The following is a 55,568-nucleotide window of genomic DNA, read 5'->3' on the forward strand; positions in this document are numbered from 1 at the left end:
GGTGTCGTTGAAGGTGATGTCACCCTGAATGGCGGGAGCCGCCGTGGAGCCGCTGGCCGTCGGGTTGGACCCGGCGGAGGAACTTCCGGCGCCGCTCTTGCTGCAGCCGGTCATCACCGCGGCGACGGCGAGGCTCAACGCCACAACGGCCAGGCGCTTGGATCGGGAACCGGCGGAGATCGCGTCAAGCATGGGAGTCCTGTTCTCGGGTCGTGGGGTGTGTCGAGGCTGTCAGGATGGTGCCTGATGACGTGTTAGCGCTCACAAGCGCCGTGGTGCGCCCTGCTGTGCAACCGGCATGGCCAGGGCGCCCATCAGCGAGCCTCCGGCCTCGGCTTGGAAGGAATTGTTAGCGCTCACTGAGACCGCGTCAAGACAACGAACGGCATCGATTCGGCTGCTTCACAGCCCTCCGGCGAGCCGGAAGTAGGCCTGGTTCCAGCGCATTTCCTGGGCGAACCGGCGCGGCTCGGTGCCGGCGTCGATGGTCAGCAGCTCGGTGCCGGTCATCTCCGCGAAGTCGGTCAGCTCCTCGGTGCCCACCGCGCCGGACAGCACGGTGTGGTGCGGACCGCCGGCCGTCAGCCACGCCTCGGTGGAGGTGCGCAGGTTGGGCTGCGGCTTCCACACCGCCCGCGCCACGGGCAGCCTGGGCAGCGGCTCCGGCGGCGGGACGACCTCGATCTCGTTGGCGACCAGCCGGAACCTGTCCCCCACGTCCGCCAGGCCCACCACCACGGCCGGCCCGGGCCGCGCGTCGAACACCAGCCGCACCGGGTCCTCGCGGCCGCCGATGCCCAGCGGGTGGATCTCGCACGACGCCCGGTCCGCGGCGATGCTCGGGCACACCTCCAGCATGTGCGCACCCAGGATGAGCTCGCTGCCCGGCACCAGGTGGTAGGTGTAGTCCTCCATGAAGGAGGCTCCGCCCGGCAGCCCCACCGACATGGCCTTGACGGTGTGCAGCAGCGCCGAGGTCTTCCAGTCGCCCTCGCCGCCGAAGCCGTAGCCGTCGGCCATCAGCCGCTGCACCGCGAGGCCCGGCAGCTGGCGAAGGCCGCCGAGGTCCTCGAAGTTGGTGGTGAACGCCTGGAACCCGCCCTCGGTGAGGAAGGTGCGCAGCCCCAGTTCGATCCGGGCCGCGTAGCGCAGCGACTCGTGCCGGTCCCCGTCCGCGGCCAGCTCCGGCGCCAGCCGGTAGGTGTTCGCGTACTCCTTGACCAGGTCGGTGACGGCCCCCTGCTCCACCGCGTCGACCGCCGCGACCAGGTCGTTGACGCCGTAGGTGTTGACGGACACGCCGAACCGCAGCTGCGCCTCGACCTTGTCACCCTCGGTGACCGCGACGTCCCGCATGTTGTCGCCGAACCTCGCCAGTTTCAGGCCGCGCAGGGCGGCGCGGCCGAGCGCGGCACGCATCCACGCCTGCACCCTGGCGGCCACCAGCGGGTCGGAGACGTGGCCGGCAACGGTCTTGCGGGCCACCCCGAGCCGGGCCTGCACGTAACCGAACTCCCGGTCGCCGTGGGCGGCCTGGTTCAGGTTCATGAAGTCCATGTCGATGGTGGACCAGGGCAGTTCGACATTGGCCTGGGTGTGCAGGTGCAGCAGCGGCTTGCCCAGGGCGTCCAGTCCGGCTATCCACATCTTGGCCGGGGAGAAGGTGTGCATCCAGGCGATCAGCCCGAGGCACGCCGGGTCGGAGTTGGCCTCCAGCACGGTCCGCACGATGGCTGCGGCGTCGGTGAGCACCGGCTTCCACACCACCTGGACGCCCGGCACGCCGGGGAGCTGTTCGGCGATCAGCCGGGACTGCTCGGCGACCTGCTGCAGCGTCTCCTCGCCGTAGAGGCCCTGGCTGCCGGTGAGAAACCAGACTTCACGGTGGTCGTGCGGGGTCATGCGTCAACTCCTCGTGGGGCGGCGGCCGGGCCGTGCTGCCCGTAGACGTTCTGGTAGCGGTCGTAGAGCCGGTCGATGTCCTCGGGCGGCAGCGGGAGCGGCTCGCCGAGCTGCCGGGACAGGTGGACGGTGCGGGCCACGTCCTCGCACATCACCGCGGCCTTCACCGCGGCGCGGGCGTCCTTGCCGATGGTGAAGACGCCGTGGCTGCGCATCAGGACGGCCGGTGAGCGGTGTCCGGTGAGGGTCTCGACGATGCCCTTGCCGATGGAGTCGTCACCGATCAGGGCGAACGGGCCGACGGGTATCTCGGCGCCGAACTCGTCGGCCATGGCGGTCAGTACGCAGGGGACCGCCTCCCCTCGGGCGGCCCAGGCCGTGGCGTAGCCGGAGTGGGTGTGCACCACTCCGCCGACGTCCGGCATGTGCCGGTAGACGTAGGCGTGCGCGGCGGTGTCGGACGACGGGGACAGGTCGCCCTCCACCACGTCGCCCGCGAGGTCGCAGACGATCATCGACTCGGGGGTGAGCCGCTCGTAGGCGACTCCGCTCGGCTTGATGACGAACAGGTCGTGGCCCGGGACGCGGGCCGAGACGTTGCCGGCCGTCCAGACCACGAGCCGGTACCGGACGAGTTCCTGGTGCAGGTCGCTGACCTGCTGCCGCAACCGTTGCACTGCGTCGGCGGCGGACGCTGGGAGGGATGTCATCGCAAGAGGCCTCTTGAGGGGATGAGCGGGCGGGCGGGTGAGCGTTAACAAATCCGGTGAGCGCTAACAACCGGCTGCGGGAACCGGCGGTCTCAACGGTCGGCCGGCCGGGCGAGCGCCCTGCCGCGCAGTTCACGCAGGCGGTGCATGACGGACGAGCCGCCGCGGCCGAAGTGGTCGTGCAGGGCACGGTACTCGGCGTACAGCAGGTCGTAGTCGGCGGCCCGGTCCGCGTCCGGGGTGTAGGCGGCCCGGATCAGCCCGCCCATGGCCGCGGAGGCGGCGCGGACGTCCGGGTGGGCGCCCGCGGCGACGGCGGCGTGGATCGCCGAGCCGAGCGCCGGGCCCTGCGCGGAGTCGATGACGTTGATCGGCCGGTTCAGCACGTCGCTGTAGATCTGCATCAGGAAACGGTTCTTCAGCAGCCCCCCGGCCACGGTGAACTCCCGCACCGGCACGCCCGCCGTCTCGAACGCGTCCACAATGGTCCGGGTGCCGAAGGCGGTGGCCTCGACCAGCGCCCGGTAGACGTCCTCGGGCCGGGTGTCCAGGGTGAGCCCGACGATCAGCCCGGACAGGTGGTGGTCGACCAGCACGGAGCGGTTGCCGCTGTGCCAGTCCAGCGCGATCAGCCCGTGTCCGCCCACCGGCTGTCCTGCGGCCTTCTCCGTGAGCAGGTCGTGCGGCGAGATCCCGCGGGACCGCGCCTCCTCCCCGTACGCGGGCGGCAGCACGGTACGGGCCGCCCAGGCGAAGATGTCGCCGACGCCGCTCTGCCCGGCCTCGTAGCCCCACAGGCCCGGCACGACGCCGTCGCGCACCACCCCGCACATGCCGGGGACCTCGGCCAGGACGTCGGAGTTCATGATGTGGCAGGTGGAGGTGCCCATGATGGCCAGCATGTGGCCGGGCTCCAGGGCCTGGGCGGCGGCGTTGGTGACGTGGGCGTCAACGTTTCCGACGGCGACCGCGATCCCCTCCGGCAGGCCGGTCAGCTCCGCGGCCCGCGCGCTCAGCGTCCCGGCCCTCGTGCCGAGCTGGGACAGCGGGTGGTCGATCTTGGCGGTGAATCCGGCGAAGTCGGGGTGCAGGGAGGCCAGGTAGTCGGCGCCCGGGTACGTGCCGTCCTGGTACATGCCCTTGTAGCCGGCCGTGCACATGTTGCGGGTCTCGGCGCCCGTCAGCTCCCAGATGATCCAGTCGGCGGCCTCGATCCACCGCTCGGCGGCCTCGTAGACCTTCGGGTCCTCCTTGAGCACCTGCAGCGCCTTGGCGTACTGCCACTCGCTGGATATGCGGCCGCCGTAACGCGCCAGCCACGGCTCGCCCGCCTCCTCGGCCCGGCGCACGATCAGGTCGGCCTCCGGCTGGGCGGCGTGGTGGCGCCACAGCTTGGGGTACGCGTGCGGACGCGCCGCCATGCCCGGCAGCTCGCACAGGGGCACGCCCGCGGCCGTCGTGGGCAGCACCGTGCACGCGGTGAAGTCGGTGCCGACACCGACCACCTGCTCGGGCCGCACGCCCGCGGCCCGCAGCGCCTCCGGCACGGCGCGCCGCAGCACTTCCCGCCAGTCCTCGGGGACCTGCAGCGCCCAGTCCGGGGGCAGCCGGTCTCCGTTGGGAAGCTGCTCGTCGACGACGCCGTGCGCGTACTCGTGGACGGCACTGCCGAGCTCCCGTCCGTCCTCGACGGCGACCACGAGGGCGCGCCCGGACAGGGTGCCGAAGTCGATCCCCACGGTGACGGCGGGGAGTTCAGGTGTCATGGTGTCGCGCTCCATCAAGAATGCCGGGCGCCGGCGTGCCGTCCGGCACGGGCCGGGCGGCACACTCGAGGCGGAATGCGTGTGCGGTGCTGTTGCGGGGGGACGGCGGTGCGATTGCGGGGGTGACGAGCGGGAATTGCGGGACTGCTGGTGGGTCGGGCGCCGGACGGTTCCCCTGCGCCGGGTCACGGCGTCGCGGGGCTGCGGTCGGGCGCCGCGTCAGTTCGGCGTGGTACTGCTGCGGACGATCAGGCGGGGCTCGATCAGTACGCGTTCGGCGGTCGGCTGACCCGACTCCAAGGTGTTGATGAGGAGTTGGACTCCGGCCCGGCCCACGGCGGCGAAGTCCTGCCGCACGGTGGTCAGCGGCGGCGCGAAGTACTCGGCCTCGGGGATGTCGTCGAAGCCGGCGATGGCGACCTGCCCGGGCACGGACAGACCCGCCTCGCGGAAGGCCCGCAGCAGGCCGAGCGCCATCTGGTCGTTGGCCACGAAGACCGCGGTGACCTCGGGCGCGCGGCGGCGCGCCGAGCCGGCCGCGACCCGGCCGGCGAGTTCCTGGCCGGCCCGGTAGCCCGACAGCGGGGTCCAGTCGCCGATCAGGGGCGGTGGCACCTCGGCCCCGGCCTCCTCCAGCGCTGCCCGCCAGCCGGCCATGCGCGCCTCGGCCTCCAGCCAGTCCTGCGGGCCCGACACGTGCCAGATGGTGCGGTGCCCGGCGCCCAGCAGATGGCCGGTGGCCAGCCGCGCGCCCAGCTCCTGGTCCACCGCGACCCCGGGGATGTCCAGGTCGTGGCCGCCCTCGACGGTGACGACGGGGAAAGGCGGGCGCAGGTCGGCGAGCGCGGCGACAGCCTCGCGCTGCGGCACGATGACCACGATGCCCTCGACACCCCAGTCGCTGAGGTGGTCGATGGCCTCGGCGAGCGCGGTTCTGGTCTGGCGGCGCAGGGTGACCGCCGAGACCATGTAGCCCTCCTCGCGGGCCGCCTCCTCCAGGCCGAACAGGGTGCTCGCCGGACCGAAGAGGGTCGGGTTGCACGCGACCACGCCGAGGGTGCGGGTCCGCCGGGTCACCAGGGCGCGGGCCGAGGAGTTGCGGCGGTAGCCGAGTTCCTCGATGGCCCGCAGCACGTCGGCCCGCGTGGCGTCCCGCACGTTGGGATGACCGCTCAGCACCCGCGACACGGTCTGGTGCGACACACCCACCACCCGGGCCACGTCCGCCATGGTCGGCGGACGGCGGGCAGCCGGTGTGTCCTTCGCGCCGCGCGTCACAACAGCTCTCCCCTCGTTCAAGGTGAGGCCCATTGTTAGCGCTCACAGTGACCGCCGTCAACACATAGGGGACCACAGCCGCAGCTCCGGGCGCGGAGCCTGTGTCCACCCCGCACACTACTACCGCGCGGGCGGCTCCGGGCCGTGATGTCCAAGCCCGTCGCCGGCGCGGCGGGGGACGACCGGCAGCGGGCCCCCTGGGCCGCCCGCTGCCGGTGGGGTGCCGGTCCGGGGCCGGCGCGGGAACGGAAACGGGAACGGATTCGCGGCCGCGCCGGAGCAGGCGCGGGCGAGCCGGGCGCGGGCGAGCCGGGCGGGGGCGAGCTGGGCGCGACCCGCGCCGGCGTGGGCGGGTTCGTCGCGCGCCGGGCACAAGGCGCCGAGCAGCAGTCCCAACGGCCACGGTCCTCGCAACTCCCGCGGATCGCGGGTGTTGCGAGGACCGCTGGAACCCAAGATCCCGGACGGGGCCCGCCGTCGCCATGACCGGCGTGACCGCCGTGACCGCCGTGACCGAGTCGCCGGCGCGCGGCCCGGCGGCCGTGCGCCGGCGGCCGTCAGTGGTTGCCGGCGCCGTTCCCCGACAGGACCGGGATGTCGTCCAGGAGGTGGGAGAGCGGCTCGTCCCGCTTGGACTGGGTGGAGTTGTCGGCACACTGCTGGTTCTGCGGCGAGGACAGCACGTTGACGTCCTGGACCGTGATCGGCACCAGGATGCCGACCAGGGAACCGAGATTTGCCTTGGCCGGCAGGCCGACGCACAGCTTGTTGAGCGAGCCCTGGACCAGGCCCACCTGCGGGCTCAGGTGCCCGCTGGTGACCGTGTTGCCGTAGGCCTGCCTCGCGCCGTTGCCGTTGACCGTGGTGTTTCCCTGGTCGTCGCCGATCGCGGAGGCGCTTCCGGCGCCGGCGGCGACCATAGAGGCGGCCAGTCCGCAAGCGGCCAGAACCTTACGGGTACGCATATGTCTCCCATCACTGATGAAACTGCGAAAGAGCGGGAGCAAGGTACCGCGCGCGGGGCCCGGCGGGCGCGCGCGTTCACCCGATCGACGGCGGGCCGCGTCACACGGAGGTGACGCACCGTACGGTGTGCTCCACCGGGCCCATGCCCGGCGCATAGTCTGGGACCGTCGGTCCGGGGGAAGGCCGCGGGCAGGCCGCGGAACGGCCGTGCCGGGGCCGGGGGAAGGAGGGGTCGCCGTGCCGCGAAGGGCTGGGGGCGGCCGCCGTCCCCGTACGCTCGCCGGACAGGCGCCCGTCGCGGGCGGGCCGGGCACCCGGCCGGTGCCGCTGCCGCTGACCGTGCTGCCGTACGCGGTGATGGCGCTCGTCGCGCTGGTGGACGGGGTCGCGGGGGCGAGCGTGGGGCTGCTGCCGCTGGTGTCGCTGGGTCCGGCCTTCGCGGGTCTGGCCGGGACCTGGGTGCGTACGGCGGTCATCGGGGCGCTGGCGGTCGCGATCGCCTGCGGGCTGGGCGCGGTGGACGGGCTGTTCGCCGAGCGCCGGGGGTTCGCCGCGATCGGGGCGGTGGTCGGGGTGACGGTGGCCGGGGTGATCGCCGCGCTCACCCGGCAGCGCCGCGAGGCGGAGTTGGCGAACGTCCGCTCGATCGCGGAGGCGGCCCAGCGGGTGCTGCTGCGTCCGGTGCCGCGCAGCGCGGGCCACCTGCGCGCGGCCGTCTCGTACACCTCGGCGGTGGCGGAGGCGCGCATCGGCGGGGACCTGTACGAGGTGGTGCCGTCGCCGGCCGGGGTGCGCGTCATCATCGGCGACGTGCAGGGCAAGGGCCTGGACGCGGTGGAGACGGCCGCCGTGGTGCTGGGCGCGTTCCGCGAGGCCGCGCACGACGAGAAGAGCCTGGAGGGGGTCGGCGAGCGGGTGCGCAGGGCGGCGGACCGGGCGCTGGGCGGCGAGAAGTTCGTCACCGCGCTGATGGCCCAGATCAGCCCGCTGCACGGCACCACGCTGCTCAGTTTCGGGCACCCGCCGCCGATGATCCTGCGCCCGGACGGGGAGGTCCGCTTCCCCGAACCGCCGGAGTCCTCGCTGCCGTTGGGGCTGGGCCTGCGGCCCGCCGACGTGCCGGTCGCGTTCCCGGTCCCGTTCGGCCCCGGTGACCAGATGCTGCTCTACACCGACGGCGTGACCGAGGCCCGCGACCCGGCCGGTGACTTCTACCCGCTGGGCCCGCGGGCGGAACTGCTGCGGGACCCGGACCCGCAGCGGGCCCTGGAGACACTGCGCACCGACCTGATCCGGCACACCCAGGGGCCGTTGCACGACGACGCGGCGATGCTGCTGCTGCGCTACCGGGAGCCGGGTCCCCCGGACACGGGATCCGACACGGGACCGGACGCGGGGCCGGGACCGGACACGGGACCGGGACCGGGCGCCGCGGGTGGGCCGGCGGCCGGTACGGGAGCCGCGCCCGGTCCGGCGGTGGAGCCGGATCCGGGAATTCCCGGGCCGGCCTCCTGACCGGGCAGCGGGATCCAGCGGTGCGCCCAGGTGCGGACCGCCTCCAGCACCGGCTCCAACTCCCGTCCCATGGGCGTCAGGTGGTACTCGGCGTGGGCCGGGCCGCCGGGCCCGGGCCGCCGTTCGAGCAGGCCCTCGGCCTCAAGGACGCGCAACCGCTGGGCCAGCATGGTGTCGCTGAGCCCGGGCACGGCCGCCCTGATCCGGGCGAACCGGTGCTGTCCGGTGAACACCGCCCGCAGGATCGCCCCGGTCCAGCGGCCACCGATGAGTTCGATGGCGGCGTGGAACCGCTCGCACACCTGACGGGCCCCGGCCGCGGCCGCCTCCGGCGCCCCGGGCCCCGCCTCCGTCACGCTCCCCCGCCGCTTCGGGCGGGGGCCGCGCCCACGCCCGGTTCCGCCGGCGCCGGCCGCATCGGCCGCAACGCCGCCTCCGTCCGTACCAGTTCGTCCAGCATGGTCTTCGCCGAGGAGGACAGCGTCTCGTCGGGCACGAAGACGGAGTCGTCGTCGAGGTGACGGCTGACGAAGGGGATGGTGACCGACTCGACGAGCGGGGTCATCTTCAGCGCGGTGAGCACCTGCTTGATCATCTGCGCGGCGCGGGTGCCCCCGGCGATCCCGCCGTAGTTCACCAGGCCGACCGGCTTGTACAGCCACTCGCGGTGCAGGTAGTCGAGCGCGTTCTTCAGCGGGGCGGTGAAGCCGTGGTTGTACTCGGGCATCACGAACACGAAGGCGTCCACCGCCGCGATCCTGGCGCTCCAGTCGCGGGTGTGCCGGTGGGTGTAGCGGCCGAGCCGCGGGTGCTCGGGCTCGTCCATGAAGGGCAGGCCGACCTCGGCCAGGTCGATCAGGTCGATCTCGTCGAAGCCGGAGTGGGTACGGGCTTCGGCCTCGACCCACCGGGCAACGGGCAGGCCGACCCGGCCGGGCCTGGTGCTGGCCACGATGATCCCCAGTTTCGGCATCGCGTGCTCTCCGATTCGTGAGCGGGCCGGCGGCGTCCGAGACGGCCGGCCGGAGGGAGGGAAGGAAGGAACGGCGGGTACGGCGCCGACCGCGGGCGCCGCGGCCACCGCACCGGTCACTAAGGATAACTTAGTGACCGGGGTGGTCGACCCGGCCCCCGCCACCGGCCGGCCGGCCGCCGGAAGGTGCGGCCTCGTGCCACCCACGAACCGCCGGACCGCCGCACCGCCGCACTACCCGAAAACCCGACAGAAGCTGATGTTCCATCGCATAATGCCCTGAAGAGGGTTCGGCATCCGCCGCCCGCCGCCGCACCGGCGTACCGACGTGCTGGAGGTGCTGGGAGGTGCTCGTGCCGACGCCCCGCGTGACCCGTCGCGGGCGCGCGGGCGGGGCGGGCCGGCGGTGAGCCCGGACGCGGGCGGGCGCCGGGCGTGGCGCGCGAGGTGGGCGGCGCGCGCACGGGCGTGGCACGCGCGGGTGGCCCGACTGCGGGCGGCGGCCGAACGCCGCTTCCCGGTGATCACGGAACTGACCGCCCGCCTGCTCTCGGCGAACCTGCTGGAGGCGGGCACCAGGCTGGCCGCGCAGGTCTTCCTGACGGCCGTGCCGCTGCTGTTCGTCGTCGCGGCCTTCGCGCCCCACGACGTGCGTTCCGCACTGCTCGCCTCCGCTCGGGGCGTGTTCGGCCTGAACGGTGCGGCCGAGCGGCAGTTGCGCGAGGTCCACGGGACCGGCAGCGAGGAACTGCGGCAGACCACGGGTGCGATCGGCGTGGTGATCGCCCTGCTATCGGCGACCTCGACCAGCAGGGCGATGGCCCGGATCTGCGAGCGGGCCTGGCGGCTGCCGAGGCCGGCGGCTCGCACGGCGGTCTGGCGGTGGTTCGCCTGGCTGGTCACGTGGCTGGGAGCGCTGGTGCTGCAGGGGCCGCTGCGCGACGGCTTCGGCGCGGGCCCGGCGGTCGGCGTCCCGCTGACCCTCGTCAGCGACATCCTGCTGTGGTGGTGGACGCAATGGCTGCTGCTCGCCTCGCGCGTGGCCTGGCGGCCGCTGCTGCCCGGCGCCGTGCTCACCGCCGCCGCGATGACCGCCCTGTCGGCGACGGCCCGGCTCTACATGCCGACCGCGCTCAATCGCAGCCTGGCCACGTACGGCTCGCTGGGCTCGGTGTTCACCATGCAGTCCTGGCTGATCGCCACCTGCGTGGTGGTGGCTTTCACGCTCACCACGGGCGCCGTGCTGGCCCCGGTTCTGCCCCTGCGTCACCGCCCTCCCTCGTTCGAGTGAACCCCGGCCTCGATATCGCACACCTGTTCGAGCATGTGCCAGAATCGCGGCATGACCCACGTGTTCCCCGACGACCTCGTTCAGGCTCAGCGCGACTGGTACGCCACCTACCGCCGGCTCGCCGCCGCCGGTTCCGCCCCCACCGACCGGACCACCGACCAGGCAACCGACCAGGCGACCGCCCAGACCACCGTGCTGCGCCGCCGCCTCGTCCGCCTGTCGGTCCGCATCGCGGCGCACCCCTTCTGGACCACGCTCCCGGGCACCGCTCCCGCGGCCCGCATGGAGCTGAAGGCGATGACCTGGACGGACCCCGCCTGAGGCCGCTCCCCGGCCGCCGCCTCCGGCCTCCCGGAATGCCGTCGCCGACCGGCGTAGCCGTTTCCCCGCGAGGTTCGCAGGACCGGCAACCTGCACCCCTGACACGTTGGTTAGGCTGTCCCGCATGGCGGCCGATCCGGACAAGACGCTGATCACGGCGTTCGGTGTGCCCGGGAACCGGCCGACGGCACCGGTGGGGGCCCCGCCGCCCGCGGCCACGGCCGCGGCGCACCTGATCGGGCTCCTCGCCGCGTGAAGCCCGGCTCCCTGAGGTCCCTCGCGCGGCGGGCCGGACGGCTGCGGGCCGCCCGGCCCCGGTTCACCCGCTTCCCGTTCGAGCGGCCGGCCCCCTCCCGGACGACGCCCGACGGGACGACGCCTCCCCGGCTCGCGTTCGGCCGGCTCCCGTTCGGCCGGTTCCCGTTCGCCCGCCCGCGCCGCTCGCCGCGCAATCCGTGGGTGGTCACCGCCGTGGCCCTCGCGGGCGTACTGGCGTTGACGGCCGTCGCCGACGTGGTCGTCGAGCGCACCGTCCGGCACCGGATCGCTCAGGCCGCCGCCTGCAAGCTGCGGCCGACCGGTGCGGTCTCGGCGCGTTTCGGCGGTGCCTTCGCCGGGCTTCGGCTGCTGACCGGTGACGTGGGCACCGTCCGGATCAGAGCGCGCGACGTCCGCCGCGACGGCATCGCCCTCACGGTCGTGGCCGAGCTGCACGACGTGACCACGAAGGGCGCCACCACCGGGGGCTGGGCCAGCGCGACGGTCGGGTACGGCCAGCTCGGCAAGCGGCTGGGCAGCGCGGCGGCCGGTCTGGTCCCGGGTCCCGACGGCGCCGGCGGGCTGGTGCTGACCGGCAGGCTCGCGGGTATTCCGCTGCCGATCACGGTGCACACCCGACTCACCACCACGGCGAGCACTCTGACCGTGTCCCCGTGGTACCTCTCCCTGTTCGGCGAGGACTTCGCCCTGGACGCGGCGTCGCCGAACCGGATGACCTCGTCACTGGCGCGGCGGCTGGCACCGCGTACCGTGCGGCTGCCCGGCCTTCCGGCCGGGGTCCGGCTGACCGGTGCCAGGGCCACCGGCGAGGGCATCGTACTGACGCTCGTCCTGCCGCCCGGCGACGGTTCCGCGCACTCGCTGACCGCCCATGCCTGCGACCGCCGGAACGACCGCCGGAAACCGTGAAGACCTCGGACTTCGGCTCGACCGGGCCATCAACCCTCCCTAGGATGAGCGCACTTCCGCAGTCGCGGAGTCACTCAGAGTCGATGAGTCACGAGGGGCCCGGATGCCGAACGGGAACACACCGCTGACCGAGAAGATCGATGTGACGGTGCCCAGCGTGGCCCGCATGTACGACTACCTCCTGGACGGAAAGGACAACTACCCGGCGGACCGGGAGGCCACGGAGCAGCTGCTGCTGGCCGTGCCCAGCATGAAGGTGCTGGCGCTGAACAACCGCCAGTTCCTGCGCAGGGTGGTGCGGGTGCTGGCCGAGGAGTACGGCATCAGGCAGTTCGTGGACCACGGGTCGGGCCTGCCCACGCAGGACAACGTGCACGAGGTGGCGCAGCGGGTGCACCCGGACGCCCGCGTGGTCTACGTCGACAACGACCCCATAGTCCTGGCCCACGGCCGGGCGCTGCTGGAGGAGAACGAGAACACCGCTGTCCTGCAGGCCGACTTCCGGGACACCGAGAGCATATGGAACAGCCCCGAGGTCGAGCGGCTGATAGACCTCGACCAGCCGGTGGCGGCGCTGTTCGTCTCGGTGCTGCACTGCATCCGCGACAAGGACGACCCCGCCGGGGTGGTCCGCAGGGTCGCCGAGCGGCTGCCGTCCGGCAGTTGCCTGGTGGTGTGCCAGCTGGTCAGCGAGGACCCCGAGACGCGGCGGTACGTCACCGACTTCATGGACCGCTCCACCGGCGGGAATTGGGGCGAGGTGCGGCGGGAGGCGGACGTGCACGGGTTCCTGGAGGGCACCGAGATCCTGCCCCCGGGCCTGGTGGAGGTCTCCACCTGGCGCCCCGACAGCGACATGGCCCCGAAGCAGCCGAGCTTCGAGTGGATCGAGTTCGGCGGGGTGGGGCGACTGCCCTGAGAACGCGGCGGCCCGCGGGCCCGGGCGCCGGTGGCCCCCCGGGCCCGCGGCCCGCACCGCCGCCGACCGCTACTCGTAGCGGCGCAGAGCCTCTTCGATCACGACGCGGCTCGCCGCCGGCGTGGCGGCCAGTGTGCTCAGCTCGTCCAGCGCGGCGCGGTACTTGTCCAGGTCCTCCAGCCGGTCCAGGTAGACCGCGCTGGTCATGTGCTCCAGGTAGACCACGTCCGGCAGGAAGCCCTGGGCGAACCGCAGATACGTGACGGCCGCGCCCGGGCCGGCCTTCGCGCTGGCTTCGTACGAGGCGATCTGCAGCCGCACCCCGGGCCGGCGCAGCACCTCCAGCAGGTACAGCAGTTGCTCGCGCATCACCTCGGTCCCGCCGACCGGGCGATGCAGCACGCCTTCCTCGACGACGGCCCACAGCACGGGCGCACCGGGCTGGAACATCCTGTGCTGCCGTTCCAGCCGCAGCTGGACCCGGCGCTCGATCTCGTCGGCGGGGGCGAGCCGGTAGCCGCTGCGGACCACGGCCCGGGCGTAGTCGGGGGTCTGGAGCAGCCCGGGGACGTACTGCGTCTCGTAGGTGCGGATGAGGTGGGCGTCGCGCTCCAGGCCGATGAGCTGCTGGAACCAGTCGGGGACCACCTCGCCGTAGGGCTGCCACCAGTCGGGTTGGGAGGAGCGCTTGACGAGTGCGGCGATCTCGGCGCGCTCCTTCTCGTCGACGCCGTACAGGGCCAGCAGGTCGTCCACGTCATGGGGCTTGAGCGAGACGTGGGCGGTCTCCATGCGGCTGATCTTGGAGATGTGCGCACGTATGTGACGGCCCGCGGTGGCCGGGGTGATGCCGCGGCTCTCGCGCAGGGCCCGCAGGTAGTTGCCCAGGACGCGGGCAAGGGCTTTGGCGCCCATGTCCGGGCGGCGGTCGGCCAGGTGTAGAGGCGAGACGAGCTGCGGGCTGGCGGGCATGCGGGCTCCCAGGAATACCGGACGCGTCAGTATTGCACTGTGGAGCCCGCGGCAACCGCCCAACGGGAGTGTTATCGGCCGAATTCTCGGCGTGACGCCGGCCTGACGCCGTTCCGTCCCGCCGTGTTCAACGCGCCCGGCGCGAAAGGGTCACGCCGGTCGGGCCGGTTCAGCCGGTGAACGCGTCGAAGTCGCCGTCCTTGGCGCCGGCCACGAAGGCGGTCATCTCGGCCCGGGTGTAGACCAGCGCCGGCCCCTCGGGGTCACGGGAATTGCGCACGGCGACGCCGCCGTCGGGGAGTTGGGCCACTTCCACGCAATTGCCGCTCGCGTTGCTGCGGCCGCTCTTGACCCATCGCACGCCGCTGATCGTCCCGGCCGGCATCCCGTTCTCGAACCGCTGCACTCGGCATCACTCCTTCGTGGACTTGCGTGAGTTGATCGTCCCGCGTGTGTGATTCCGCATCACCGACCACCATAGAGGCACACACCCCCGCCTGTGCACTTGCGGATGCAATTTCCGATGCAATTGCAGCGGCCCGCGCCGAACGGCGATAGGCTCGGTCCCGCACCGAGTTCGCCCGGTGCGCAGTGGATTCCTGTCCCTGGAGCTGCCGGAGCCGGTCGAGCCCGAGCCGTACGCCGGGTCCGGCCGCGCCCTGCGGATCGTGGCCGAACTCAGCGACTCCTGGGGGCACTCGGGCCCCGCGCCCGCGGGCAGGACCGTCCGGGCGCGGTCGGCGTACAGCGGCGGCCTTTCGCGGTGAGGGCGCGCGGACCGCGCCCGCCGCGGTCGGCCCGCCTCAGACCCGCCGCACCTGGAGCAGCAGCGCCTGCTCGGGGTTGAGATTGGGCAGCGGCACCCCGGCGACCGCGAGCACCGCTCCCGGCAGCGGCACCCAGTCCTCGAGGGCTGCGGTGACCCAGGCGGGCCCGGAGACCTGCTGGAAGGAGGGCAGGCCGAGTTCGGTGCGCACCCGGACCTCGTAGTCGGCGTCCGGTGCCAGCCCGGGCAGCGGCACACGTCCGGACTGGGCCTCGGGCGTGGTGGCCACCCGTGCCCAGCAGTAGACGGCGGCCGACCCGTCGTGGGCGACGACGCCGTGCAGCGACGTCGCGTCCCCGCCGAGGTCGGCGCGTACGGTGCGGCCGCCGTGCAGCAGCGGGCGCAGTTCGCGGTAGAGGGCGGTCCAGGCGGTGAGCCGGGCCAGTTCCCCGGCGTCGCAGCGGGTGATGTCCTGCTCGATGCCGACGTGGCCGAAAAGCGCCGTCACCAGCCGGAAGGTGTCGGAGGTGACGCGGGCGGTGGTGTGGCTGGCGGCGGCGCCGACATGCGCGCCGACCAGCTCGGGCGGCAGGAGCTGGGCGGTCCAGCGCTGGATGGCCTGGCGCTCCACCGGGTCGTTGCAGTCCGAGGCCCACACCCGGTCGGTCCTGGCGAGGATGCCCAAGTCGACACGGCCGCCGCCGCTGGCGCAGCTCTCGATCTCCAGCCCGGGATGCCGTTCCTTGAGGGTGTCGAGCAGCCGGTAGAGGGCGGGGATCTGGGCGTGGGAGGCGGGGCGGTCCGCCGGGCCGTGCACGGCCTCGTGCAGTTCCCGGTTGTGGTCCCACTTGAGGTAGGCGATCCGGTACGTGTCCACCAGCGCGTCGAGGGCCGCCAGCAGGTAGTCCTGGACCTCGGGGTTGGCCAGGTCGAGCACGTACTGGTGGCGGGAGGACGGGCCGAGCCCGCGGGCCGGGCCGAGCACCCAGTCGGGGTGCTCGCGGGCCAGGTCGGAGTCGAGGTTGACCATCTCCGGTTCCACCCACAGCCCGAAGTCCATGCCCAGCGCGCGCACGTGGTCCACCAGCGGCGTCAGCCCCTCTGGCCATACCACCGGGTCGACGGTCCAGTCGCCGAGCCCGGCGTTGTCCGAGCGGCGGCCGTGGAACCACCCGTCGTCCAGCACGAACCGCTCCACGCCGACCTCGGCCGCCGTGGTGGCCAGCCGCAGCAACCGGTCCAGGTCGTGGTCGAAGTAGACCGCCTCCCAGCTGTTGAGGACGACCGGGCGGGGCGCGCGCGGATGCCCGGGCCGGGCCCGCAGCATGGTGTGGAACCGGTCGGCCAGCCCGTCGAGCCCCTGGTCGGACCAGGCGAAGTGGCACACCGGGGTGGTGTACGTGCGCCCGGGCTCCAGCCTGATCTCGCCGGGCCGCAGCAGTTCGCCTCCGCCGAGCACCGCGGCGTGCGCGCCGGCGCCCTCGGGCAGCTGCTCGACGAGGTACCGCTGGTCGCCGCTCCAGGCGATGTGCGTCGCCCACACCTCGCCGGAGCGGAACCCGAACCCGGGCACGCCCACGGTCACCAGGTACGGCGAGTCCGCGCCGGGCTTGCCGCGCCGGACCTCGCGGGCGTACGTGCCGAAGCCCAGCGGGCGGCGTTGCGCGGAGCGCTCCCGGCTCCACTTGCCGGTGAAGTCGAGGATCTCGGCGGCCCTGCGGGGCAGCGGCAGCAGCGTGGTGACGTGCGCGAGGTCGTACGGTCCCGGCTCGGCGTCCGGCCGCCGGGACAGGGCGGTGCGCACGCCGAGCACTCCTGAGGGTTCCATGGTGTACGTGACGGTGGCGTCGAGGCCGGTGACGGGGTCGCCGAGGGAGACGGCCAGTTCGCCGCCCTCGGCGTCCTGCCGGACCGAGGCGCCGGTCAGGGTGAGCCGGGGAGCGGCGCCCGTACCGGCGAGGTGACCCTGGTGCGCGGGCGTGCCGGACCAGCCGTCGGCCTCCGTGGGCCAGATGGTGAACCGGCGCGGGACGTCGAGGGCGTTGTTGAGCACCGCCGGCTCACCGGTCATGCCGAGCGCCGCGAGCCCCGCCTCGGTCAGCTCCCCGAGGTCGGCTCCCCAGTGGAGGATCCGGGGCACGGGTCCGCCGAGGTCCACGACCAGTGAGGTGCCGGCCGCACGCAGCGCCACGAACCGCGCGGTGCTGTCTGACATGGAGATGTTCCCTTCTTCGTACGGCGCCGGGCGGGCCCGCCCCGGGCCCGCCCGGCGCCGTGTCACCGGTTTCCGTCGGTCTTTTGCCTCTTCACGAGCGGCGGCCTGCCGTTGCCCCGCGGGGCGCCCGCCGAGGGGTCCCGGGGAGCGGGTGCGGAGGGGAAGGCGGCGGGTGCCGACGGGAAGAACGTACCCGTCCGCGATACGGACGGCGGGCCGCACCCCGCGGGGCGCTCACAAGGTGACGCGGTCGATGTCGGAGACGTAGTCCGAGGGGTTGCCGAAGGTGATGGTGTTGGCGCCGGCCTTGAGCTGTACCGGCACGGTGACCGACTGGGGCTGGCCCCAGTCGTTGTCGTTGCTGCCGGGCAGCGGGAGCTGGAAGGAGCCCGACGCCGTGGTCACCACGACCGTCCGGCCGGAGGAGCCGTCGGTGTAGTCGAGCTTCATCAGGTAGGTGCCGTCCCGCGGCACGGTCACGCCGTTGATCGCGACGGAGCCGCCGCCGCCGAGGTTGCCGACCTTCTTCCCGCCGGAGCACTGCGAGCAGTCCGCGACGCTCGCGTTGCCGCCGAGGGTGTTGCCGGGCGCCTCCGCCTCGTACGGGACCGGGCCGCCCGCGGCCGGGGTGGTGACCGCGACGGCCTTGCTCGGCGCGGAGACGCGGCCCCTGGCGTCGTGGGCGGCGACGGTGAACGAGTAGCCGGTGCCGGGGGCGAGCCCGGTGACGGTGGCCGAGGTGCCGGTGACCGAGGCCGCCTTGGCGCCGTTCGCGTACACGTCGTAACCGCTTGTCGTGGAGCCGGAGTTCACCGGTTGCCAGGCCAGCGACACGCTGTCCGCGGTGGCGGCGGTGCCGTGCACGCCGAGCGGGACGCCCGGGCCGGAGGAGTGGGCGGCAGGGGTGAGGTGCAGCAGGCGGGAGCCGTGCGGCGGCAGTTCGGCGGTGAAGGAGCCGGCGGCGGAGCCGAGGTTCTTGTGGCTCCACAGGTCGCGCACCGCGGCCTTGCCGCTGATGCCCAGGTCGCCGAAGTCGGCGGTCACGTCGGAGTAGCCGGCGCCCAGGTTGAACAGGGCCACGGTGTAGCCGCCGTCGGCGCCGCGGGCGTACCAGACCTGCTGCGGGCTGTCCTGGTCGACCGGCCGGGCCGGGTTGCCTGCCTGGTCGACCGCGATGACCTCGTCGTTGGTGAGCAGCGACAGTCCGTACTTGTCGAGCCTGGTCAGATCGTCACCGCTGAACAGCGGCGCCGACTCGATGGCCCACAAGGTGGCGTAGCTCTGCCGTTCGGCGTCGCTGAGGCCGTCCATCGGGCCGACGCCCACGTCGAGGGAGTCGAGGTTGTTCCAGTGCCCGGGGCCGGCGTCGCCGATCCACTGCACCACGTCGTTCCAGCGCTGCTTGACCGAGTTGTTCCAGGTCACCAGGGTGTCGCAGTAGCACTCGACGTCGGTGTCCACCCGCCAGCCGTTGGAGTTCGCCTTCCACACGTCGGCCTTGGTGTGGCTGAGCGCCCAGGACAGGACGAGCTGGATCGGGCGGCCGGTGTCGCGCAGCGCCGTGTGCCACGCCTGGATGTCCTGGGTGTTGTCGTGGGCCGCGTCGCCCTGGAAGGAGCCGGGGCCGACTCCGTCGATCTTGAGGAAGTCCACTCCCCAGGAGGCGAGTTCGTCGGCGACGGACTGGATGTACTTGGTGGTGCACGGACTGGCGAAGTCCAACTGGTACGAGACGTTGTCCCAGCCGCTGGTCTTGCGCAGGTCGGGGTAGACGATGTCCTTGGTGGTGCAGCCGGGGGCGCCGTGGATGGGCGCCTCGCCGTTGTCGTAGTAGTCCTGGTACAGGCCGACGGCCAGGTACAGCCCGAACTTCAGCCCCTTGGCGTGCAGTTGGTCGCCGAGGTACTTCATGCCCTGCGGGAACTTCTTCGGGTCGGCGGCCGGCCGGGCGTAGCCGTCGGAGACGTTCCTGCCGTTGTCCACGTTCCAGCCGGCGTCCACGTTCACGTAGTCGTAGCCGTGGGACTTCAGTTTCGAGGCGACGACGTCGGCCTGCCGCAGGATGTTCGCCTGGGTGAGCCAGTTCTCCCCGCCGTAGCCGGGGAAGTTGGTGGACTCCAGGCTCCAGCTGCTCCAGCCCAGGTACGGCTTGGCGGCGAGGGCGGAGGAGGAGGCCGCGGCAGTGGACGCGGACGCGGTGGTGGGAGCGTCGGCGGATCCCGCCGCCGAGGCGGCCGCGGCGGGTACAGCGAAGGCCACGGCGAGCGCGGTGGCGCAGGTGAGGGTTCTCAGACGTGCGGATCGGGCTGAACGGGCCATGGACGTACTCCATCTCGGCGCGACAGCAGGCGCGCGGGTGCGCCTGGGTTCGAGGGTTGCGTGGATGTGGGGGCGCGACCCCGGCGGCGGCCGTCCTGTAGCGCCGCCGAGGCGTGACGGGCGGCGGCCGTCGGGAACGGGTACGGCGGCCGCGCTCCCCGCCCGCGGCCGGTCCCGTCCGGCCCGGCGAGGAGTGCGGCGAATGTAGCCAGGGTTTCCTTCCATCGTCAACATATTCGGCGGGAGACGTGGCACGACCGGACCGCGACCGGAAGGGCGCCGAGCTGGCCTCAGGGCGAGCCGGCGGGTGCCACCGGCCTGGCCGTCGGCTTACGGATCCCGGGAACGGAGCCCTGTTCATGTTTCCTGTGGAAAGGTAGTGTCGCAGTATGAGCCTCGCCGACCAGTCGCCCGCCGCCGTTCTGGTCTTCCAGACCCTGCTGGGGCACGGGCCGCTGACCCGGGCCGAGGTGGGCCGGCGGACCGGGCTGTCGGCGGGCGCGGTCACGAAGGTGGCCACTCCCCTGCTCGCCGACGGCTGGATCCACGAGCTCGGCCGGCCGGCCGTGGAGCGGGCCGGCGGGCGTCCGGCGACCCTGGTCGCGGTGCGCCCCGAGCGCGCGCGGTTCGCCGGGGTGAAGGTGACCGGGGACGAACTCATCGGGGTCCTGGCCGACTTGACCGCCAGGCCGCTCGCCTCCCGGCGGGCCCGCCTCGACTCGCGGGACGTCGACACGGTGGTGCGGGCGATCGCGCGGCTGGTCGGCCGGCTGGTGGCGGACGCGGGTCCGGTGGGCGAGGGCACGCAGGCGCTGCACAGCGTCGGCGTGACCATCTCCGGCGACGTGGACGGGCGGACCGGCACCGTGCAGTACTCGCCGTTCCTCGACTGGCGCCGGGTGCCGCTGGCCCGCCTGGTCGAGTCCGCGACCGGCACGCCGGCGGTGATCGAGAACGACGTGCGCGCGCTGACCGTCGCCGAGCAGTGGTTCGGGGCGGGTGCGGGGCTCTCGTCGTTCGTCCTGGTCACGGTGGGGGCCGGTATCGGCGCCGGGATCTGCGTCGGCGGCCGGGTGGTGTCCGGCGCGCACGGGGTGTCCGGCGAGATCGGGCACCTGCCGGTGGGCGGCACGGACCGCACCTGCACCTGCGGCAACATTGGCTGCGTGGAGGCCGTCGCCTCCACGCACGCGATCACCGAGCAGGCCCGGCAGGCCACCGGCGACCCCGGGCTGACGACGGCCGCCGCGGTACGTCTCGCCCACGCGGGCGACCCGGCGGTCCGGGCGGTGTTCTCCCGCGCCGGCCATGCCCTGGGTCTCGCCCTCGCCTCGGTGGCCAACCTCGTCGGCCCCGAGCGCATCATCATCTCCGGGGAGGGCGTGGCCACGTACGACCTGTACGAGGAGCGGATGCGGCGGACCTTCGCCGATCACGCCTTCGGCGCCGCCGCCGAGTGCGACCTGGTGGTCAGGCCGCTGCCGTTCGAGGAGTGGGCGCGAGGCGGCGCGGCCGTCGCCGCGCAACGGGTGTTCGCCCCGCCGAGGCAGTCGCCGGCTCCCGTCCACCCGCTCCCGTAGCGCCCCCGGGCCCGCGCCCGCCGACGGCGCGCGGGAGCGCGGAACACGCGCGGGGCGCGCGGCGCGGGCGGGCGCGGCGCGGGCGCCCTCAGACCGGCAGTGGGGCGGCCGCCGCCGGGTCGAGCAGGCCGGCCAGGAGGTCACCGTGTTCGGCCACCCTGCCGGGCACGTCGTCGATGGTGAAGGTGAGGCCCGCCGGGTCGCGGGCGGCCGCCACCTCCCGCCAGGACACGGGCGTGGACACGGTCGGCGTCTGCCGGGCGCGCACGGTGTACGGGGTCGCGGTGGTCTTCTTCGCGGAGTTCTGCGACCAGTCGAGGAAGACCCGGCCCGCGCGGTCGGCCTTGGCCATACGGGAGACCACCTCGTCCGGGTGCCGCCGCTCCAGCTCCAGCGCCACCCGTTTGGCGTAGTCGGAGGCCGAGCGCGGGCTCGCGCCGCGCAGCGCCGCGTACAGGTGCAGGCCCTTGGAGCCGCTGGTCTTGGCCCAGGTCCGCAGGCCGTCCTCGGCGAGCCGCTCGCGCAGCATCAGCGCCACCCGGCAGCAGTCGATCACGCTGCGGTCCGGGCCGGGGTCGAGGTCGATCACCAGCCGGTCGGCGGTCTGCGGCGCCGCGGCCCGCCACTGCGGGGTGTGGATCTCCACGCAGGCCAGGTTGCCCGCCCACATCAAGGTCGCCAGGTCCTCGACCAGGACCTGCTCCATGGACTCCCCGCCGCTGCGCGCGATTTCGGCGGTCCTCACCCAGTCGGGCGTGCCGACGGGCGGCCGCTTCTGGAAGAACCGCTGCCCGTCGACGCCGTCGGGTGTCCGGACGAAACTGACCGGGCGGCCGCTGGTGTGCGGCAGCAGGACCTCGGCGACGGTGGCGTAGTAGTGCAGCATCTCGGCCTTGGTCGTACCTGTGCGCGGCCAGAGCACGCGGTCGAGGTGGCTGAGCTTCAGCCGGCGGCCCTCGACCTCGGTGATCGGCATATCATTAAGGTCCCATATTGCGACAAAAGGGACACGTTATGCGCAGTGTCTGGTCGGGGAACCTCGCGTTCGGCCTGGTCTCCATCCCGGTGAAGCTGGGGTCCGCGGTCTCCAGCCACAAGATCGCCTTCCGGCAGATCCACCTCGCCGACCACGGCCGCGTGCGCTACCAGAAGACCTGCGAACTGGACGAGGAGGTCCTGTCCGCCTCCGACATCGGACGGGCCTACGAGACCCCGGACGACCAGCTCGTGGAGATCACCGACGACGACCTCCGGGCGCTGCCGCTGCCCACCGCGAAGACCATCGAGGTCAACGGTTTCGTGGACATCGCCGCGGTGGACTCCATGCAGCTCGACACCCCCTATTTCGTGGCGCCCTCCTCCCCCGCGGCCGACAAGCCGTACGTGCTGATGCGCGAGGCGCTGGCACGCTCGGGCAAGGCGGCGGTCGGGAAGTTCGCGATGCGCAATTCCGAGCACCTGGCGCTGATCACCCCCAGGGACGAGGTGCTGGTGCTCCAGACGCTGCGCTGGCCCGACGAACTCAACCCCGCCTCCGACGCCGTCCCCAAGGGCTCCGTCAACGTCAGCGAGAACGAACTGCGCCTGGCCGACACGCTGATCGACGCCCTGGGCGAGGCGGACCTGTCGGCGTACCAGGACGAGTACGGGCAGGCCGTCGAGGCGCTGGTCACCGCCAAGCTGGAGGGAGCGGAGCTGCCCGCGGCGGGCGAGGAGGGCCGCGGCGGCAAGGTCGTGGACCTGATGGCGGCGCTGCGCGCCTCGGTGGAGGCGGCCAAGGGCCGCGGGGGCGAGGCACGGGAGGAGGCCGGGCAGGCCGCCGAGGGCGACGAGGCGGCGGAGGGGGCGACGGTCACCCACCTCAAGCAGGCATCGCGGAAGACCGCCGCCGAGCAGGGCGCGGGCCAGGCGCCCCGCAAGAAGGCCGCGGCCAAGAAGCAGCCGGCGGCCTCGAAGCGGGCGGCCGGCAAGGAGGCCGCCTCAGGCACCGCCTCGGGCACCGCGAAGAAGACGGCGCAGCAGTCGGCGCGGAAGGCCCCCGCCAAGAAGGCGGCCCAGAAGAAGACCGCGTCGAAGCGCCGCGCCGGCTGAGCGGCGACCCGCCGCCCCCGGCCGTTCCCGCGCCGACCCCTACGTACCGCTCCGCACCCCGGCCCGGCCCGGCGAGGGGACTCGCCGGGCCACCGGCGAGCGGGTCCACTGGCGAACCGGGCGGCCGGGTGAAGCGGGCGGTCGGGGTCCGGGGCCCGGCCGCCCGCGGGACTTTACGCGGGAGGTTCCCCGTTGTCCTCGGTGATCGCGTTTCGCCCGGCGGGCGCGAGTCAGTGACGGGAAGCGAAACGGAGCGACACGACGACCATGGCGACCAGCCTTCAGCCACCGCATGAGCCCCTCCCCCGCCGGCATCCGGTAGCCCGGCAGCCGGAGCGCCCGCCGGCCGCCACCGGTCCGGCGGAGGCACCGGCCGGACCGCACGTTCTGGACAATCCGGCGTGGGCCTCGCTGACCGGCCCGCACCGGCACCTGGCCGAGACCGTGGGCCTCGCCGCACGCTACGAGGCGGACGTCTCGCCCTTCGTCGCGATCGCCGACCCGCACGACCCGCGGTCCTGGGCGGATCTCGCGACGCTGGTCGGCCCGGGCAACGCCTTCGCCCTGGCCGGGGTGCGCGACCTGCCCGAGGGCTGGGCGACCGGGCAGGGCGGCCAGGGCGTGCAGATGGTCGCGACCTCGCTGCGGGACGCCCCGGATCCCGAGGCACTGCCGCTCGGCCCGGACGATGTGCCGGAGATGCTGGACCTGGTGGCCCGCGCCAAGCCGGGTCCCTTCCTGCCGCGTACGGTCGAGATGGGCAGGTACTTCGGCATCCGGCGCGGCGGCAGGCTGGTCGCGATGGCCGGGGAGCGGCTGCGTCCGCCGGGGTTCACGGAGATCAGCGCGGTGTGCACGGACGACGGCCACCGCGGCCAGGGCCTCGCCGGCCGTCTGGTCCGGCATGTGGCGGCGGGCATCCGCGGCCGGGGCGACACACCGTTCCTGCACGCCGCCGCGGCCAACACGGGCGCGATCCGGCTGTACGAGTCGATGGGTTTCACGCTGCGCCGCACCACCGTCTTCCACTTCCTGCGCGTCCCGGACGGTGCCGGTGCCGCCGCGAGTGCCGTGGGAGAGTCGCTGTGAGGGCCCGCGGGCCCGCCCGCCGCCGACCTGCCGGAAGGAAATGACGATGCCCAAGGCGTATGTGTTCACCGCGTTCGGAGGACCGGACGGCGAGACCTTCACGGAGATACCCAGGCCCGTGCCGGGTCCGGGGCAGCTCCTGGTCGCCGTACGGGCCGCGGGCGTCAACCCGGCGGACTGGAAGCGCCGCGAGGGCCGCTTCGGCGCCGCGGAGGCCCGGCCCCCGTTGCCGGCCGTGTTCGGCCGCGAGGCCGCGGGCGTGGTGGAGGAGGTCGGCGAGGGCGTCACCGGTTTCGCGGTGGGCGACGAGGTGTTCGGTCACCCGGCCGATGGCTCGTACGCCGAGTACGCCCTGCTGCCGGCGGCCGGCGCCGCGCACAAGCCGGCCGCGCTGCCGTGGACGGATGCCGCCGCGCTGCCGGTCGCGGCGGGCACGGCGTACGACGGGCTGCGCCAGCTCGCCCTGCCCGTGGGCGCCACGTTGCTGGTCAACGGGGCGGGCGGCGGGGTCGGCTGCGCCGCCGTGCAACTGGCCCGCCACGCGGGCCTGACCGTGGTCGGCACGGCGAGCGCCGCGAAGAAGGACTTCGTGGAGTCGCTCGGAGCCGTCCACGTGCCGTCGGGCCCGGGCGTCGCCGACCGGGTGCGGGCGGCCGCGCCCGGCGGGCTCGCCGGACTGTTCGACCTGGTGGGCGGCGAGCCGCTGCGGGAACTCGCCCCGCTGCTGACGGACCGGGCCGGGCTGATCAGCGTCGCCGACAGGCAGGCGGCGCAGGAGCTCGGCGGTGCGGCCGTGACGCGCGACCGCGGCCGCGGCCCCCTGGAAGCGCTGGCCGCCCTGGCGGCAGCGGGCGTCCTCGATCCCTTCGTCACCGAGGTGTTCCCCTTCGCCGAGGCCGGCCGCGCGCTGCGGACCGTCGAGGAGGGCCACACGAGGGGCAAGGTCGTCCTGCGGATCGGCTGATCCGCTCCCGCTCCGGCGGCCCCGGCCGGGTCGAGCGCCCGGGGCCGCGGAAGCGGGCCGCCGGCGCTGGCCGGCGACGCTGGCCGGCGACGCTGGCCGGCGACGCGGGCCGGCGGCCCGTCCGCGCCATGACGCGGCGGCTGCTCAGCCGCGTCCGCGGACGGGCCGCCGGTCAGCACCGCCAGCACCGCCGACGGTCAGCACCGCCGACGGTCGCGTGGCCGCCGGGCCGCGCTCCCCGCCCCCGCTTCCCTCTTCCGCGGCCACCCCGCCGCTCGCCCACCCCGCCGCTTCCATCCGGCCGCGGCCACCCCGCCGTTCGCGCGGCCCGCCGCTTGCCGGCCCGCCGCTTGCCGGCCCACGGCGCCGCTCCCGAGGCGTCAGGGCCACCCGGGCCCGGGGGGGCGGGTCCGCACGAGCCGGGACTCAGCCGCGGTACGTCTCCAGCAGGCGCAGCCAGATCTCGCTGATCGTCGGGTACGACGGCACCGCGTGCCACAAGCGCTCGACGGGCACCTCGCCCGCCACGGCGACGGTCGCCGAGTGCAGCAGCTCGCCGACGCCGGGGCCGACGAAGGTGACGCCGAGCAGGTGGCCGCGGTCGAGGTCGACGACCATGCGGGCCCGGCCGCGGTAGCCGTCGCCGTACAAGCTCGCGCCTGCCACGTTCGCGAGGTCGTAGTCGACGACCTTGGTCCGGCGGCCCGCGCGCTCGGCCTCCTCGGCGGTCATGCCGACCGCTCCGACCTCGGGGTCGGTGAAGACGACCTGCGGCACCGCGGCCGTGTCCGCGGTCGTGACGTGCGCGCCCCAGGGGCGTTCGTCGAGAGGCTCGCCCTTGGCGCGGGCCCCGATGACCGCACCGGCGATCCGCCCCTGGTACTTCCCCTGGTGGGTGAGCAGGGCCCGGTGGTTGACGTCGCCGACGGCGTAGAGCCAGCCGTCCGGGACGGCGGTCACCCGGCAGGTGTCGTCCACGTCGAGCCAGTCGCCGGGGGTCAGCCCGACCGTGTCCAGGCCGATGTCGTCGGTGTGCGGCTTGCGCCCGGTGGCGAACAGGATCTCGTCGGCGGCCAGCTCGCCGCCGTCGTCCAACCCGATCCTGACCTCGCCGCCCTCCCGGGCCACCGACGTCACCGAGACCCCGAACCGCACGTCGGCGCCGGCCTCCCGCAGCCCGTCGGCGACGAGCTCGCCGGCGAACGGCTCCATCCGCGGCAGCAGCCTTCGGCCGCGTACGAGGACGGTGACCCGCGAGCCGAGCGCCTGCCAGGCGTTCGCCATCTCGACGGCGACCACCCCGCCGCCGACCACGGCCAGCCGGCCCGGCGCCTTCTTCGCGCTGGTGGCGTCCCGGCTGATCCACGGCTCGACCTCGGCCAGGCCGGGCAGCGGCGGCAGCGCCGCGGTGGTGCCGGTGCAGACGGCGACCGCGTGGCGGGCGGTGAGCCGCACCGTCGTGCCGTCCGGCGTCCGCACGGCCACCTGCCGGGGCCCGTCGAGCCGCCCGTGGCCGCGGATCAGGTCGACGCCGACGGAGTCCAGCCAAGCCACCTGGCCGTCGTCCTTCCAGTGCGAGGTGAACTCGTCCCGGCGGCCCAGCACAGCGGCGGCGTCGAGCGGTCCGTCCACGGCCCGGCTCAGGCCCGGCAGCCGGCGGGCGTCGGCGCGGGCGATCACCGGCCGCAGCAGTGCCTTGCTCGGCATGCACGCCCAGTAGGAGCACTCGCCGCCGACCAGTTCGCTCTCCACCACGACCGTGCTCAGCCCGGCCGCCTTCGTGCGGTCCGCCACATTCTCGCCGACCGGGCCCGCGCCGATCACGATCACGTCGTAGGTGCGGGATGCGTCGTTCATAGCGGCTCCTGTGCTGGTCGGGGGCGCCCTGGGACACCCATGTGATCACATCGGGGCGGCGCGTACGCCGCAACCCGGGCGCCGGGCGTCATCGTACTGACGCCGGGGCGGGGAAGACTTTCCGGCCTCTTACGGTTCATGCGACGTGCGCGAATCGGCCACCCATGGGGCGGGCCGCCGCGAACTCGCGGGACGTAAGATCATATTGCGGCGTCGGACGCCGCCAGTGGAGGTGGGCGCGATGGGCGAACTGGTTCTGATCCGGCACGGAGAGACCGAGTGGACCCTGTCCGGGCAGCACACCAGCTACACCGACCTGCCGCTCACCGCGAACGGCGAGGAGCAGGCCCGCACGCTCGCGCCGCTGCTGGCCACGCGGCACATCTCCTGCGTGTTCGCCAGCCCGATGGAACGGGCCCGGCAGACCGCGAAGCTGGCCGGCCTCGACCACGCGCGGGTGGACCCCGACCTGCACGAGTGGGACTACGGCGGCTACGAGGGCGTGACCACCAGGGAGATCCACCGCACCCGCCCCGACTGGAACCTGTGGACCGACGGCGTGGTGCCCGGTCCCGAGGGACACCCCGGCGAGAGTCCCGAGGAGGTCGGGGAGCGGGCCGACCGGGTGCTCGCCCGGGTCGACGCGGCGTTCTGCAACGGCGAGGGCGGCGACGTGGTGCTGGTCGCGCACGCCCACTTCCTGCGCGTCCTGACCGCCCGCCGGCTGGGCCTGCCGCCCGCGGACGGCGCCTTGTTCCAACTGGCCACCGGTACCGTCAGCCGGCTGGGCATGGAGCACGGGCGGCACGTGCTGACCGCCTGGAACCGGCTGCCCTGACCGGCGCCGCGGCCTCGGCCCGCGGTGGCGGCGGTAGCCCGTACGGACCGCGCCACGAGGCATGGCCCGGCCGATTCCGCGAAGACTGGTAGTCACGGTCTCCAGGAAAGGACGCGGTCATGGGCAACTCCCTCCGCACGGATATCGGGCTGCTGGCCCTGCGTCTCGGCGCGGGATCGGTGCTGTGCGCCCACGGCGCCCAAAAGCTCTTCGGCTGGTTCGGCGGCGGTGGGCTGGAGGCGACGGCCCAGGGGATGGAGCAGATGGGCTTCCACCCGGGCCGCCGGTCGGCGCTCGCCTCCGGGCTGGCCGAGGCCGGCGGCGGCACGCTGCTGGCGCTGGGCCTGGCCACGCCGGCGGCCGCGGCCGCGGCGGCGGGCGGCATGGCGGGCGCGAGCGCGGTGCACTTCCCGGCCGGTTTCTTCGCCCAGTCCGGTGGCCTCGAACACCCCGCCCTGCTCGGCTGGACGGCGGCGGGCCTGGGCGTGGCCGGGCCGGGCCGTATCTCCCTGGACCACGTCACCGGGCACGCGCTCAACGAGCCGTGGGTGATCGCGACCGCGTTCACCACCGCCGCGGTCGCCGCCTACCTGGTCATCGGCGCCCGGGCGAAGCACCTGGCGCGGAGCGAGCCGGAACCCGGGCAGGACGCGTCGGTCGGCGACGCGACCTGAGCCGGGACCGGGCGCCGGCGCGCCGCGCCGCCGGGCCACCACCTCCCGGCGGGCCGCTGCCCGCGCTCGCCCCGCTCCCCTGCCGCCGTCAGCGAGGCCGGGACCGACGCGGACACCGACGCCGACGCCCGACGCGGAGCCGACGTTCCACACCGGGGCCGAGACCGACGCAGCCGGCGACAGCGGCACCGGCACCGACGGCACAACGGCCACAACGGCCACAACGGCCACAACGCCGGATACCGCCCGGCGCCCGTCACGTGCCGACCGCGCCCGCGCGACGGTGCCCGCGCCGCCGCGAGCGCCGGGGGCCCGCGAACGCCGCTCGCCCGTCCCCCCTCCCGTACCGCGTCCGGCGCGCGCGGGGAGGGCGGGGTACGGAGGGCCGGAACAAGCCTGGACAATGGTCGCCCCCGGGATCGCACGGGGACTCGGGATCGAGGGAGCGCGGATGACGGCGACGGCCGAGAAGGCGCGGGACACGGCGGGCGTGCGGTCCGTGTGGGTGCGCGGTGCCGGGGCGGCCGCGGCCGGGGCGCTGCCCGCGCTGGCGTTCCCCGCGCCCTCGCTGTGGTGGTTCGCCTATGTCGCCCTGGTGCCGTGGCTGCTGCTGACCCGCGCCGCCGGCGGCCCCGCGCAGGCCGCGCGGGACGGCTGGCTGGGCGGCGCGGGCTTCATGCTCGCCGTGCACCACTGGCTCGTGCCGAGCCTGAACGTCTTCATCGTGGTCCTGGCCCTGCTGCTGGGTGCCCTGTGGGCGCCCTGGGGCTGGCTGGTGTGGCGGCTGCTGGGCAGGGGCGCCGCCGCGGTCGGCGGCGGGCGGGTCACGGGGCGCCAGGCCGCGGCGGCCACCGTGCTGCTGCCGTCGGGCTGGCTGATGGTGGAACTGGTCAGGTCCTGGCAGGCGCTGGGCGGCCCGTGGGGGCTGATGGGCGCGAGCCAGTGGCAGGTCGGGCCCGCCCTGCGGCTGGCGTCGGTCGGCGGGGTGTGGCTGGTCAGCTTCGTCGTGGTGTGCGTGAACACCGCGGTGGCGGGCCTGATCGCGGTCCCCTCGGCGCGGCGGCCCGCGGTCGCCGCGCTGGCCGTGTCGGGCGTGGCCACCACGGCGGTGTGGCTGTGGGCGCCGCGCCCGCAGGACTCGGGCGCGGTGCGCGTCGCCGTGGTGCAGCCGGGGATCACCGCGACCGGAGACGCCCGTTTCGCCCGCGAGGTGGAGCTGACCCACCGGCTGGCCGGCACCCACCCCGACCTGGTGGTCTGGGGCGAGAGCAGCGTCGGGGCGGACCTGAGCGTCCGTACCGACATGGCCAACGTGATCGCCTCGCTGTCCTTCGAGGTCGGCGCGGACATCCTGGTCAATGTCGACGCCGAGCGGGCCGACGGCTCCGGCATCTCCAAGACCTCCGAACTGTTCGGCCCGCGCGGTGTGATCGGGCCGACGTACGACAAGATGCGGTTGGTGCCGTTCGGCGAGTACATCCCGATGCGCTCGCTGCTGGGCTGGGCGACCTCGGTGGGCAAGGCCGCCGACCAGAACCGCCGGCCCGGCAACCGGCAGGTGGTGATGGACACCGGCCGGCTGCGGTTCGGTCCCGTGGTCTGCTTCGAGTCCGCCTTCCCGGACATGAGCCGCCATCTGACCGGCGACGGGGCGCAGTTGCTGGTCGCGCAGTCGTCCACCTCGTCCTTCCAGCACAGTTGGGCGCCCGCGCAGCACGCCTCGCTCGCCGCGCTGCGGGCCGCGGAGGACTGGCGGCCGATGGTGCACGCCACGCTGACCGGGATCAGCGCGGTGTACGACGCGAACGGCCACGCGGTGGGCGGGCGCATTGGCACCGGCAGCAGCACCGCGGCGGTGTACCGGGTGCCGCTGGCGACCGGGGTCAGCCCCTATGTCCGCTTCGGCGACTGGACGCCGCACCTGGCGCTGGGACTCGTACTGGCGGCCGCCGGTTACGAGGCGGCCCGTGCCGTACGGGTCAGGAGGCCCGCGCCAGTACTTCCGTGACGATCCGCTCGCACATCTCGTGCGTCGCCAGGGCGTCGCGGGCGTCGAGCGGCCTGCGGTCGCGGACCGCGGCGAGGAAGGCGAGGGTGATCTGCTCGATGCCGCGCTGACGGGCGACGGGTACCCAGTCGCCGCGGCGGCGCACGGTGGGCTGCCCCTTGTGGTCGATGATCTCGGCGAGGTTGAGGACCTGGCGGCGCGAGTCGCCGCCGCTGACGTCGAGGCTCTCCTCGGTGGAGCCGCTCATACGGTTCATCGAGCCGATCGCGGTGAAGCCGTCGCCGGTCAGCCGCAGCACGACGTGGTGCAGCAGTCCGTCGCGCACGCGGGCGGAGACCTGGACGTCCTCGACACGCCCGGGGACCAGGAACCGCAGGGTGTCCACGACGTGGATGAAGTCGTCGAAGACCACCTCGCGGGGGTCGTCGGCCAGGCCGATCCGGTTCTTCTGCATCAGGATCAGGTCGCGCGGGTGGTCCAGGCACTGGAGGTAACCGGGCGCGTGGCGGCGGTTGAAGCCGACCATGAGCGGCACCCCGCGCTCCTCGGCGAGCTCGGTCAGCTCCCGGGCGCCCGCGGCGTCGCGGGCCAGCGGCTTGTCGACGTAGGCGGGCACGCCCGCCTCCAGCAGCCGCCGGGTTATGGCCACGTGGTGCTCGGTGGACGCGTGGACGAAGGCCGCGTCGAGCTCCTGGTCGAGCAGGGCGTCCAGGGTGGTGTGCCGGTGCCCGACGCGGTAGGCGTCACCGACCGCGTCGAGGGTGGCCGGGGTGCGGGTGTGCAGGTGGAGTTCCAGGCCGGGCCGGGCGGCGAGCACCGGCAGGTACGCCTTCCGCGCGATGTCGCCGAGCCCGATGACGCCGATCCTCATCGGGTCGCTGCCGGATCCCATGGATACTCCCGTCCGTCGCCCGCGTGCCTGTCCGTATGCCGCGGTGTCTTCGCAGCATACGGACAGGCGGTCGCGCTATGCGGTCGGCTCCAGGTTCGGGATGCGCCAGTCGACCGGCTCGTGGCCCTGCGCCTTGAGCGCCTCGTCGATCCTGGTGAAGGGCCGGCTGCCGAGGAAGAGCTTCGCCGACAGCGGTGAGGGGTGGGCGCCTTCGACGACGGTGTGCCGGGTGGTGTCGATCAGGGGCAGCTTCTTGCGGGCGTAGTTCCCCCACAGGACGAAGACGGCCGGTTCGGGCCGGTCGGAGACGGCGGTTATGACGGCGTCCGTGAACTTCTCCCAGCCCTTGCCCTTGTGCGAGTTGGCCTCGCCCTCGCGGACGGTCAGCACCGCGTTGAGCAGCAGCACCCCCTGCTCGGCCCAGGGCATCAGGTAGCCGTTGTCCGGGACGGGGTGGCCGAGGTCGTCGCGCAGCTCCTTGAAGATGTTCCGCAGACTCGGCGGGGTCCTCACCCCCGGGCGCACGGAGAAGCACAGACCGTGGCCCTGGCCCTCGCCGTGGTACGGGTCCTGGCCGAGGACCAGCACCTTGACCTTCTCGAAGGGCGTGGCCTCCAGGGCCGCGAACACCTCGTCCTCGGGCGGGAAGATCCGGTGCTCCCGGCGCTCGGCCGCCACGAACTCGGTGAGCTGCTTGAAGTACGGCTTGTCCAACTCCCCGCCGAGCGCGGTGTGCCAGGAGTCGGGCAGCATGGTGGGCACGTCAGGAACCTCCGGTAAGCGATCCGTTACTGCTGTGAAGAACTTAGCCCCCGGCACCGACAATCCCCTCAGGAGGCGTCCGGCCGGGCCCTCGCCTCCACGCCGAGGTCCGGGTCGGCGGCCGCCAGGAGCTCGTCCCGCCGGCCGGTGTGCGACAACGCGTGTGCCACTGCGTGACGCGGAAAGTCCCCGGTGCCGGCGGCCCGGGAGGGCGCCGGCGCCGGGGACTGTGCGCCTTGGATCGCGAGCGAGGGCGAGCGCCCGGGAGGGCGGGGCGGGGGCCGGGGCGCACCCGCGGTGCGCCCCGGCCTGAATTCAGTGCGACCCGGCGCGCAGGAAGAGTCCGCCGTCGATGACGAGGTTCTGGCCGGTGATCCAGCCGGCCTGGTCGGACAGCAGGAAGGCGGCGGCGCCCCCGATGTCCTCGGGCACCCCGAGGCGCCCGAGGGGGTAGCCGGCCGCCGCCTCCTCCTCGCGTCCTTCGTACAGCGCGGCCGCGAACTTGGTCTTGACCACGGCCGGCGAGATGGAGTTGACGCGCACGCCCGGCGCCATCTCGGCGGCCAGTTGCACGGTGAGGTTGGTCATGGCGGCCTTGCTCATGCCGTAGGCGCCGATGAACGGGGAGGGCGCGAGCCCAGCTATGGACGCGATGTTGACGATCGCGCCCCCGTTCTCCTTCTGCCACGCCTTCCAGGTCCGCTGGGCGAAGCCGAGCGCGGAGACGACGTTGGTCTCGTAGACCTTGCGGACCACGGCGAGGTCGACGTCGGCGAGCAGTCCGTAGACGGGGTTGGTGCCGGCGTTGTTGACCAGGTAGTCGATCCGGCCGAACTCCTCCATGGCGCGGGCTACGGCGACCGCCTGGTGTTCCTCGTCGTGGGCCTTGCCGGCGACGCCGATGGCGCGGGCGCCGCCTTCGGCGCCGGGAGCCGCGGATTCGAGCCTGTCAACGGCCTGCTTGAGGGCGTCCTCGTTGCGGCCGGTGATGCAGACACGGTCGCCGCGCGCCACGAGGGCCTGCGCGATGCCGTAGCCGATGCCGCGGCTCGCGCCCGTGACCAGGGCGACGCGGCCGCTGTCGGTGGGTTGGTTCGTCATTGCTTCGGGACCTCCGGGCGGTCAGTCGAGCGGGCCGCCGGCCACGTACAGCACCTGGCCGGAGACGAAGCCGGCGTCGTCGCCGGTGAAGAAGGCGATCGCGTTCGCGACGTCCTCGGGCCTGCCGACCCGCTGGACGGGGATCTGGGTCGCCGCGGCGGCCTGGAACTCCTCGAATCCCATGCCGACTCGGGCCGCGGTGGCGGCGGTCATGTCGGTGGCGATGAAGCCGGGGGCGACCGCGTTGGCGGTCACGCCGAACTTGCCCAGCTCGATGGCGAGGGTCTTGGTGAAGCCCTGCATGCCCGCCTTGGCCGCCGAGTAGTTGACCTGGCCGCGGTTGCCGAGCGCGGAGGACGAGGAGAGGTTGACCACCCGGCCGAACTTGGCGTCGACCATGTACTTCTGCACCGCGCGGGTCATCAGGAAGGCGCCGCGCAGGTGCACCGCCATCACGGTGTCCCAGTCGGCGGCGGACATCTTGAACAGCAGGTTGTCGCGGAGCACGCCCGCGTTGTTGACCAGGACGGTGGGCGCGCCCAGCTCCTCGGCGACCCTGGCGACGGCGGCCTCGACCTGCGCCTCGTCGGACACGTCGGCGCCCACCGCGACGGCCCTGCCGCCGGCCGCGGTGATGGTCTCGACGGTGTCCTTGCAGGCGCCTTCGTCGAGGTCGAGTACGGCGACGGCGCGGCCTTCCGCGGCCAGCCGGACGGCGGTGGCGGCGCCGATGCCGCGGGCGGCGCCCGTGACGATCGCGACGCGCTGCTCGGTGGTGGACATCTGTGTCTCTCCTCAACCTGTGGTGCGGCCGCGCATGCCGCCAGCGCATGAGCGACCGCTTAGTAGGTCCCGTAGCCGAAACCGTAGGAGCGCCGTGACCGTGTGTCAACGTCACCACGGCCCGTGTGGCCCGGCGCACGGATCACGCCGCGTACGCACGCCGCCATTGCCGCGGACGGGCGGCCGCCCGCCCGCGCCGGGTTCAGCGCACCAGCAGGTCCAGCAGCCGGTCGGCCTCCTTGTCGGGGTCGGCGGTCAGCCCGGTGTGGATGGGGCCGGGCTGCACGATGGTGCTGCGCGGCGCGGTCAGCCAGCGGAACCGGCGGCCGGCGTCGTCCGCCGCGGCCGGCCCGGCGACGTCGCCGCCCGCGCAGACGCACTCGTAGCCGCGCAGGGCCGCGCGCACCCCGGCCACGTCCACGTCCGGGTCGAGGCAGCGCAGCCGGGCCTCGTCGAGATGGATGCGCGCGCCCACGTAGCCCCGCGGCCGGCAGTACACCAGCACCCCGGCGTTCACCATCTCGCCGCGCTCGATCCGCGGCACCACGCGCACCAGCGCGTACTCGAAGACGTCCCGGCCGCTCATTTCGCGTTCTTCCCCTCGACCCAGGTGCGCAGCCATGGCGGCGGCGGCTGCCTCTCCTCCCGCTTGGGCGCGGTCCGGATCCGCTCGTGGATGTCCGCGGCCCTGGCGGCCAGCAGTTCCCGGTACGCGCGGCGCACGTCGTCGGCGGTCGCGAAGCCGGGCTCGCCGGCCAGCCACTCGTCGGGCACCAGGGCGGTGACCTCGGCCAGCAGCTCGTCGGTGACCAGGGGTGCCAACTCGGCCGCGGCGGCCGCCGGATCGGGCGAGAAGCGGGCCAGCGCGTGGTCGGAGGCGTCGTAGGGCTTGGCCGAGGACGCGGCGGCCGACTTCCAGTTGTGGTGCCAGATCAGCGAGGCGCCGTGGTCGATCAGCCAGACGTTCCGGTGCCACACCAGCATGTTGGGGTTGCGCCAGGACCGGTCGACGTTGCCGATCAGGGCGTCGAACCACACCACGCGGCCCGCGGGCCCGGGCTCCACCGGGAACACCAGCGGGTCGAACCCCAGGGCGCCGGGCAGGAAGTCCATCCCCAGGTTGAGTCCGCCGCTCGCCTTGAGCAGGTCCTGGATCTCCTGGTCGGGTTCGCCCAGACCGATGACGGGATCGAAGTCGAACCGCACCAGCTCGGGCACCCGAAGGCCCAGCCGCCGGCCGAGCTCGCCCGCGATCACCTCGGCCACCAGTGCCTTGCGGCCCTGCGCCGCGCCGACGAACTTGACCACATAGGTGCCGAGGTCGTCCGCCTCGACGACTCCGGGCACCGACCCGCCCTCGCGCAACGGTGTCACGTACCGGATGCCCGTCACTTCTCTCAGCATCCCCCCAGGTTAATGCGGATGAAGACACTCACCGGACGGGTGGAGACTGCCCGCATGGACATGATCCCGACAGCCCCGCCGACCCCAACCCCCGTCCCGGCCGCCTCGTATCCCGCGCAGGTCGCGCGCACCCACCGCTTCACCCTGGGCGTGCCGCGCGCGTTCACCCTGTCCGGCGACGGCCGCACCGTTCTCTTCCTGCGCAGCCGCGGCCCCGAGGACCGCACCGGCTGCCTGTGGCTGCGGGACGACGACGGCGAACGCCTGCTGGCCGACCCCCTCGCTCTGGCCGCCGGCGACGTCGAGGTGCCCCAGGAGGAGCTGGTACGGCGCGAGCGGGCGCGCGAGCGCGGCACCGGCATCGTCGCCTATGCCGCGGACGAGGCCCTGCGCACGGCGGTGTTCGCGCTGGACGGCGGCCTGTGGGCGCTCGACGTGGGCGAAGGCGCGGCGCGCGAGGTGCCGGTCGCGGGCCCGGTGGTCGACCCGCGGATCGACCCCACCGGCCGGCGCGTGGCCTATGTGGCGGACGGCGCGCTGCACGTGGTGGACCTGGCGGGCGGGAGCGGCCGGTGCCTGGCCGCGCCGGAGGGCGAGGACGTGACGTACGGGCTCGCGGAGCACGTCGCCGCCGAGGAGATGCACCGCCCGCGCGGTCACTGGTGGGCGCCGGACGGCGAGCGGCTGCTGGTCGCCCGGGTGGACAACGCCCACGTGCAGCGGTGGTGGATCAGCGACCAGGCCCACCCGGACCGGGCGCCGCGCCAGGTGGCCTACCCGGCGGCGGGCACCCCCAACGCCGACGTCTCGCTCCACGTGCTCGCCCTGGACGGCTCGCGCACCGAGGTCGTCTGGGACCGGGTCGCCTTCGAGTACCTGACCGCGGCCGGCTGGGACAGGCACGGCCCGCTGCTCGGTGTCCAGAGCCGTGACCAGCGCACCCTTCGCGTCCTCGGCGCGGACCCGGCGACCGGGCGCACGACCGTGCTGCACGAGCAGCGCGACGCGGCGTGGGTGGAGCTGATCCCCGGCACCCCGGCCAGGACGGCCTCGGGCTCGGTGGTGCACACCGCCGACGCGGAAGGCACCCGGCACTTGACCGTCGGCGGCGAGCCGGTCACGCCCGAGGGGCTGCAGATCCGCGAAGTGGTCGGCGTGTCCGGGGAGTCGGTGCTGTTCGTCGCGAGCGACGAGCCCACCGAGGAGCACCTGTGGTCGTACGATCCGGCGACCGGCCCGGTGCGGCTGACCCGGGAGCCGGGCGTGCACACGGGGCTGCGGGCGGGCGGCACGCTGCTGCTGGCCTCGCACACGGAGGCCGGACGGCGGTTCCGGCTGCGTTCGGAGCAGGGGCCGGAGCGGAGCCTGTCCTGCCTGGCGGCCGTGCCACCGGAGCCGCGGCTGACCTGGCTGCGCGCGGGCGAACAGGGCATCCGCACCGCGCTGGTGCTGCCCTCCTGGTACGAGCCCGGCGGCGCCCGGCTGCCGGTGCTCATGGCGCCCTACGGCGGTCCCGCGATGCAGTTGGTGACGCGGGCGCGCCACTGGTGGTTCGCCGAGGCCCAGTGGTACGCCGACGAGGGCTTCGCCGTGGTGATCGCCGACGGCCGGGGCACGCCGGGACGTGGTCCCGCCTGGGAGAAGACCGTGTTCGGCGACACACTCGGCGCCCCGCTGGAGGACCAGGTGACCGCCCTGCGAGCCGCCGCCGGGCACTGCCCCGACCTGGATCTCGACCGGGTGGCCATCCGCGGCTGGTCGTACGGCGGCACCCTGGCGGCCATCGCGGTGCTGCGCCGCCCGGACGTCTTCCATGCCGCGATCAGCGGGGCCGCGCCCAGTGACCAGCGGCTGTACGACACGCACTGGCGGGAGCGCTTCCTCGGCCTGCCGGACGAGAACCCCGAGGGCTACGACCGCTCCTCGCCCATAGGTGAGGCCGCCGCCCTGCGGCGGCCGCTCCTGCTCGTGCACGGACTGGCCGACGACAACGTGGTGGCCGCGCACACGCTGCGGATGTCGGCCGCGCTGCTGGCCGCGCACCGTCCGCACCAGGTGCTTCCGCTGTCGAGCACCACGCACGCGCCCTCCGACGAGGTGGTGGTCGAGGGGCTGCTGAGGCACCAGCTCGATTTCCTGCGCCAGGCCTTGAACATTCCGCCGCGCGCCGCCGTATGAAGCGTGACTCGTAAAACCGGTGGGCGGGTGGCGGTGTGTCGCCGCCACCCGCCCACCAGAGCGGACAGGATGCGGTTCATGACCGAAAAATCCGGATTCTCCTTCCCCCACACCCGCCGCAGCGTGGTCGCCGCGGCCGGAGGTGCTGGGCTGGCCGCGGTCCTCACCGCCTGCGGCGGCTCCGGCGACGACTCCTCCGGCTCGTCCGGCGCGTCCGCCGGCGGCACCAAGGCGCCCGCCGGCAGCCCGAGCGCCGCCGGCGGGAGCGGCGACACGAGCGGGAACGGCGACGCAAGCGGCTCGACCCCGGACAGCGGCGCCGGCGCCACGCCCGGGTCGGCGTCCGGGTCCGGGTCCGCGTCCGCGTCCGGGTCCGGCGGCGGGCCGGCTCTGGCGAAGACCTCGGAGATCCCGGTCGGCGGCGGCAAGGTCTTCGCCGATCAGAAGGTCGTGGTCACGCAGCCGACGGCGGGACGGTTCCAGGGGTTCTCGGCGGTCTGCACGCACCAGGGCTGCACGGTTTCCGACGTCTCGGGCGGCACCATCAACTGTCCCTGCCACGGCAGCAGGTTCCACGTGGCCGACGGGAGCGTGGCCGCCGGACCCGCGGTCTCGCCGCTGCCCTCGAAGCCGGTCAAGGTCTCGGGGAGCGAGATCACGCTGGCGTGACGGGCGCGGGCCCGGCGGCCCGGGCCGCGGACCGCCGCAGGGCCTCCACGGCGACGCGGATGGCCGGGCGGCGGTCCGCGTCCTCGCGCCACACGGCGTAGACGTGGCGGCGCATGGTGTCGCGGACGGGGGTGATGCGCACGCCGGCCGGCATGGGGTCGCGGCCCAGTCGCGGCATGACGGCGACGCCGAGGCCCGCGCCGACGAGCGCGAGGACGGTGGCGTGCTCCTCGGCGTGGTGCGCGATCCGCGGTTCGATGCCCTTGCCGCGCAGCGTGAACATCAGCCACTCGTGGCAGAAGCCGCCGTCGGGCCAGGTGATCCAGTCCTCGTCGGCGAGTTCGTCCAGCTCGACCTCGGGCCGGCCCTCCAGGCGGTGGCCCGCGGGCAGCGCGATGTCCACCACGTCGTCGAAGAGGGCCATTTTGGCCAGGCCGCCGGGCAGGGAGAGCGGTTTGTTGTACCAGTCGAGGACCACGGCCAGGTCGATGTCGCCCCGGGCCAGCCGGGCCAGCGACTCGCCGGGCTCCAGCTCGTGGACGACCGTGCGCAGGCCGGGATGGCCCTCGCGCAGCTCGTGCAGCGCGGCGGGGAACAGGCCGCGGACCGCCGTGGGGAAGGCCGCCGCCCGCAGTTCGCCGACGGCGGCCCCGCGGTGTGCCTCCAGGTCGGCGTGGGCGACCTCGACCAGGGACAGTATCCGTTCCGCGTGCCCGGACAGCAGCCGGCCCGCGTCGGTCAGTCGCACCCCGCGGCCGTTCCTGACCAGCAGCGGCTGCCCGGTCTCCCGCTCCAGCTTGGCCATCTGCTGCGAGACCGCGGACGTGGTGACGCTCAGCACGTCCGCCGCCGCGCTCACCGAGCCGTAGGTGTCGATGGCGTGCAGGATGCGCAGGCGCTCCAGACTCAACATGTAAGCGATTCTACGTCGTCCGTGTACTAAATCTCGCTTGTTCTACGAGGTCGGCGCGGTCCACTGTAGAGGGCATGAGCGCCCCAGCCGAGAGCCGCGACCGCGCCGCGGTCCCATCCGTCCCCGCCGGGCCGGCCGAACCGGCGGCGGCAGCCGGTCCGGCCACCCCGGTCGAACCGGCCGTCCCGGCCGTGCCCGTCCCGGCCGTGCCCGTCGCGGCCGTCGCGGCCGAGCCGGTCGCGCCCGCGGCTCCCGCCGCCGCGTCCGTGTCCTCCGCGGTGCTGCGGATCGTGGACTGGCGGATCCGCTTCGCCGCTCTCGGCCTGGTGTGGGGCTTCAGCTTCCTGTTCATGAAGGTGGGGAACGAGGCGTTCGCGCCCCTGCAGGTCACCCTCGGCCGCATGGTGTTCGGCACCGCGGTCCTGGCCACCGCGGTCGCGGTCAAGCGCGAGCGGCTGCCCAGGAGCCGACGCACCTGGCTGCATCTGATGGTCGCGGCCTTCCTGCTGAACTCGCTGCCGTTCACGCTCTTCGCGACCGCCGAGCAGACGATCCCCTCGATGCTCGCCGGGATATGCAACGCCGCCACACCGCTGTTCTCGATGCTGGTCTCGGTGATCGCGCTGTCGGAGGACCGGCCGTCGCGGCAGCGGATCGCGGGCGTCGGCATCGGCTTCATCGGTGTGCTGACGGTGCTGGGCGCCTGGCAGGGCTTCTCGGGAGAGGACCCGAAGGGCACGGCCATGGCGCTGACGGCGGCACTCAGTTACGCCGTCGGCTGGGCGTACGTCCGCCGCACCCTGTCCGGCAGCGGCAGTTCCAACCTGGCCATGTCGACGGGCCAGTTGTCGCTGGGCACCCTGCAACTGCTGCTGGTCACCCCGTTCTTCACCTCGATGCCGACCACGTTCCCGGCGAAGTCCGTCCTGTCGGTGCTCGCCCTGGGCGCCCTGGGCACGGGCGTCGCCTTCCTGATCCAGTACGGCCTGGTCGCGGAGAAGGGGCCGACGATCGGGGCGATGGTCACCTATCTCATACCGATCGTGGCCACCGCGGCCGGTGTTCTGCTGCTGGGCGAGTCCCTGAGCTGGAACGAACCGGTGGGCGCGGTGGTCATCCTGGTCGGCGCGGCACTGACCCAGCGGCGGCCGAGAAGCGCCATGTGACGGTTCAGCCGAACCGCCCGGCGCGGGCCGGCCGGAGGACGTCCGCGACCGCTTCGGCCAGCCGGGGGATGTCGGCCCGGGTGAGCGGGGAGACCGTGATGCGGATCCCCGGCGCCGAGCGGACCCGGAACCGGGCGCCGGGCGCCACCGCCCAGCCGTGCTGCAGCAGCCCCGCCACCGCTCCGGTCTCGTCGCCGACCGGCACCCAGACGTTCATGCCACTGCGGCCGTGAGCGGGTACGCCGTGCTCGGCGAGGGCGCGGATGAGCGCCTCACGGCGCTCGCCGTAGGCACGGGCGGTGGCGGCCGGGTCCACCGCGCCCTGGGTCCACAAGTGGACGAGGGTGCGCTGCAGCAGGTGGCTGACCCAGCCGGCGCCGAGCCGGTGGCGGCCGCGGACCCGGTCGACGGTGACGGGGTCGCCGGTGTAGAGGGCGAGCCTGAGGTCGGGGCCGTACGCCTTGGCGACCGAGCGGACGAGCGCCCATTTCTCGGTGGCCGCCGACAGGCAGTGCAGGGGCTGCTCCACCAGGCCGTGGACGTGGTCGTCGTCGATGACCAGGACTTGGGGGTGCGCGGCGAGCAGGTCCCGCAGTTCCCGGGCGCGGACGGCGGACAGCGCCGCGCCGGTGGGGTTCTGTCCGCGATCGGTGACGACCAGGGCGCGGGCGCCCCCGGCCAGCGCGCGGGCGACCTCCGAGGGGCGCGGGCCCTCGTCGTCCACGGCGACCGGCACCGCGCGCAGCCCCATGGCGGGGACCAGGTCGAGCACGCTGCCCCAGCCCGGGTCCTCCACGGCGACCGCGTCACCCGGTCGCAGATGGGCGGCCAGCACCCGTTCGATGGCGTCGAGGGAACCGGAGGTGATGCCGACCGGACCGGCCGGCACACCGTCGGCGTCCAGTGCGGCGCGGGCCAGCCGGCTCAACTCCGGGTCCACCGGCGGCTGTCCGTACAGGCCTGGCGAGCGCTCGTGATGGGCGGCGGCGTCGGCGAGGGCGGCGGTCAGCGAGGGCAGCAGCGCGGTGTCGGGGTTGCCGGCGGACAGGTCGCGCACGCCGGGCGGCACCTCGATGCGGATCTCGTCGCGGGGCGTGGTGGCCGGCCGCGAGCGCACCCGGCTGCCCCGGCGGCCCGCGGTCTCGATCACCCCGCGGTCGCGCAGCAGCCGGTAGGCGGCGGCCACGGTGTTGGGGTTGACGTCCAGGTCGCGGGCCAGCTCCCGCAGGGGCGGCAGGGCGTCGCCCGGCCGCAGGGCGCCCGCGCCCACCGCCGCTTCGACGCCGGCCGCAATTGCCGATGCGCCCCGACCAACGATCCGATACTCTCCTAGCACAAAACCGATTATGCACTAGTTCAAAGGACGTGTCACATGGCTGCCGTGTCGCCCGCCGCCGATCCGCCCGCCTACCCGTCCACGGACCGCACCGTCCCGACCCGCGCCCGCGAACGCGCCTCGTACGACCGCGAACTCGTGCACGCCGTCCTCGACGAGGGGTACGTCTGCCACCTGGGATTCGTGCGCGACGGGGCGCCGGTCGTCCTGCCGACGCTCTACGCGCGGTCCGGGGAGCGGCTGTACGTGCACGGCTCGACGGGGTCCAGGCCGCTGCGCGGCGCCGGCGCCGGCGAGGGGCTGCCGGTCTGCCTGACCGTGACCCATGTCGACGGGCTGGTGCTGGCCAAGTCCGCCTTCCACCACTCCGTGAACTACCGCTCGGTCGTCGTCCACGGCATCGCGTACCAGGTCACCGACCCCGAGGAGCGGGCGCGGGCCCTCGACGCGATCGTGGAGCAGGCGGTGCCCGGCCGGTCCGCCGACTCGCGCCGGGCGAACGCCAAGGAACTGGCGAAGACCGCGGTCGTCCGGCTCGACCTGCGGGAGGTGTCCGCCAAGGCGCGCACCGGCGGTCCCAACGACGAGCCGGAGGACCTCGCCCTCCCCCACTGGTCCGGGGTCGTCCCGGTCACGAGGGCCTACGGCGACCCGGTTCCGGCCGACGACCTCGACCCTTCCGTACCGCTGCCGGACTATCTGCCCCGGCCGCGCCCGTAGGTGCGCGGGTCGGCCGCCCGCGCCCCCGGCCCACCTCCGTCCAGGCCGGGGCGGCGACGGAAGCGAGCAGCACCACCGCGCCGGCCACCGCGCCCGCCGTCAGCCGCTCGCCGAGCAGCGTCACGGCGAGGACGCCGGCGGACACGGGCTCCGTCACGGCGACGACCGCGACCGTCGTCGCCCTGAGCACGGCCGCTCCGGCGAAGTACAGCCCGTACGCGAGCGCCTGGGTCCCGCGTCCGTGGCCGCTCGCCCGCGTGGGCGCTCGTTCCGCCCGGACCGCGGCGGTTTCTACGGGGCCGCTCCCGCTGCCCCGCTGTCCGCCGGGCGGGGGCCCGGCGGCCCGGGCTCCGGGCCGCCGCCAGGCGTCGCGATGCCCCCGGCACCGGGCAGTGCCTCCGCCGCGGAGCGCGCGACCGTCCTGGGCGCCGACGACGAGGACGCGGACGCGGACGCGGTCTGCGCCACGAACGCGCCGGCCAGCACGAGCAGTCCGCCCAGGATCTGGGCGAGGCCCAGGTGTTCGCCGAGCAGGACCCACGCGAGCACGGTGCCGACCACCGCCTCGACGCAGGCGACGACGCCCGCGACCTGCGGGGTGAGCCGCCGGACGGCGACCACACCGGTGAGGTAGGCGACGACGGTGCAGACCAGGACGAGCCAGCCGACCAGGAGCGGCGCCGGCACGTCGCGGCCGCCGAGCGCCGCCTGGTGGGTCACGGTGTGCCAGGGGATCCGCCAGGGCCTGGCGAGGGCGGTGAGCACGACGGCGCCGACCAGCAGACCGTGGGCGATGACCGCGACGGGATCGGGCGCCTCGTCCTCCTGGGCGCCGTGGTCGGCGAGGACGAAGTAGGCGACCTGGCAGCAGGCGGCGCCGAAGGCGAAGAGCAGCCCGAGCGGATCGAAGGCCGACCCCGACCAGATCTGGACGACGCTCGCCATGCCGGTGACGGCCAGCACCACGCCGGCGGCCGCGGCGGGGCTGACCGGCCGGCGCTGCACGAACCTGACCCAGCCCAGCAGCAGTGCGGGCCCGAGGTATTCCACCAGGATGGCCACGCCGACGGGGACGCGGGCGATGGCCGCGAAGTACAGCCCCTGGCACCCGGCGACGCCGAGCAGTCCGAAGCCGAGGACGAGGCCGGGCCGGAGCCTGGGAAGTGTGCGGTGCCGCAGGGCCACCGGCAGCAGGACGAGCGCCGCGCCCGTGACCCGCATCCACACCACGGACAGCGGGTCGGGACCGGCCTCGATCAGCGGCTTGGCCACGACTCCTGAGCCGCCGAAGGCGACCGCCGACGCCAGGGCGAGCCCGAGGCCCGCCCGTTCCCGGCCACCGGCCGGCCGCTCCTGTGCCCGGCTCGTTCGCATCAGGTCATGATGCCAAGCCGCGACAGTACCGTCACCCCCGATAGCGGCTGACATCCCCGGGGCCGCCCGGGGCCGGCTCGATGCCCGCGGCCCGCAGTACCTCCACCGCCCGGCACTTCGGGTCGGCGGCGAGCGCGTGCAGGAGGTCGATGCCGTCGGCCCGGGCACGGCCGTGCCGCCTGGCGCCGGCCATGGCGGCGCGCACGGCTGCGGCCGCCGCGGGGCTCCAGCCGGGCGCGGCGCCCGTCACGGCGGGCAGCGAACCCGAGTCCTCCACGGACCCCGACCACCGCAGCCCGTAGCCGATGCTGCGCTGGACGAGGTAGCCGAGCACCCGGGCGATCCGGCCGGTGCCGGCGTCGCACGCCTCGCGGGCCGCCGGATCGCGCTCCAGCAGCGAGTGCAGCAGATGGGCGGTGTCGACCTGCCGGTCGCCGTCGCGGGTGGCGCGCCGCCGCGCGTCCGCCGCCACGGCGCGCACCTCTACCGTGAGCCGCGGGTCGTCCGCCAGGTGGTTCGGATCGGGCAGGGGGGCCGGGTCGGACAGGTCGTCCGGGTGGGGCGGCGGTCGGCTGCTGCTGTACACGGCCTCCACCCCATCAGACGGCGGCCGGTCCGCGCATCGGCTGAGCGGGGCATGTTCGCCTCCCCCCGGGGAAGGGCGGGACCGCGCCCGTCTCCTCCCCGGGGATGAGTCATGGCCACAGCAACGTCCGGGTCCAGGCCCGGCCCTCGCGGACGTACCGCACCCGGGTGTGGAAGGGGTCGGCGCGTCCCTGGAAGAACTCCGCCTCCCGCGCGCGCAGCCGGTAGACGGTGTGCGTGTCCGGTACCCGGTCGGGCTCGGCGGCCACCAGCGCGCGGGCGGCCCGGAAGGCGCGGTCGTACTCCTGTGTTCCGGTCAGGGGCTCGCTGACGGTGCCGGTGAAGGCCGCCGCCCTGGCCGCCTCGCTGCGGCCGAGGAAGTCCCGGCGGACGGCGTCCTCGCCCAGCGCCGTCACCGGTCCTGCCATCCGGATCTGCCTGCCGTGCGCGGGCCAGTACCAGGTCAGCGCGGCGCGTGCGTTGGCCGCCAGGTCGCGGCCCTTGCGGGCGCGGGCGTCGGAGGCGAAGACGAAGGCGCAGTCGGCGCTGTCGATGCCGCGCAGGATGAGCACCCGGGCGCTGGGCTCGCCGTCCGCGTCCGCCGTACTGAGCGTCATGGTCTGCGGCTCGGGCACACCCGCTTCCAGGGCGTCGGTGAGCCATGCCGCGAACAGCGGGCCCGGGCTGTCCGGTGCCGCCGCCGGGTCGAACTCCGGCAGCGGCCCGGCCAGCACGGGCGCGGCCCGCAGCCGCGCCAGCAGTTCCTCGTCGCCGGGAACCGCGTCGCCGGACCGCGTACCTCCGTGTGCGTGCATTTCTCTCCGCCTCCCGAACCGCGCCTTCGCGCCCTCACGCCCTCGGCACCTCGGCACCTCGCTGCTTCACGCCGGCCGCACCGCCGCACCGCCCCAGCCGTACCACCCCCGGCCGCCCCCGCGCGAACGCGCCGGGCCGCGGACGGCTGTCCACCGTCCGCGGCCCGGCGTGCGGTCCTGGGCTGCCAGGAGCCGCGAAGGTCCGAAGGTTCAGCGCACGGTCACCGTCGTGGTCCGGTCGCCCGCCTTGAACACGTAGTCGCCGGTCTCCACCTGCTGCCTGCCGGCCCCGTCGAGGTCGCCGGGGGTGACGGCGAGGACGCTCGGCGGCACCTTGAGCGTGACGGTACGGGACTGCCCGGCCGCCAGGTGCACCCTGGTGAAGGCGACGAGCTTGGTGGGCGGCGCCAGCACGTCGGAGCTGGGCCGGGACACGTAGACGGGCACGACCATGTCGCCGTCCCTGGAACCGGTGTCGGACACGGTCACCTTGAGGTCGATGGTGCTGTGCGTGCCCGCCGTGGCCGAACCCGCGGCAACGGAGTCGACGGCGTAGTCGGTGTACGACAGGCCCGCGCCGAAGGGGTAGTCGGCGGCGTAGGAGGACTCCGGGCCGCTGTTGGTGCCCGGCAGCTGCTGGTAGTACATGGGCTCGTCGCCGATGTCCTTGGGCCAGGAGACGCTCAGCCTGCCGCTGGGGTTGACCTTGCCGAACAGGACGTCGGCGACGGCGTGTCCGCCCTCGGCGCCGGGCAGCCAGGACATCAGCAGGCCCTGGGTTCCGTCGGCGTCGCCGAGCACCAGGGGCCGCCCGGCGATCACCACGGTGACCACGGGCTTCCCGGTGGCCTTCAGCGATTTCACCAGCGCCTGCTGGTCGGCGGACAGTTCGGGCCGCGGGGAGTCCGCGGCGCCCTCGGCCGCGGCCTTCTCGCCGACCACCACGACCGTGAGGTCGGCGTCCTTCGCCTGTGCGACGGCGTCGTCGGCGGTTTTGGCCTGCACGACCTGGGTCCCCGCGGGCGCCGCCTCCTTGATGCCCTGCAGCACGGTGGTACCGGGGATCTTCACCCCGTCGGGCACCCCCTGCCAGCCGATCGTCCAGCCGCCGGCCTGGTCGTTGAGGTCGTCCGCGTAGGAGCCGGCGACGACGATCTTCTTGGCGGACGACGGGACCGGCAGCACGCCCCCGTCGTTGCGCAGCAGCACCTGGGACTCGTCGGCGGCCCTGCGCGCCACCGAGGTGTCGGCGCCGAGCACCGCGGCGTCGGCCTTGGAGGCGTCCACGTAGGGGTGTTCGAACAGGCCGAGTTCGAACTTCAGCCGCAGGATGCGCTCCACGGACTGGTCGATGCGCTTGACGGAGACCAGGCCGCGGTCGACGGCGGCCTTGAGCCCGTCGCTCCACCCCTGCGCGTCGTACGGCTCCATGGCCATGTCCAGACCGGCGTTGACGGCCTTGGCGATGGCCTCGGGGTAGTCGGCGGCGATGTGGTACGAGGTCTGCAGCGCGCGCACGTCCTGCCAGTCGCTGACCACCACGCCCTGGAAGCCCCACTGCCGGCGCAGCACGTCGGTCAGCAGGTAGTGGGAGGCGGTCGCCGGGATCCCGTTGACCGCGCCGGAGTTGACCATGACGGTGTCGGCCCCGGCCCGCACGGCCGCCTTGTACGAGGGCAGCAGGGTGTCCTGGAGGTAGCGCATGGAGACGTCCGCCGGGACCCGGTCGTGGCCGTTGGACGGCTCGGAGTACCCGGCGAAGTGCTTGACGGTGGCCGCGACGTTCTTGGCGCCGCCGGCGTGCTGGATGCCCTTGACGGCCGATGCGGCGAGGGTGCCGGCGAGCAGCGGGTCCTCGCCGTACGTCTCGTAGTAGCGGCCCCAGCGCTGGTCGCGGGAGGGGTCGGCGACGGGGGCGAAGTTCCAGTCGATGCCGGTGGCGGCGACCGCGCGGGCGGCGGAGGCGCCCACGTCGCCGGCCACCGCCGGGTCCCAGGTGGCGCCCAGGCCGATCTCCTGCGGGAAGATCGTGGCGCCGAGCACGTTGTTGTGGCCGTGGACGGCGTCCACACCGTAGAGCACGGGTATGTGCAGCCGGGAGTGCTCCACGGCGTACTTCTGCACGGTGTTGACCATGGTCGCCCAGTTCGCGGGCGTGTTGACCGCCGGGCCCGCCCCGCCGCCGGACAGGATCGACCCGGCCGCGTTGTCCTCCAGCACCGTCTTCATGCACGAGGGCGTGAAGTCGCCGCCGCTCCACTGGCAGTCGCCCTGCATCCGCACCACGGAGATCTGGTCCATCTGACCGATCTTCTCCGCGAGGGTCATCCGCTTCAGCAGGTCGTGGACGCGCAGGTCCAGCGGGGCGTTGGGGTTGGTGTACGTGGGGTTGTCCCCCGCCTGGGCGGGGACCGCGGCCACGGCCGCCACGCAGGCGGCCGCAACGGCGAAGGCGAGCAGGCCCTTGAGCGGCAGGTCGCGCCGGCCGGGGCGGCTCGCGGGGCGTCTGATGAATCGTCGTACGTTCGCAGGCATCGGGGGACTCCCGTCCCGGTCGGGGTCCCGCGCGGGGACCGGCTGCCGTAAGCGTTTCCGATCGGCGGGAAGTCTCTCCTTGCCGTCACTGATCGTCAAGACTGTACGCACGCGGCGTTGGTGCGGCACGCTTTGTGCCACGTCCGCCCGTTCCGTATCCGCTCGCGAAGAACAGGTCGCCAGTGAACATCCGTGAACTCGCCCGCCGCAGCGGCGTCTCGACCGCCACCGTGTCACGTGCGCTCAACGGCCGGGCCGAGGTCAGCGAGGCCACCCGGGCCCGCATCAGGCGACTGGCCAGCGAGTTGGGATACGCCCCGAACGAGCCGGCCCGCACCCTGGTCAGGCGGCGGTCCGACACGATCGGCCTGATCTGGGACAGCCGTCAGGAGTCGCGCGGCCTGCACAACCCCTTCCTGCTCGGCATGCTCAGCGCGGTGCGCACCGCGCTGTCGGAGGCCGACTACCACTTGATGGTGCTGACCACGCCGGGCGAGGAGGATCCCGACAGCGCCTACCTGCGGGCGGTGCGGCGGCACAACCTGGAGGGCGTGATAGTGCTGACCATGCCGTCCGACGACCGCTGCCTGCGCTCGCTTGCGGACTCCGAGGTGCCGTGCGCGGGCATCGACACGGCCTTCACCGGGCCCCGTACGGTCCGGGTCAGCTCGGACAACGCGGCGGGCGCGCAGGCCGCGGTGGAGCACCTGCACGCGCTGGGCCACCGCAGGATCGCCACGATCACCGGGCCGCCGCACCTGCCGCCGGCCTTCGAGCGGCTGGCCGGTTTCCGCCGGGCCTGCGAGAGGCTCGGCCTGAGGCTGCCCGAGGAGTACGTGGCGCGGGGCGACTTCTTCATGGACAGCGGCGAGCGCGCGGCCCGGGAACTGCTGGCGCTGCGGCGACCGCCGACCGCGATCTTCGCGGCCGGCGACCAGATGGCGATCGGCGCGCTGCACGCGGCGGCCGACGCGGGCCTGGCGGTGCCGCGCGACCTGGCGGTGGTGGGCTTCGACGACATAGACGCGGCGGCGCTGGTGCGGCCGGCGCTGACCACGGTGGCGCAGGACCAGCGCGCGCTGGGCGAGGCGGCGGTAGCGGCGCTGCGCGAGATGCTCGACGCGGGCCCGGCCGGGCCGAAGCGGCCGGCCGAGCCCCGCATCGTCCCCACCCGTCTGATCGTCCGCGGGTCGACCGGGGTGTGACCGGTCCGCCCGCGGCTCGCGCGGGCACCGGTGGCCGCGGCACCGCGCGCTCGACCGCGGGCGGACCGGCCGGGTCCGGTCAGTTCGCGCCCTTGCCGCCGCCCGGCGTGTCCTCGTCCGCGAGGATCAGGTAGAGCTTCTTGCGGGCTTCGTTGACCACCGCCAGCGCCTTGTCGCGCTGTTCGGGGGTGCCGGTCGCCCAGACCTGGCGGAACGCCTCGGCCAGACCGCCGCCCGCCTTCCTGATCTCGTTGAGGGCGTCCCAGTCGACGCCCCGGCCGGCGTCCTGCCAGGGGGCCTCGGGGCCCGCCTCGGCCTCGGCGCGTCCGGCCTCGGTGAGGGTGAAGAGCTTTTTGCCGCCCTCGCTGGCGCTGCTGATCAGCCCCTCGTCCTCCAGCAGCTGGAGCGTGGGGTAGACCGAGCCGGGGCTCGGGCGCCACGCGCCGCCGCTGCGGTCGGCGATTTCCTGGATCATCTCGTAACCGTGCATCGGGCGGTCCTTGAGCAGCGCCAGGATCGACGCGCGCACGTCGCCGCGCCGGGCCCGGCCGCCGGGTCCGCCCCGGCCGCGGCCGCCGGGCCCCCAGGGCCCGCCCGCCCACGGCGGTCCGAACGCCCCGAAGGCTGCTCGCAGCCGTTCGTAGTCGCCCCACCCGTGGTGGCCGGGGCCGCAGTGTCCCTGATGTCCGAAACCTGGGGAACGCATGATGTCGCTCCTTCCATCGTTGACCTTTCGCGACACTTCGACGATATATCGGAGGCAGTCGCGTGACAAGGGCGTACCGACACCGCCCGCGGTCGCACCCGCCGCTTCGCCGACCACCGGCGGCGGACGGCTCCGGCGGGGCCGGCGCGACCGCGGGCGGCGGGGCGTTCCGGCAGATGGCCGCATGTCGCGGCATGCAGTGGTATATGCCGTTCGGTGCCATTGGGTCCCTTGACCGCCCGCCGCGCGCCGGACCACGCTGGAGGCATGACCACGGCCGCGCAGGCGGCGCTGCGGCGAGTGCTCGCCGTCTTCGACCTGCTGATCGACGCCGTCGACGAGGACTCGCTCGTACCGGCGCTGCTTCCGCTGCTGCTGCGGGCGCTGCCGGGCGACAGCATCGCGTGGACCGCCCGCCCGGGACCGGCCGGTCCCCTGACGCTGCCGGCCGGACTCGTGGACCGCGACCGTCTCGCGGCCTTCGCGCGGGGCGCCGGGCAGGACCCGCTGGTCCGGCACACCAGCGCCGGGCCCGGCACCCCGGTCCGCCGCTCCGACCTGCAAAGCCGCCGCGAGTTCAAGGCGCTTGCCGTGTACGGGGAGGTGTACCGGCCGCTGGGCGCCGAGCACCAGTTGGCGATGTCCTTCCCCGCCGGCCGGCCGACGGGGAAGGACCGGCGGGTCTGCGTGTGCGTCAACCGCGCCTCGGGCGACTTCCCCGACGCCGACGTGGAGACCGCCGCGATGCTCCGGGGCCGGCTGGGCCACGCCCTGGGCCGGCTGGCCCGCCCGGCACGGGCCCTGCCCCCGTCCGCTCCGGCCGTCCTCGGAGCGCTCACCCGGCGCGAGGCCGCCGTCCTGGGCCTGCTCGCGGACGGCCTGTCCAACGACCAGATCGCCCACCGCCTGGCCATCAGCCCTCGTACGGTCGACAAGCATCTGGAGCACGCCTACCCCAAGCTCCACGTCAAAGGCAGGGTGGAGGCGGCCAACGCCTGGCTGGCGGCCTCCGGCGCCGGGTGAGCGGTCACCGCGGCCCCCGGACACTGTTCCCGCCGAGGGCCCTTCCCGCCGAGGGCCTTTTCCGCCGAGTGCCTTGTCCGCACCCTCCCGCCGCGCCGCCGCCCGCCGTACGAACCGCGCCGCCGCCCGCCCTACGCCGCCCGCCGTACGCAGAACCGTGCCGCCGCCCGGGCCGGGGGCCCTCCGGAGCCGGGCGGCGGTGACGGTCCCCCAGGGTCAGCCGAATCCTGCGCCCGCCGCCTCCGTCAGCGGGCGAGCGCGTACACCCGGTTGACGGGGCTCTCGGCGGCCAGCGTCCAGTGGTGGAAACCGGCGCGGTCGGCGATCTTCCGCATCGCGTCCTCGCCCGCGTGGTTGCCCAGCGCCTCGGGCCCCGGCTCGGCGAGGGCGGCGGGCAGGCAGACCGCGACGGACGCGGCGGTCAGGCCGCGGCCGACCGGGTTGGCGTTCGCCTCGACGTCCGCCGAGACGTTCGGCTCGACCAGCATGCAGGTGCCGCCCTCGGCCAGCGCGTGCTCGGTCCTGGCCAGCGCGCCGCCCGGATCGCTCATGTCGTGCAGGCAGTCGAAGAACGTGACGAGGTCGAAGCCCTCGCCGGGGAAGTCCTGAGCGGTCGCCACGTCGAACTCCACCCGGTCGCTGACCCCTTGCTCCGCGGCGATGCCGCGGGCTGCCTCGATCGAGGGCCGGTGGAAGTCGAAGCCGTGGAACACCGACCGGGGGAAGGCCTCGGCCATCAGCAGCGTCGAGTAGCCGTAGCCGCAGCCGATGTCGGCCACCTTCGCGCCCCGCTCCAGCTTCTCGGTCATCCCCTCGATCGACGCCAGCCATTCCGGGACGAGCGAGGCCGCGTAACCGGGGCGGAAGAACTTCGCGGTGCCCTCGAACAGCGCCGGGCCGTGCTCGCCCCAGCCGACCCCGGTGCCGGTGCGGAAGGCGTCCATCAGCGCGTTCTCGCTGCCGTACAGCGCCTGCAGCATGGTGAACATGCCCGCGGCGTACGTCGGCGCGTTCGGGTCGGACAGGACGGCGGCGTGCTCGTCGCCCAACTCGTAGCGGTCGCCGTCCGGATGGTGCGTGACGTACCCGTTCGCCACCTGGGCGGCCAGCCACTCGCGGACGTACCGCTCGTCCAGCCCGGTCCTGGCCGCCAGGTCCGCCGAGGACAGCGGTCCCGCGCCGGCCATCGCCGCGTAGATCCCGAGCCGGTCGCCGAGCGAGGTGCACAATCCGGCGATCGCGGCGGCCCCGTCGGTGATGACCTGCTCCAGGAACTGCATGACCTTGTCCTGGTCGACCTCGGCTGCGGTCATGGTGCTCGCCTCCTCGTCTCCACTCCCACGGGACCAAGCGGGGGGCCGAGCGGGCAATACGGTATTCCCCGTACGTCCGTCCGTGCCCGGCGGGCGGCACGCCCGACCGCGGAGCCGGCCGCGCACGCCCGGCCGCGGGACCGGCCGGAGCGGGCGCACGCGGACTCGCGGTGGGGAAACGTCCCCATCGCGCGGTCGCCACCCCGGCGCGGGCGGCGACGGCCCGCCCGCGCCCTCCTCCAGGGCCCGGTCATCACCTACGCTCACCGCATGCGGATCCGTATCGTCGACGCCTTCACCGACCGGCCCTTCGCGGGCAACCCCGCCGGTGTGCTTCTGCTCGATTCCGGCGCGTTCCCGGCCGACTCCTGGATGCAGCGGGTGGCCGCCGAGATGAACCTGTCCGAGACCGCGTTCGCCCACCGGCTCACCGGTGCCGAGGACGCCGACTGGGCGCTGCGCTGGTTCACCCCGGCCACCGAGGTGCGGCTGTGCGGGCACGCCACGCTGGCGACCGCGCACGTGCTGCGCACCACGGGGGCGGCGCGGGGCACGATCAGGTTCCGCACGAAGGAAGCCGGGGTGCTGTCGGCGACGGCGTCCGGCGACGGCACGATCACCCTGGACTTCCCCCGCGCGCCGCTGAGCCCGGCGCCGGTGCCCGAGGGCCTGGCCGCCGCGCTCGGCGCCGAGCCGGTCACCGTCCTGGACACCGGGCCCGACCTCGGCGACCTGCTGGTGGAGGTCGCCGACGAAGGCACGGTACGCGGCCTCGCGCCGGACTTCGCCGCCCTGGCCCGGGTCTCGCACCGCGGGGTGATCGCCACCGCGGCGGCCGACCCCGGCGGAGCGTACGACTTCGTCTCGCGCGGCTTCTTCCCCGGCGTCGGCGTCGACGAGGACCCGGTGACCGGCAGCGCCCACACCGCGCTGGCGCCGTTCTGGTCGGACCGGCTGGGCCGCGAGGCACTCACCGGCCTGCAGGTCTCCGCCCGTACGGGGTCGGTCGCCACCCGGCTCAGCGGTGACCGGGTGCTGCTGACGGGGTCGGCGGTGACCGTCGTGGACGGCGAGCTGCACGCGGTTCCGTAAGGCACCGCGCGAGCCGGGTGCCATGGGGGCCGCGCGGCCGGGCCGGGGGTCAGCCCGTGGGCAGCCACCCGACCTTCCCGGCCAGCAGCGCGTATCCCACGAACGCCACCGTGTCGATGAGCGCGTGCGCGGCCACCATCGGGCCGACCCGCCCCCAGCGCCGGTAGAGCAGCACGAAGACCACCCCCATCGCCATGTTGCCGAAGAAGCCGCCGAGTCCCTGGTAGAGGTGGTACGAGCCGCGCACCACGGCGCTCGCGGCCAGGGCGGCGTTGGCCGACCAGCCGAGCTGGTCCAGCCGGCGCAGCAGGTAGCCGAGGACGATCACCTCTTCCAGCACCGCGTTCTGCACGGCCGAGGCGATCAGTACCGGGATCTTCCACCACACGTCCGGCAGCGACTCGGGTACGACGGTGAGGTTGAAGCCCGCCGCCCGTACGCCGAGGTAGAAGGCGAGCCCCGTGCCGCCGATGACGGCCGCGACCGCCGCGCCCCGGGCCAGGTCGCGGCGGGGAGCGGTGAGGTCGAAGCCGAGGGCGCCCATCCCCACCCTCTCGCGCGCCAGCAGGTGCGCCACGAGCGCGACCGGCGCCAGCGCCGTGGCGATGTAGAAGAGCTGCCAGGCCAGGTCCAGCCAGGGCCGGTGGGGCGCGTAGGAGCCGACGAGCGTGGCCGCCTGGTTCTTCAGCGCGCCGGGCCGCGTCACCGAGCCGATGAAGCTGATGACCGCCGAGACCCCGCTGGCACCCAGCGACAGCGCGAGGACGACGAGGGTCTCGCTGCGCAGGGTGCGCGTCTCCAGCGGCGCCTCCACCTCGTACGGCTCTGTCTGCACGCGGTCCTCCGGTTGCGTCGTCCCGCGTCGGCGCCGGGCGCGCACGAGGGGTCCTCCGTAAAAGATACGAAGATCGTGCGCGGCGCCCCGGTGCCACCCCCGGGCGCGGCCGGGTCGGGCGACGCCGGGGGTCAGTTCAACGGCCAGGTGTGGACCGGGGCGCCGTCGCGCATGTGCTCGCGGTAACGCCGCGTCATGGCGGCCAGCGCGGACCTGCGGTCGCTGCCGCGCCCGAGGGTGTCGTGGAAGACGGCGGCCTGCCATTCCGCGCCGTTGCGCCGGCGGCGGCAGCGCTCCTCGACGATGCCCAGGTACAGGTCGCGGTCGGCCGGCTCGACGCCCCAGGCGTCCAGGCCCGCGGCCGCGAGCGGCAGCAGTTCCTCGCGCACCAGGTCGGCGGCCGGCACCTCCGCGAGGGCCGCGCCGCGGCCGCGCGGCCAGTGCAGCACGGCGTTGATGCCGTCCCGGCAGGCGGTGTCGAAGTTGGCGGCGGCCGCGCCGAAGGGGAGGCGGTGCCAGACCGGGCGGGGCGCCTGGGCGAGGGCGCGCACCAGCCCGTAGTAGAAGGCGGCATTGGCGAGGACGTCGGCGACGGTGGGCCCGGCCGGCATCACCCGGTTCTCCACCCGCAGGTGCGGGACGCCGTCCACCACCTCGTACACCGGCCGGTTCCAGCGGTAGATCGTGCCGTTGTGCAGGGTCAGTTCGCGCAGCCGCGGTATCCCCCCGTCGTCCAGCACCTTCAGCGGGTCCTCGTCGTCGCAGATCGGCAGCAGCGAGGGGTAGTAGCGGACGTTCTCGGCGAACAGGTCGGCCGCGGAGTCGATCCAGCGCTCGCCGAACCAGGCCAGCGGCCGGACGCCCTGGGCCCGCAACTCCTGCGGGCGGGTGTCGGTGGCCTGCTGGAACAGCAGCGGGCGGGTCTCGCGCCACAATTCCCGGCCGAACAGGAACGGCGAATTGGCGCCGACGGCGATCTGCGGTCCGGCCAGCACCTGCGCGGCGTTCCACACGGCCGCGAAACGCCCGGGGGTGACCTGCAGGTGCATTTGCATCGAGGTGCAGGCCGCCTCGGGGGCGATGGACTGCGAGGTGTAGACGAGGTGCTCGACGCCCTCGATGTCCAGGGCGATGTCCTCGCCGCGCATGGCGAGGATCCGCTCGTTGAGCAGGGTGTACCGGTCGGCGCGCGAGAGGTTCGCCGACACCAGGTCCTGCGCCTCCAGGGTGGGCAGAATTCCGACCATGATGATGTGCGCGCCCACTTCGGCGGCCCTGCGGTCGGCATACCCCAGGCCGGTCCGCAGTTCCTCGGCGAGCCGGTCCAGTACGCGGCCGGACAGCCGGTGCGGGGCTATATTCACTTCAATGTTGAACTGAGCGAGCTCGGTCTGGAAATCACGGCTCGCGATGCGCTCCAGCACCTCTTCGTTCATCATCCGGGGCAGACCATTTGAATCCGCGAGATTCAGCTCGATCTCCAGACCCATGAGATTGCGCGGGCGGTCGAATCGCCGCTCGTCCAGCAGTCGCTCCAGCCCCAGCAGGCACTGCTGCAGCTTCTGCCGGTACATACGGCGGTCGGACGGGCCGAACCCGCTGGCGACGACCTTCTCCCCCATCCCATCCCTCCTCGCACACGTCCTCATCCAAGGATGCCCACCCGAAATGATCCATAACGCCGCGGCGGACCGGGGCGGCACGCTAGGCTTGCAGTAGTGGCTGACACGTGCATGTTCCGGCGGCACATTCCCGTGGCGAGGCGGTCGCGTAAACGTCGCGTGAATAACACCGATGGGTTCAAGCCGACCGTGGCGGGCAGTCTATTGCAGCACCCACCCGTTACCCTGCACGAATGCGGTGGACGCCCCGCGGAGAAGGGCGAATTCTCGCCTTGCGCGCAATACTGACGGCCCCTGGACGAAACACGGAACGAACACGCATCCTATAAACTCCGCG

At 74.0% G+C, this 55,568-nt stretch carries 49 protein-coding genes and 3 pseudogenes; 21 read left to right on the forward strand and 31 right to left on the reverse strand.

Annotated features, from left to right (window positions below):
- From K7G61_RS31710 to K7G61_RS31735, 6 genes and pseudogenes are all read right to left on the reverse strand, one after another.
- Positions 1-192, reverse strand: a pseudogene (locus K7G61_RS31710) (hypothetical protein); the annotation flags it as partial.
- Between the two features lie 210 nt (positions 193-402).
- Entirely contained in the window at positions 403-1,902 is a 1,500-nt protein-coding gene (araA, locus tag K7G61_RS31715) for an L-arabinose isomerase (protein WP_225850520.1), read from the reverse strand.
- The gene (locus K7G61_RS31720) at positions 1,899-2,612 is read right to left on the reverse strand and encodes an L-ribulose-5-phosphate 4-epimerase (protein WP_225850522.1); all 714 of its coding nucleotides are present in this window, start codon (positions 2,610-2,612) and stop codon (positions 1,899-1,901) included. Before K7G61_RS31720 ends, araA begins: the two co-directional genes overlap by 4 nt.
- 92 nt (positions 2,613-2,704) lie before the next feature.
- On the reverse strand, positions 2,705-4,378 hold the full coding sequence (araB, locus tag K7G61_RS31725; RefSeq protein ID WP_225850524.1) for a ribulokinase: 1,674 nt from the start codon (positions 4,376-4,378) through the stop codon (positions 2,705-2,707).
- 219 nt (positions 4,379-4,597) lie between these two features.
- Positions 4,598-5,608, reverse strand: a complete 1,011-nt coding sequence (locus K7G61_RS31730) for a LacI family DNA-binding transcriptional regulator (RefSeq protein WP_225850605.1) — start codon at positions 5,606-5,608, stop codon at positions 4,598-4,600.
- 605 nt (positions 5,609-6,213) lie between these two features.
- The gene (locus tag K7G61_RS31735; RefSeq protein WP_225850526.1) at positions 6,214-6,621 is read right to left on the reverse strand and encodes a rodlin; all 408 of its coding nucleotides are present in this window, start codon (positions 6,619-6,621) and stop codon (positions 6,214-6,216) included.
- Between the two features lie 358 nt (positions 6,622-6,979).
- On the opposite strand from K7G61_RS31735, the gene K7G61_RS31740 reads away from it, so the two are divergent.
- A complete protein-coding gene (locus tag K7G61_RS31740) occupies positions 6,980-8,137 on the forward strand; it encodes a PP2C family protein-serine/threonine phosphatase (RefSeq protein ID WP_225850606.1) in 1,158 nt (385 codons plus the stop codon).
- A gap of 20 nt (positions 8,138-8,157) precedes the next feature.
- Here K7G61_RS31740 and K7G61_RS31745 read toward each other — a convergent pair.
- Both K7G61_RS31745 and K7G61_RS31750 read right to left on the reverse strand, forming a co-directional pair.
- A pseudogene (locus tag K7G61_RS31745) lies at positions 8,158-8,493 on the reverse strand (winged helix-turn-helix transcriptional regulator); the annotation flags it as partial.
- Complete coding sequence (locus tag K7G61_RS31750) at positions 8,490-9,110, reverse strand: NADPH-dependent FMN reductase (RefSeq protein ID WP_225850527.1); 621 nt, start codon at positions 9,108-9,110, stop codon at positions 8,490-8,492. The pseudogene K7G61_RS31745 and the gene K7G61_RS31750, both read right to left, overlap by 4 nt.
- Before the next feature lie 481 nt (positions 9,111-9,591).
- Here K7G61_RS31750 and K7G61_RS31755 point away from each other — a divergent pair, with 481 nt between their 5' ends.
- From K7G61_RS31755 to K7G61_RS31770, 5 genes are all read left to right on the forward strand, one after another.
- Complete coding sequence (locus K7G61_RS31755) at positions 9,592-10,401, forward strand: YhjD/YihY/BrkB family envelope integrity protein (RefSeq protein WP_225850529.1); 810 nt, start codon at positions 9,592-9,594, stop codon at positions 10,399-10,401.
- 51 nt (positions 10,402-10,452) lie between these two features.
- Positions 10,453-10,722, forward strand: coding sequence for a hypothetical protein (locus K7G61_RS31760; protein WP_225850530.1), 270 nt, complete (start codon positions 10,453-10,455; stop codon positions 10,720-10,722).
- A 124-nt stretch (positions 10,723-10,846) separates the two neighbouring features.
- Complete coding sequence (locus tag K7G61_RS36690; RefSeq protein WP_263985116.1) at positions 10,847-10,978, forward strand: hypothetical protein; 132 nt, start codon at positions 10,847-10,849, stop codon at positions 10,976-10,978.
- Positions 10,975-11,910, forward strand: coding sequence for a DUF2993 domain-containing protein (locus K7G61_RS31765; RefSeq protein WP_225850532.1), 936 nt, complete (start codon positions 10,975-10,977; stop codon positions 11,908-11,910). The genes K7G61_RS36690 and K7G61_RS31765 overlap by 4 nt, the downstream gene beginning before the upstream one ends.
- Positions 11,911-12,013: 103 nt before the next feature.
- On the forward strand, positions 12,014-12,829 hold the full coding sequence (locus K7G61_RS31770; RefSeq protein WP_225850534.1) for an SAM-dependent methyltransferase: 816 nt from the start codon (positions 12,014-12,016) through the stop codon (positions 12,827-12,829).
- A gap of 69 nt (positions 12,830-12,898) precedes the next feature.
- On the opposite strand, the gene K7G61_RS31775 is transcribed toward K7G61_RS31770, so the two are convergent.
- Together K7G61_RS31775 and K7G61_RS31780 are read right to left on the reverse strand one after the other, a co-directional pair.
- A complete protein-coding gene (locus K7G61_RS31775) occupies positions 12,899-13,801 on the reverse strand; it encodes a helix-turn-helix transcriptional regulator (RefSeq protein WP_225850535.1) in 903 nt (300 codons plus the stop codon).
- Positions 13,802-13,970: 169 nt separating this feature from the next.
- Positions 13,971-14,207 carry a DUF397 domain-containing protein gene (locus K7G61_RS31780; RefSeq protein WP_225850536.1) on the reverse strand — a complete coding sequence of 79 codons (237 nt, stop codon included), beginning with the start codon at positions 14,205-14,207 and terminating at the stop codon, positions 13,971-13,973.
- A gap of 178 nt (positions 14,208-14,385) precedes the next feature.
- On the opposite strand from K7G61_RS31780, the gene K7G61_RS31785 reads away from it, so the two are divergent.
- Positions 14,386-14,568 (forward strand): hypothetical protein, encoded by a 183-nt coding sequence (locus K7G61_RS31785; RefSeq protein ID WP_225850537.1) that lies wholly within the window; start codon positions 14,386-14,388, stop codon positions 14,566-14,568.
- Positions 14,569-14,604: 36 nt separating this feature from the next.
- Here the strand turns inward: K7G61_RS31785 and K7G61_RS31790 are convergent, their stop codons facing one another.
- Together K7G61_RS31790 and K7G61_RS31795 are read right to left on the reverse strand one after the other, a co-directional pair.
- Complete coding sequence (locus tag K7G61_RS31790) at positions 14,605-16,782, reverse strand: alpha-galactosidase (protein WP_225850539.1); 2,178 nt, start codon at positions 16,780-16,782, stop codon at positions 14,605-14,607.
- Between the two features lie 234 nt (positions 16,783-17,016).
- Entirely contained in the window at positions 17,017-19,101 is a 2,085-nt protein-coding gene (locus K7G61_RS31795; protein WP_225850540.1) for a fibronectin type III domain-containing protein, read from the reverse strand.
- Between the two features lie 389 nt (positions 19,102-19,490).
- On the opposite strand from K7G61_RS31795, the gene K7G61_RS31800 reads away from it, so the two are divergent.
- The gene (locus K7G61_RS31800; protein ID WP_225850542.1) at positions 19,491-20,681 is read left to right on the forward strand and encodes an ROK family transcriptional regulator; all 1,191 of its coding nucleotides are present in this window, start codon (positions 19,491-19,493) and stop codon (positions 20,679-20,681) included.
- A gap of 88 nt (positions 20,682-20,769) precedes the next feature.
- Here K7G61_RS31800 and ligD read toward each other — a convergent pair whose 3' ends face one another.
- The gene (gene ligD / locus K7G61_RS31805; RefSeq protein WP_225850543.1) at positions 20,770-21,657 is read right to left on the reverse strand and encodes a non-homologous end-joining DNA ligase; all 888 of its coding nucleotides are present in this window, start codon (positions 21,655-21,657) and stop codon (positions 20,770-20,772) included.
- A 38-nt stretch (positions 21,658-21,695) separates the two neighbouring features.
- Here ligD and K7G61_RS31810 point away from each other — a divergent pair, with 38 nt between their 5' ends.
- The 3 genes from K7G61_RS31810 to K7G61_RS31820 all read left to right on the forward strand — a co-directional run bounded on the left by K7G61_RS31810 (position 21,696) and on the right by K7G61_RS31820 (position 24,825).
- Positions 21,696-22,772: a Ku protein gene (locus tag K7G61_RS31810; RefSeq protein ID WP_225850545.1), complete on the forward strand. Its 1,077-nt coding sequence runs from the start codon at positions 21,696-21,698 to the stop codon at positions 22,770-22,772.
- 267 nt (positions 22,773-23,039) lie between these two features.
- On the forward strand, positions 23,040-23,861 hold the full coding sequence (locus K7G61_RS31815; RefSeq protein ID WP_225850546.1) for a GNAT family N-acetyltransferase: 822 nt from the start codon (positions 23,040-23,042) through the stop codon (positions 23,859-23,861).
- A gap of 46 nt (positions 23,862-23,907) precedes the next feature.
- Positions 23,908-24,825, forward strand: coding sequence for an NADP-dependent oxidoreductase (locus K7G61_RS31820; protein WP_225850548.1), 918 nt, complete (start codon positions 23,908-23,910; stop codon positions 24,823-24,825).
- 426 nt (positions 24,826-25,251) lie between these two features.
- Here the strand turns inward: K7G61_RS31820 and K7G61_RS31825 are convergent, their stop codons facing one another.
- Complete coding sequence (locus K7G61_RS31825; protein WP_225850549.1) at positions 25,252-26,682, reverse strand: NAD(P)/FAD-dependent oxidoreductase; 1,431 nt, start codon at positions 26,680-26,682, stop codon at positions 25,252-25,254.
- A 241-nt stretch (positions 26,683-26,923) separates the two neighbouring features.
- Between K7G61_RS31825 and K7G61_RS31830 the strand changes: the two genes are divergently transcribed.
- The 3 genes from K7G61_RS31830 (at position 26,924) to lnt (ending at position 30,202) form a co-directional block, all read left to right on the forward strand.
- Positions 26,924-27,520 carry a histidine phosphatase family protein gene (locus tag K7G61_RS31830; protein ID WP_225850551.1) on the forward strand — a complete coding sequence of 199 codons (597 nt, stop codon included), beginning with the start codon at positions 26,924-26,926 and terminating at the stop codon, positions 27,518-27,520.
- Positions 27,521-27,639: 119 nt separating this feature from the next.
- Complete coding sequence (locus K7G61_RS31835; RefSeq protein ID WP_225850552.1) at positions 27,640-28,194, forward strand: DoxX family protein; 555 nt, start codon at positions 27,640-27,642, stop codon at positions 28,192-28,194.
- Positions 28,195-28,645: 451 nt separating this feature from the next.
- Positions 28,646-30,202, forward strand: a complete 1,557-nt coding sequence (gene lnt / locus K7G61_RS31840) for an apolipoprotein N-acyltransferase (protein WP_225850554.1) — start codon at positions 28,646-28,648, stop codon at positions 30,200-30,202.
- On the opposite strand, the gene K7G61_RS31845 is transcribed toward lnt, so the two are convergent.
- The 6 genes from K7G61_RS31845 to K7G61_RS31870 all read right to left on the reverse strand — a co-directional run bounded on the left by K7G61_RS31845 (position 30,174) and on the right by K7G61_RS31870 (position 35,144).
- Entirely contained in the window at positions 30,174-31,073 is a 900-nt protein-coding gene (locus tag K7G61_RS31845) for a Gfo/Idh/MocA family protein (RefSeq protein WP_225850608.1), read from the reverse strand. The genes lnt and K7G61_RS31845 overlap by 29 nt on opposite strands.
- 96 nt (positions 31,074-31,169) lie before the next feature.
- On the reverse strand, positions 31,170-31,847 hold the full coding sequence (gene ung, locus K7G61_RS31850) for a uracil-DNA glycosylase (RefSeq protein WP_263985121.1): 678 nt from the start codon (positions 31,845-31,847) through the stop codon (positions 31,170-31,172).
- Positions 31,848-32,171: 324 nt separating this feature from the next.
- Positions 32,172-32,957, reverse strand: a complete 786-nt coding sequence (locus K7G61_RS31855) for an SDR family oxidoreductase (protein WP_225850558.1) — start codon at positions 32,955-32,957, stop codon at positions 32,172-32,174.
- Between the two features lie 21 nt (positions 32,958-32,978).
- The gene (gene fabG, locus K7G61_RS31860; protein ID WP_225850559.1) at positions 32,979-33,740 is read right to left on the reverse strand and encodes a 3-oxoacyl-ACP reductase FabG; all 762 of its coding nucleotides are present in this window, start codon (positions 33,738-33,740) and stop codon (positions 32,979-32,981) included.
- 202 nt (positions 33,741-33,942) lie between these two features.
- Positions 33,943-34,326, reverse strand: coding sequence for a DUF3037 domain-containing protein (locus K7G61_RS31865; RefSeq protein WP_225850561.1), 384 nt, complete (start codon positions 34,324-34,326; stop codon positions 33,943-33,945).
- A complete protein-coding gene (locus K7G61_RS31870) occupies positions 34,323-35,144 on the reverse strand; it encodes a HipA family kinase (protein WP_225850562.1) in 822 nt (273 codons plus the stop codon). Before K7G61_RS31870 ends, K7G61_RS31865 begins: the two co-directional genes overlap by 4 nt.
- Positions 35,145-35,198: 54 nt before the next feature.
- Between K7G61_RS31870 and K7G61_RS31875 the strand changes: the two genes are divergently transcribed.
- Positions 35,199-37,322 carry a prolyl oligopeptidase family serine peptidase gene (locus K7G61_RS31875; RefSeq protein ID WP_225850610.1) on the forward strand — a complete coding sequence of 708 codons (2,124 nt, stop codon included), beginning with the start codon at positions 35,199-35,201 and terminating at the stop codon, positions 37,320-37,322.
- Positions 37,323-37,400: 78 nt separating this feature from the next.
- A complete protein-coding gene (locus K7G61_RS31880) occupies positions 37,401-37,991 on the forward strand; it encodes a Rieske (2Fe-2S) protein (RefSeq protein ID WP_225850564.1) in 591 nt (196 codons plus the stop codon).
- Here K7G61_RS31880 and K7G61_RS31885 read toward each other — a convergent pair.
- The gene (locus K7G61_RS31885) at positions 37,978-38,904 is read right to left on the reverse strand and encodes a LysR family transcriptional regulator (RefSeq protein ID WP_225850565.1); all 927 of its coding nucleotides are present in this window, start codon (positions 38,902-38,904) and stop codon (positions 37,978-37,980) included. The genes K7G61_RS31880 and K7G61_RS31885 overlap by 14 nt on opposite strands.
- A 74-nt stretch (positions 38,905-38,978) precedes the next feature.
- Between K7G61_RS31885 and K7G61_RS31890 the strand changes: the two genes are divergently transcribed.
- Entirely contained in the window at positions 38,979-40,070 is a 1,092-nt protein-coding gene (locus K7G61_RS31890) for a DMT family transporter (protein ID WP_225850567.1), read from the forward strand.
- Positions 40,071-40,074: 4 nt separating this feature from the next.
- On the opposite strand, the gene K7G61_RS31895 is transcribed toward K7G61_RS31890, so the two are convergent.
- Entirely contained in the window at positions 40,075-41,406 is a 1,332-nt protein-coding gene (locus K7G61_RS31895; RefSeq protein WP_225850568.1) for an aminotransferase class I/II-fold pyridoxal phosphate-dependent enzyme, read from the reverse strand.
- 36 nt (positions 41,407-41,442) lie between these two features.
- Here K7G61_RS31895 and K7G61_RS31900 point away from each other — a divergent pair, with 36 nt between their 5' ends.
- Entirely contained in the window at positions 41,443-42,126 is a 684-nt protein-coding gene (locus K7G61_RS31900; protein ID WP_225850570.1) for a pyridoxamine 5'-phosphate oxidase family protein, read from the forward strand.
- Here K7G61_RS31900 and K7G61_RS31905 read toward each other — a convergent pair.
- From K7G61_RS31905 to K7G61_RS31925, 5 genes and pseudogenes are all read right to left on the reverse strand, one after another.
- Positions 42,038-42,340 (reverse strand): annotated as a pseudogene (locus tag K7G61_RS31905) (EamA family transporter); the annotation flags it as partial. The gene K7G61_RS31900 and the pseudogene K7G61_RS31905 sit on opposite strands and share 89 nt — an antisense overlap.
- 77 nt (positions 42,341-42,417) lie before the next feature.
- Positions 42,418-43,500, reverse strand: coding sequence for a DMT family transporter (locus K7G61_RS31910; protein ID WP_225850572.1), 1,083 nt, complete (start codon positions 43,498-43,500; stop codon positions 42,418-42,420).
- 31 nt (positions 43,501-43,531) lie between these two features.
- Positions 43,532-44,086: a Clp protease N-terminal domain-containing protein gene (locus K7G61_RS31915; protein WP_374204313.1), complete on the reverse strand. Its 555-nt coding sequence runs from the start codon at positions 44,084-44,086 to the stop codon at positions 43,532-43,534.
- A 109-nt stretch (positions 44,087-44,195) separates the two neighbouring features.
- Positions 44,196-44,900 carry a pyridoxal 5'-phosphate synthase gene (locus tag K7G61_RS31920; RefSeq protein WP_225850574.1) on the reverse strand — a complete coding sequence of 235 codons (705 nt, stop codon included), beginning with the start codon at positions 44,898-44,900 and terminating at the stop codon, positions 44,196-44,198.
- Positions 44,901-45,110: 210 nt separating this feature from the next.
- On the reverse strand, positions 45,111-47,435 hold the full coding sequence (locus K7G61_RS31925) for a glycoside hydrolase family 3 N-terminal domain-containing protein (protein WP_225850575.1): 2,325 nt from the start codon (positions 47,433-47,435) through the stop codon (positions 45,111-45,113).
- A gap of 182 nt (positions 47,436-47,617) precedes the next feature.
- Here K7G61_RS31925 and K7G61_RS31930 point away from each other — a divergent pair, with 182 nt between their 5' ends.
- Positions 47,618-48,640 carry a LacI family DNA-binding transcriptional regulator gene (locus K7G61_RS31930; protein ID WP_225850577.1) on the forward strand — a complete coding sequence of 341 codons (1,023 nt, stop codon included), beginning with the start codon at positions 47,618-47,620 and terminating at the stop codon, positions 48,638-48,640.
- A gap of 79 nt (positions 48,641-48,719) precedes the next feature.
- On the opposite strand, the gene K7G61_RS31935 is transcribed toward K7G61_RS31930, so the two are convergent.
- On the reverse strand, positions 48,720-49,346 hold the full coding sequence (locus tag K7G61_RS31935) for a PadR family transcriptional regulator (protein ID WP_225850579.1): 627 nt from the start codon (positions 49,344-49,346) through the stop codon (positions 48,720-48,722).
- Between the two features lie 267 nt (positions 49,347-49,613).
- Here K7G61_RS31935 and K7G61_RS31940 point away from each other — a divergent pair, with 267 nt between their 5' ends.
- Positions 49,614-50,369, forward strand: a complete 756-nt coding sequence (locus K7G61_RS31940) for a helix-turn-helix transcriptional regulator (protein ID WP_225850580.1) — start codon at positions 49,614-49,616, stop codon at positions 50,367-50,369.
- A 245-nt stretch (positions 50,370-50,614) separates the two neighbouring features.
- Here K7G61_RS31940 and K7G61_RS31945 read toward each other — a convergent pair whose 3' ends face one another.
- Positions 50,615-51,682 (reverse strand): methyltransferase domain-containing protein, encoded by a 1,068-nt coding sequence (locus K7G61_RS31945; protein WP_225850582.1) that lies wholly within the window; start codon positions 51,680-51,682, stop codon positions 50,615-50,617.
- 270 nt (positions 51,683-51,952) lie between these two features.
- Between K7G61_RS31945 and K7G61_RS31950 the strand changes: the two genes are divergently transcribed.
- Positions 51,953-52,774 carry a PhzF family phenazine biosynthesis protein gene (locus K7G61_RS31950; RefSeq protein WP_225850583.1) on the forward strand — a complete coding sequence of 274 codons (822 nt, stop codon included), beginning with the start codon at positions 51,953-51,955 and terminating at the stop codon, positions 52,772-52,774.
- Between the two features lie 49 nt (positions 52,775-52,823).
- Here K7G61_RS31950 and K7G61_RS31955 read toward each other — a convergent pair whose 3' ends face one another.
- Together K7G61_RS31955 and K7G61_RS31960 are read right to left on the reverse strand one after the other, a co-directional pair.
- The gene (locus K7G61_RS31955) at positions 52,824-53,609 is read right to left on the reverse strand and encodes a CPBP family intramembrane glutamic endopeptidase (protein ID WP_225850584.1); all 786 of its coding nucleotides are present in this window, start codon (positions 53,607-53,609) and stop codon (positions 52,824-52,826) included.
- A 131-nt stretch (positions 53,610-53,740) separates the two neighbouring features.
- Positions 53,741-55,231, reverse strand: a complete 1,491-nt coding sequence (locus tag K7G61_RS31960) for a glutamate-cysteine ligase family protein (protein ID WP_225850586.1) — start codon at positions 55,229-55,231, stop codon at positions 53,741-53,743.
- Positions 55,232-55,568: the final 337 nt, after the last annotated feature.

Source organism: Streptomyces sp. HPF1205, from assembly GCF_020400825.1.
GTDB lineage: Bacteria > Actinomycetota > Actinomycetes > Streptomycetales > Streptomycetaceae > Actinacidiphila.

What these genes read in the sequence shown, in the direction of transcription:
- araA (WP_225850520.1), bottom strand. Translation starts at nt 1,902, where the DNA reads ATGACCCCGCACGACCACCGTGAAGTCTGGTTTCTCACCGGCAGCCAG.
- K7G61_RS31720 (WP_225850522.1), bottom strand. Translation starts at nt 2,612, where the DNA reads ATGACATCCCTCCCAGCGTCCGCCGCCGACGCAGTGCAACGGTTGCGG.
- araB (WP_225850524.1), bottom strand. Translation starts at nt 4,378, where the DNA reads ATGACACCTGAACTCCCCGCCGTCACCGTGGGGATCGACTTCGGCACC.
- K7G61_RS31730 (WP_225850605.1), bottom strand. Translation starts at nt 5,608, where the DNA reads ATGGCGGACGTGGCCCGGGTGGTGGGTGTGTCGCACCAGACCGTGTCG.
- K7G61_RS31735 (WP_225850526.1), bottom strand. Translation starts at nt 6,621, where the DNA reads ATGCGTACCCGTAAGGTTCTGGCCGCTTGCGGACTGGCCGCCTCTATG.
- K7G61_RS31740 (WP_225850606.1), top strand. Translation starts at nt 6,980, where the DNA reads ATGGCGCTCGTCGCGCTGGTGGACGGGGTCGCGGGGGCGAGCGTGGGG.
- K7G61_RS31750 (WP_225850527.1), bottom strand. Translation starts at nt 9,110, where the DNA reads ATGCCGAAACTGGGGATCATCGTGGCCAGCACCAGGCCCGGCCGGGTC.
- K7G61_RS31760 (WP_225850530.1), top strand. Translation starts at nt 10,453, where the DNA reads ATGACCCACGTGTTCCCCGACGACCTCGTTCAGGCTCAGCGCGACTGG.
- K7G61_RS36690 (WP_263985116.1), top strand. Translation starts at nt 10,847, where the DNA reads ATGGCGGCCGATCCGGACAAGACGCTGATCACGGCGTTCGGTGTGCCC.
- K7G61_RS31770 (WP_225850534.1), top strand. Translation starts at nt 12,014, where the DNA reads ATGCCGAACGGGAACACACCGCTGACCGAGAAGATCGATGTGACGGTG.
- K7G61_RS31775 (WP_225850535.1), bottom strand. Translation starts at nt 13,801, where the DNA reads ATGCCCGCCAGCCCGCAGCTCGTCTCGCCTCTACACCTGGCCGACCGC.
- K7G61_RS31790 (WP_225850539.1), bottom strand. Translation starts at nt 16,782, where the DNA reads ATGTCAGACAGCACCGCGCGGTTCGTGGCGCTGCGTGCGGCCGGCACC.
- K7G61_RS31795 (WP_225850540.1), bottom strand. Translation starts at nt 19,101, where the DNA reads ATGGCCCGTTCAGCCCGATCCGCACGTCTGAGAACCCTCACCTGCGCC.
- K7G61_RS31800 (WP_225850542.1), top strand. Translation starts at nt 19,491, where the DNA reads ATGAGCCTCGCCGACCAGTCGCCCGCCGCCGTTCTGGTCTTCCAGACC.
- ligD (WP_225850543.1), bottom strand. Translation starts at nt 21,657, where the DNA reads ATGCCGATCACCGAGGTCGAGGGCCGCCGGCTGAAGCTCAGCCACCTC.
- K7G61_RS31810 (WP_225850545.1), top strand. Translation starts at nt 21,696, where the DNA reads ATGCGCAGTGTCTGGTCGGGGAACCTCGCGTTCGGCCTGGTCTCCATC.
- K7G61_RS31815 (WP_225850546.1), top strand. Translation starts at nt 23,040, where the DNA reads ATGGCGACCAGCCTTCAGCCACCGCATGAGCCCCTCCCCCGCCGGCAT.
- K7G61_RS31820 (WP_225850548.1), top strand. Translation starts at nt 23,908, where the DNA reads ATGCCCAAGGCGTATGTGTTCACCGCGTTCGGAGGACCGGACGGCGAG.
- K7G61_RS31825 (WP_225850549.1), bottom strand. Translation starts at nt 26,682, where the DNA reads ATGAACGACGCATCCCGCACCTACGACGTGATCGTGATCGGCGCGGGC.
- K7G61_RS31830 (WP_225850551.1), top strand. Translation starts at nt 26,924, where the DNA reads ATGGGCGAACTGGTTCTGATCCGGCACGGAGAGACCGAGTGGACCCTG.
- K7G61_RS31835 (WP_225850552.1), top strand. Translation starts at nt 27,640, where the DNA reads ATGGGCAACTCCCTCCGCACGGATATCGGGCTGCTGGCCCTGCGTCTC.
- lnt (WP_225850554.1), top strand. Translation starts at nt 28,646, where the DNA reads ATGACGGCGACGGCCGAGAAGGCGCGGGACACGGCGGGCGTGCGGTCC.
- K7G61_RS31845 (WP_225850608.1), bottom strand. Translation starts at nt 31,073, where the DNA reads ATGAGGATCGGCGTCATCGGGCTCGGCGACATCGCGCGGAAGGCGTAC.
- ung (WP_263985121.1), bottom strand. Translation starts at nt 31,847, where the DNA reads ATGCTGCCCGACTCCTGGCACACCGCGCTCGGCGGGGAGTTGGACAAG.
- K7G61_RS31855 (WP_225850558.1), bottom strand. Translation starts at nt 32,957, where the DNA reads ATGACGAACCAACCCACCGACAGCGGCCGCGTCGCCCTGGTCACGGGC.
- fabG (WP_225850559.1), bottom strand. Translation starts at nt 33,740, where the DNA reads ATGTCCACCACCGAGCAGCGCGTCGCGATCGTCACGGGCGCCGCCCGC.
- K7G61_RS31865 (WP_225850561.1), bottom strand. Translation starts at nt 34,326, where the DNA reads ATGAGCGGCCGGGACGTCTTCGAGTACGCGCTGGTGCGCGTGGTGCCG.
- K7G61_RS31870 (WP_225850562.1), bottom strand. Translation starts at nt 35,144, where the DNA reads ATGCTGAGAGAAGTGACGGGCATCCGGTACGTGACACCGTTGCGCGAG.
- K7G61_RS31875 (WP_225850610.1), top strand. Translation starts at nt 35,199, where the DNA reads ATGGACATGATCCCGACAGCCCCGCCGACCCCAACCCCCGTCCCGGCC.
- K7G61_RS31880 (WP_225850564.1), top strand. Translation starts at nt 37,401, where the DNA reads ATGACCGAAAAATCCGGATTCTCCTTCCCCCACACCCGCCGCAGCGTG.
- K7G61_RS31885 (WP_225850565.1), bottom strand. Translation starts at nt 38,904, where the DNA reads ATGTTGAGTCTGGAGCGCCTGCGCATCCTGCACGCCATCGACACCTAC.
- K7G61_RS31890 (WP_225850567.1), top strand. Translation starts at nt 38,979, where the DNA reads ATGAGCGCCCCAGCCGAGAGCCGCGACCGCGCCGCGGTCCCATCCGTC.
- K7G61_RS31900 (WP_225850570.1), top strand. Translation starts at nt 41,443, where the DNA reads ATGGCTGCCGTGTCGCCCGCCGCCGATCCGCCCGCCTACCCGTCCACG.
- K7G61_RS31910 (WP_225850572.1), bottom strand. Translation starts at nt 43,500, where the DNA reads ATGCGAACGAGCCGGGCACAGGAGCGGCCGGCCGGTGGCCGGGAACGG.
- K7G61_RS31920 (WP_225850574.1), bottom strand. Translation starts at nt 44,900, where the DNA reads ATGCACGCACACGGAGGTACGCGGTCCGGCGACGCGGTTCCCGGCGAC.
- K7G61_RS31925 (WP_225850575.1), bottom strand. Translation starts at nt 47,435, where the DNA reads ATGCCTGCGAACGTACGACGATTCATCAGACGCCCCGCGAGCCGCCCC.
- K7G61_RS31935 (WP_225850579.1), bottom strand. Translation starts at nt 49,346, where the DNA reads ATGCGTTCCCCAGGTTTCGGACATCAGGGACACTGCGGCCCCGGCCAC.
- K7G61_RS31940 (WP_225850580.1), top strand. Translation starts at nt 49,614, where the DNA reads ATGACCACGGCCGCGCAGGCGGCGCTGCGGCGAGTGCTCGCCGTCTTC.
- K7G61_RS31945 (WP_225850582.1), bottom strand. Translation starts at nt 51,682, where the DNA reads ATGACCGCAGCCGAGGTCGACCAGGACAAGGTCATGCAGTTCCTGGAG.
- K7G61_RS31950 (WP_225850583.1), top strand. Translation starts at nt 51,953, where the DNA reads ATGCGGATCCGTATCGTCGACGCCTTCACCGACCGGCCCTTCGCGGGC.
- K7G61_RS31960 (WP_225850586.1), bottom strand. Translation starts at nt 55,231, where the DNA reads ATGGGGGAGAAGGTCGTCGCCAGCGGGTTCGGCCCGTCCGACCGCCGT.